Here is a 53,116-nt window from a genome sequence, read left to right on the forward strand (position 1 = left end):
CTTATTTCCGGGAAACTGCGCGGCTTGGGCGCCGGTTTTGGCGGCAACTACGGAAGTTCACAATTCCAGACCAATACCACTACTTTTTCATTCCAGATCCCCTCCTATACCGTATTGGATGCAACCGTCTTTTACGATCAACAACACTATCGTTTAGGGGTTAAGGTTGACAATCTGACGAATGAAAGATACTGGTCGTACCGGCTGGCCCCGCAAATGCCTATCCGGGTCACTGCCGATATTACGATTAAATTCTAAGGATATAACTTATTTGGATGAAAAGCCTCCTCATCGCCGGGGAGGCTTTTTTATTTTTACCAGTCCCTAATAAATAAAGAGCAGGAAACTGAATTTTACCAATTGCGGGGGCAGGAATACCGCAGCCTGGAATTTGTATATCCTGACCTGATCTATATCGTGAATGTGGCCGACACCCTGAAACCGAAGAGCAGATAATAGTAATAATAAAATAATCTCGCGGTTTTTCATTGGGGCCGGGTATTAACATACCTTAAGATTTTTTGTTAAATCGGAGAACCGGATGGAATTTGCTGCTGATGCCGTTATTTTGCGGACCAGCTTAATTTACCTTAACTTTTATGAACGATCGTCAACCAGGCTTTCTCGAATTCTTTCCTTTGTGATCGTTTATCTGCTGGCGCAGTCGTTATACCGGATCTTTACTGGTACATTCAATCAATAAGATTTTACAGGCAATTTGCGGCATGGCTTAAATTATGTATTTTGTCGCAACTATGAAAGCCCCGATAACGCTCCTTTTATTAATGGTAAGCGCAGTTTCTTTTGCGCAAAAATCTGACCCTGAACAAGAGTTGAATGATATCTATTTTAGCAAGAATGTATATGAGGTTTTAACTACCAACTATAACTTCTATCAGCCTTACAGGGATTCAGGGATGATAACTCTGGAAAATTACATTGCTAAATACCCGGCAAATCCCCAAAGGTTCGTTGCCATGCGGTACCTTGCACAGATCTTTGAGAAGTATAACCTGGTCGATAGTGCCGTTTTATTTTATAAGCAGGTGTTGACTATGCCCGAAAATATTGATCATTATAATAGCAATAGGTACACGGCTGCAAGTAGTCTGACTAAAATTTATTTGGACAGAAAGGATTATAGTACGGCTTTGACTTACCTTGAACAGGCTTCGGGTCAATTTTTTTTTAAGTCTAGTTGCGGAACCGTGACAATTGAATTACGTCAAAAAATAAGTGCTCAATATTGGGATTGTTATAATGGGCTGGGTGATTACAAACAGGCAATTGACAGGTTTGCCCGTTTTATGTTTAATAATGTTTGGGGCAGTCAACAAATGCTCTATGAAGCATATGTTAAAGTTTATTCGAAGGAAGAATTAAGGAAGGCGTTTTTGGAAGCAGCCAATAAGATCGAAATAAAAAAAGAGCAAGATGATTCCAGCTTTTATTTACAGCCTGTCTTTAAAATATTCGATAAAGAAATTAAATTGTATTCGGGGAATGGGTTCGAAAAGTTGACAGAGCAGGAACAAAAGCAAAAGTGCCTGGAAGAAATAATGCAGTCTAAGATGTATAAGTTAGCTACCTGGAATGCCGTCAAAAATTAAACCCAATTTGAACGATATACCGGTAGCCGATCGTATTGGTGCGCATTACGCCATCGGCATTGATCTCTTCATCGCTGAAGACATAATTCATACCCGGAAATTTTTGGGTAAGTAGTTGTTTTAATCCTTCCTGGATTTGCTCCCTTTTGGCAGGGTCTATATTGCTTTCGATAGTGGCTTTATAGTTATAAAAGCCTAATCCGGGGCCTACCAAAATCAGGTCAAGGGCCAATCGATTCCAGAAGATAAACTGATAGCCCAGTTCAAAGCCGACAGTATGGATGTTGAATTTCGTACTGGTGGATATATTGGTAGTTGAGCTGTTGTTTTTAGCAGACCAATCCACCTCATTGGTAAATCGATTGTAGGAGTAGTATGGCCCTATGTATAAACCATGCGGCGCTTTGAATTTGTTTTCCCGGGCCAGGTAAAAACGATAGTCGATGGAGATATTAACGCCACTCCTTTTTTTATCGTTTTGCACCTGAAAACTATCGGTATTTATATTTACCAGTTTAGGCAGTGAAGCTTTGCCGAAGTTTACAGAAATACTCCGTTTGGGTGAAAGTACCCGCTCATACCCCAAAACGATGTAATGATCTACCCCGAATAATAATGCGCCGGAAAGATTGTATCTTATAATATTCTTATGAGAACGGGCAGTATCTGCCTGCTGTGCCAGACTACAATTCGCAGTGAATAAGATAATTAGCAGTCCGTATAGATTCGTTACTCTCATATAAGAATGACACGGCTGTGGCCGTTATTCCGCCATCCAGTAAAAAAAGAAATAATAACAATTCCGTTAAATGCTTATATTGCATTGAAATTCAGCTGTATAACAATTTATGACCGAGCAACAACACATCTTTAAGAAGATAGAATTGGTGGGCGACCGCGTATTGCGGCTGGCTGCAGTAGAACTTTGTAATGAAATCATTGAGAACAGATACAAAGCTACTGAGATCATCGATTACCTGGGCAGCAATAAGGTTTTTGGATTGATTGCCCGAATGAAGAAACTGGACGCGCATAAGGATGATCCTGAAGTGAAAGGGAAATCAAGACAATTGGCCAATGCTTATGAATATTCAATAGGCAAGCTTTATTATGAGGATAAAGAAAAGGCGATAGCCGCTGCGAAGGAAGACCTGGCGCATTTTTACGAAAACCAGGACCAATACTATGTAAAAAAAGACTGATTAAATATAAGGCGCTGACAACCATCAGCGCCTTTTTTGAAATACGATCCCTTCCTCTTTGATATTTTCGCCAGCCGATGGAATTATCAGGAAACCACCCATCGAAGAATGACTGTGGTCAATGATCAACTCCCCTGCTGTATTTACCCGTAGTCTTGTATGCATGGCGCCGCAGACGTTTACGATAACAATAGATTTGAACATTATCCGATTAAAGCGCAGTGCCCCATGCCTGATTTTATAATGGATCTTTTTAGACTTAATTAAATCCCCGCTTTTGTAAACGCCCACCTGCAATCGCTGCTTATCGAGCGCCTTTAAAGTAAGTGTATAGCTACATCTGTTATCAGAGTCTTTCCACCAGTATTTGTTAAATAATAGCGACTCGTCTAAACTGGATTTAGTATCGGTCGTCGAAAATATTTCATATTCCCCGTTTAGCAGAGTTATATTTTCTTTGGTTAAAGGAACCTGATTATCTACGGGTTTTGCTTTTCGAAGGGTTGCGCAGGATACCAGGAACAGGCACCCTATTAAAACTATTTTCATGGCCTTGAACGGATTTGTATGACAAGATACATTTCGAATTCGTTAGCTTTACTATAGTTATTAAGAAAAAATTAAATGGAAGCAGGAATTAACACCTATTTAGACGCACTCAGGTTAATTTCACCGAACCTGACTGATTTCGAGCTTTCCCAGTTTGCTGCGCGGCTTACCGTTAGAGAACTAAAAAAGAAAGAACTTTTTCTGCAGGCAGGCAAAGTGCAGAAAACAATTGGGTTTATCGCAACAGGATTGGTGCGTTCCTTTTTTATCGATAATAACGGTAATGAAATAACCGTTGGTTTTTATGCCGAAGGCGATTATGCCACGCATTATCCGGCTTTTCTTTCCCGGCAGCCCAGCCGATATTCTATCCAGTGCCTGGAACCAACGACATTCGTTTGTTTTTCATTTGAAGACCAGCAATGGATCTATCAACAGTCTCCCAATTATGAAAAGTACGGGCGGCTAATTGCTGAGGAAATTTTAAAAAGGCAACAAGGCCGCATAGAGAGTTTTATCTTTCAAACAGCAGAGGAGCGCTATCTCGACTTTATTAAGAACCGCCCTGGTTTATTCAACAGGATCTCCCTCTCCCACCTATGCAGCTTCCTGGGCATAGAACGGCAAACCCTTACCCGCATCAGGCAGAAATTAGCCCACCAATAGTCTGTTTGACGCATTTGCGTCAGGTGCCCTTTTCATTTACTACGGAGCTTTGTGGTATCAAAAACGATTCACCATGACAAAGCATATCTTACTTATACTCGGCCACCCCTCAGAAAATTCTTTTTGTAAAGCCTTATTGGAAGCTTATCGGAAAGGCGCAGAAAATGCCGGGGCTATTTGTAAAACCCTCTTCCTGTCCCGCCTGAATTTCAACGTAAATCTTTCCGATGGATATAAAAACGGGGACGCTGTGCAATTGGAAGATGACCTGGCTGCTTCCCAACACCTGCTTACCTGGGCCGATCATGTAGTGCTGGTATATCCCAACTGGTGGGGCTTTATGCCTGCTATTACCAAAGGATTTATAGACAGGGTATTGCTGCCCGGTTTTGCATTTAAACATCATTCCGGGAAAATATTCCCTGAGAAATTATTAAAGGGAAAAAGCATCCGGCTGATGGTAACGATGGATACACCCAAATGGTGGTTCTACCTTATTTACCGGGCCTCGCAGTATCAGATCCTTAAACATATTGTGTTTGGCTACGTAGGCTTCGATCCTGTTCGGTTCTCCACTTTTGGGTTCATCAGAAAATCAACTGATGCCCTGCGGAAAAGCTGGTTGAAAAAAGCAGAACAATTAGGAAACCTGTTCAGATAATAAAAAGCCCCTTCCGGTTATACCGGAAAGGGCTTTTTCTATCGGGTGTTATTTGTTTATTGTTTAATGATCTTCGTCATATTTACTTCCTTTCCTCCATTCTTTATCCGCAGCATATAAATACCCGAAGGCAATGCAGAAATATCGAACTGCGAGTTTACTGAACTTACTATCCGGGTCATCACCATGCGGCCATTTACATCGAACAGGCTTACATCAGATTTTCCGGTATAACCTGTAAGGTTAAGGTTCACCACCTGTGTAGCCGGGTTCGGGAATACCGCTACTTTTTGTACCTCGTTGCTGGTAATAAGGTCAGTGCTCATACGGCTGGCTGTACCCAGTTGTACCCGCAATGTGTAACAGGTGCTTGCGCTGTTGGCGCCATTGTACCCATATACCTGTGCATAATAAGTGCCCGGAGTCATGGTTCTGGTAATGCTTTCACTGGTGGTGCTGCCGGCCTGTGAAATAGCCAGCTGGGTGCCTGAACTGTTCAGGAGTTTCAGGTCATAGTCACCAGGCAAAGTGCCCAATGTAATAGTGATAGTACCACGGGTAGTGATCACAAATTTATAGTTATCGATATCGCCGGTTGGACTGATGAGGCCGGTCACATCTGTGTTGAATGGTATAGTGGCTGCGCCGGAGGTGGTACCATTCGTTGAATTGTCCAGGGTACTGGCACAGGTGGTAGAGCCTGTAGTGGTAAACTGCGCGGTTGAATAAGGACTGCTGCCGCTGGCGCAATTGGTTCTTACCCGGTAATCATACAAAGTGCCCAGGGTAAGGCCCGTTAAACTGCGTGAGGTGGCTGTGGTGCCTGTAACTGCGTTGATCCAGGTAGAAGAAGCGCTGGCTTTATAATCCACGTCGTAAGAGCTGGCGCCGCTTACGGCTGTCCAGGCTACCGTTGCCGAAGTATTGGTAATGGCAGAAGCGGTCAACCCTGATGGTGAACTACAACTTGAACCGGAACCAATAGTGAAATTGGTATTGGAAATATCAAAGAAGATATTTCCTACAGCCTCAATTTTTATTCTTGCTGTGGTGCTTGGTGTGTTGGGAATAGTTACCGCCTCGCTGCCATCATTCGGTGTGCTGGCCACTAACGTATTGAAGGTAGTGCCGCCATCGGTGGAGATGGATATTTTTACATTGGCGCAACTAACAGGCGCTGCGGTGGTGCTTGCCACATTCCAGGTTATGGTTTGTGATGAATTACCTGCCCAAGATACGGCCGAATTGGGCGAGGTTACCGAGAAGGGACCTGATGAGTTGGAAACCGTTACCGTCATATCGGAAAAATTGGTTTGTCCTACAGATACCGGCGCGGAAGAACTAAAGGGTGCATTATCCCTTACAGTCAGGCGGAAGTGCAGGGTCCTTGAAACGGAACTCAGGGCTTCGGTATTGGCTCCGGCATCACCGCCTGACAAGGGACCTGATACCAACCCACCGGCGAGGATGGTTGCCATTTTGGGGAAATACCTGACTGGTGAGGCAGTGGGTGCAAAGGAGATCCAGTTGGGCCCTGATGCCTTGGTGGCGCTGGCCACACTGCTGGTGCCGGTTTGGGAAGAAGACGCATTGTCGTTTTGTTCCCAGCAATACGTGAGCACGTTACCGGCATTGGCATCAGTTGCGGAGCCGGTTAATGCAAACGGTGTGCTGATAGGGATTGTGTAATTACTGCCGGCGCTTACAACAGGTGTTGCGTTGGTGCTGCCGATGCTGGTAGTGATGGGGCATGTTTTGCCGGAAAGATTGGATTGAATTTGTGCAATGGAAGCGGCATGATAAATATCGATAGAGTGCGGTGCCAGGTCCTGGCTGGTAATGCCTGCATAACCCATAATAGTAATGCCTGAACCAGGTTCCACATTTACGCCTGTTCCTTCATTGCTCATACTAAAGGTATGGTTGGCGCCTAACTGGTGCCCTACTTCATGCACTACATAGTCGATGTCGAAATTATCACCCTGGGGAATGGCATCGGCAGGTGAGGTAAAGCCACTTCCTTTTGAATTGTCGACACAAATACAACCGATACAACCGGCGTTGCCGCCGCCACCGGAAGCACCGAACAGGTGGCCAATGTCATAATTCGCGGCGCCGATCACTGACGTTAAGGTGCTTTGTAACTGGCTGTTCCAGGCACCACCTGCGCCCGAACTGGCCGCTGAATAAGGGTCTGTGGAGGCATTGTAATAAAATACATTGGTAGTGGCTGCTATCAGGTTGAGGTGGAGTGCCAGGTCTTTTTCATACACCCCATTGCAGCGGGTAAGCGTGGCGTTTACTGCTGCCAGCACCAATGCTACCTGTGACGCACTGGTGGCTCCAAAATAATTAGAGTATTCGGCAGTAACCGATTGGGCCAGCCGCAGTGTTTTTAAATCACCGGTTGACCTTGCCGGCGAATTGATCACCTGGCTGCTTATTTCCGTTGATAAATTCGCTTCTGGCGTAGCGCACTTCCAGGGTAAGGTTCTCGGTTGTTTTTTGAACACCGTGTAAACCGTGTGGTCGGCGGAATAAGGTTCAATAAATTCATTCTCTTTTTCTGTACGGAATACCATGGCCTGTATTCCCTGCGGAGAAATACTCAGTTTCAGCGTGGCGTACCGGTCGGTTACTCCTTTCCCGGAAAAAGCGCGGATGTCGGGAAATTTAGCCTGCAGGGCAGGTTCGAAATTCGACGCTTCAATGATCTCGAACTGTTCAATATGTCCGTCGGCGTTAGGCAGCGAGATAATGGTTGAGCGTGCTGCGGCATTGCTTACAGCTCGAAATACTTCATTGCGTAAAGGAGTAAAATTCAGATCAAATAGTTGGAAATTTGTTGGGAATGCAAGCCGGGCAACGGCTTTGTCGGTGGTGATCCTTTCGGCGTCGGTGTGTGGCCTCCAGTAATCCTGAGCAAGCAATGTTGTACCGCACAACATTGCTGTTGCGAAGAGTAAGAACTTTCTCATGTGTAGATTTTGATTTAATGGTAAATAATGGGTACCATGATAAATTTAACTCAATTTTTTTCGATTATCAATTGGTACTTATACACAATACCCATCAAAATACCCATACACCATGAATGGTTTAAAGAAAGTTATCACCTGTTGGCGGCTTCTACAAAACGGTTCCACTCATTATAAAAATGCAGCAATGCGCGTTTTTTCTCTTCTTCGGTTAAGGATGCGTATAACAGTGAGTTCGTAATTAATTTTTTTAATGTTCTTAGATCTAAATCCCAGGCCATAAAAGCTATCCAGAAATCATAACTTAACCCATTATAACCGTATACGCCCGGGTCATCGCTGTTAATAGAAATGAGTACGCCATTTGCCAGCAGCACTCTGGCGGGGTGATTTCTTAAGTCGCTTACATAACCCAGCTCCTGGTTGCTGATAGGGCTCACTTCTACTAAATTGTGAGCTGTTTTTACCTGTTGCATAGTTTCAGGAAAATAAACCAGGTTCAACCCATGTCCTATTCGTTTATTCAACTGAAATGGCACTTCCTGCAGATTGGTGTTTGCAATGGTGCTGCTTTCCCCTGCATGTAAATACAAGGGCATGGCGATGCCATATCTTTTTTCCTGTGTATGGATCGAGTTCCAGACTGGCGTATAATAGCCCACCGTATGATTGGTTGCTTCGTCTGCCACCAGATCAAAACCGGTAATAAGTTCCGGGTATTTTTGTTTTAGCTGAAATGCTTCAGATAGTGCTTTAGCAACAGCTGTAGTATCTAAAAATTTAAAACTGGAATAAATCAGTTTCAACGTAAAGTCAGGGTGTGTTCTTTGTATACCGGCAACAATGGCCTTTAGATCACTGATGGCGGTATCTGCGGGATAATTGTCATTGTTTTCGTCGAACAGTTGGCCAAATCCGTATCTGATCTCCACGTGTTGAACATTATCCTTTAGTAGTTCATTAAAAGCCTCCTGGTAATATTCCTTAAAGAAAGGCCGGTAATTCGCCAGGTTGCCTATCCGTTTGAACCGTTTTTCAAATTCAACCCAGGTGTCCATGTAATCGGAAAGGTCATGTCTGTTCAGTGTAAGCAGTTTTAATAAACTGTCTGCAGATTTTTTATCGTGTTGAAGGTATTGTTGTAAGGGCACAAAGCCTGTTGGTGCGTGGCCCTTTGTAAAAACAGCCAGTTGCCCATAAATAAATTCCTTTTCATCATTACCTGTATACAGGTAACAATTTTTATAGCTGGCTGCTGCGCTTATTACCCAGGATGGATTGGCAATAGCTCCATTGTGGCAGTGTAACAATCCGCCTTTGGGCATCGATTGCAATAATTTGTACAGGGCGGAAGACTCGATAAATGGTTTAAGCTGGGTAAATGTACTGTTATAGATGGACAGTTTAATTTGATCCGCTTTAACGAGCAACTCATTTCTTAAAGCGCTCAACCTTTTGTCGAGTTGCGTTTCCTTCGGGGTGAGCTCCTGTGCATATAGGGAGCAACTAAATATAAAACCAACCAGGGTCGTGATTGTACTTTTAAACATATTGTCATTTAATTGAAGATATATCTTATGGCAGGCGCGGGTCGAAATTAGCAAAGTTCAGGCTGCCTTTTGCTAACATACGTGAATCAATTATTAAATCCTTAACCAGATGCTGACAAAATAATATTATTTTGTATCAATTCATTAAATGCCCTCTTATGATTGATTTGTATAATGACATTTTTGAAAGATGGGTTGCCGCAATAGATGAAATAGATACCATTGCCGGCCACAAGGAAAAGATAACAGCGATTAAGTATGCGGGTTCGTTCAGATACGACCGAAAGTGTAAAGAATGATGAGTATGCCAAAAGAAGTTATGTAGAAAAATACCTGCATGCGGGTGATCGAATAATAAAAGCGGAATGTTTGTCGATTTCCCCGGGCCTGGAGCCGCTTTCTTCTGAAAAAACATATACCTACAATGAACAGGGTGAGTTAATGGAAATAAAAATCTTATACTCTACAAGCATTACACAGATAGCGTATGTAAAAACAGAAAATATATAATTTCGTCGTACCTTACTCTCGATGATCTTCCATGAATTTCCGAATCTTGACTGGCTAAAAAGCCAGATAGCCCGGGGTTTTACGAACCGGTTGGGCTGGGGCAACCTTCCGCTCGATACCGAAGGATTTCCCAGTGTGATCATTCATACAAAAGTTCGGGAATGTTTTCGCCCTGAGATCAAAGGGCCGTTTTCATTTTTTCTGAATATAAAAGGAAAGAGTTTGTGCAGTGTAGAACGGCAGACTACCCACGTTGATGAAGAAAACTATTTTGTAAGTAACCGCGCCCAATTATATACCCTGCAGGTAGAAGAAGGGAATGGCGGGACAGAAACATTTAATATCCATTTCGGGGAATTCTTCAGCGAATCGGTATTGAATTCGTTGGTTACACCGGCCGATAAGATCCTCGATGCAGGCACTGAAAAACAATTGTCGCCTGTTTTATTCTTTAACCAGTTACACCGCCGGGATGCTACTTTCAACCGGCTCATTCAGTCAATCCTGATTACACACAATGAAACCGGCTTTAACAAACTGCGGTTTGAAGAACAACTGACTGCCCTGTTAACTTATCATTTGCAGCAACACCATCACATTGCCCAAATTGTAAACAAACTACCGCCTGTTCGTGCAACTACGCGGGTTGAATTGTACAAACGCCTTTCCCGTGCCATGGATGTGCTTCGTTCGGGGTTTTGTGGGGAGGTAAATCTTGACTTGTTGGCGGCAGAAGCCTGTTTATCCAAGTACCATTTTTTACGATTGTTCCGTACTGCGTATGGTTTGTCGCCCTATCAATATATACAGTACCTGCGTATTGAAAAAGCCCGGACTTTACTCACCGATTCCGGTATTTCCATCACAGAGCTGGCCGGTTTGCTGGGTTTTGATAACAGCCAGTCATTCAGCCGGTTGTTTTACCAGAAAATGGGACTCTACCCTACCCGGTACCGGCTTGGCACAAAATAGCAATTTTGGTTATGGGCTGAACCGGCATCTGGCAGAACTTTGTGGTCTCAATTGATCCATTATGTCAAGATATCGCACTATTGCCGTTTTGCTTATTGCCTGGCTCGTATTGCTCGGCATTTTGTCGGCCCGTGGTTTCTTTAGCGATTTTTCGCGGGTGCCGCCCCGGCTTACCATTGCGCTTTTGTCGCCTTTGCCTGTAGTGTTGTTCTTTACCCGTTCCCGTGCCGGTAAACAGTTATTACAGCAAATTCAACCCCAGTGGCTGATCTATCTGCAATCATTTCGCATTCTGGTTGAAATAGGATTATGGATACTCGTCCGTAATGGGGCATTGCCCATACAAATGAGTTTTGAAGGGCGTAATTTCGATGTCCTCACCGGATTGTTTGCTTTCCCCGTAGGCTATTATTGTTTTGTAAAGAAGACCTGGCCACCAGTTGTTGCGCTGTTGTACAATATTGCCGGTCTTGTTTTGCTGGTGAACATTGTTGCTATTTCTGCTTTATCGTTACCAACGCCGCTGCGTGCCTTTCACAACGAACCCGACAGCTCGCTGATAACAACCTTTCCCTATATTTATCTGCCCGGTCTGTTGGTGCCCCTGGCCTATACGCTCCATATTTTTTCCCTGCGGCAATGGAAAATGTGGGTCCGGTATCCCGTGGTTTCTTAGGGAAGGTAGCCGCCATGAAATTCAAACTGATCGCGGGAGATGTATCCAACAAATTCAGCGGAGTAGGATTCGCCTAACCGGTACCTGAGTTTTGTTTTGAATGTTCCTGTATATTTCGGAGCAAGTACACACAATATCTCCCGCGGTTTTAGTAAAATATATTTAAGTCCAACACCGCAGTCGAATTGGTATCTCGTCTCCAGTGGTTTCCACCACTTGTCTTTGTCAAGTGCTTCCAATATAATAGGAATATTTGCGCCTTCCCCAACAATGGTAATGGAATCAGTTTCGTTGATTATTAATATGGGATAAGCTTTATAATACTTATATCCTGTATCCTTTGTCCACCGTTCATATTCCTCCAGTGTTACCTGCTTTGATGGATCTATGATTATTCTCAATTTTCCATTTTTATAATGAGCATACTGATCTGCTACGTCGTCCTCAATGAACACCTGGTTGCTGTCTGCAATGGGGCGCAAGCCAGTTCGGCGGTTTATTAAAATGGTGTCTTTGCTGGGACCCAGGTATTGAACCGGATGTTCCAGCATTTCTATGCGATGAGCTGTTTTGGGATATCCCTGTTTTGAAAATGTGTTTTTGAAGGCGGGAAGTTTATACGTTTGTCCAAAACAAAGACCAGCAAAAAATACCTGTATTAATAGCAGACCCGTTTTTTTCAAAATGCGGGGTTTATTATTTATGAATGTCCTGATCGTAAATTCTTTTATTTTTGTATAAAGAACACTAATTACATAATTGCCTCCATAAAACCTAATTATGAAAGGAAAATCCTACCTGTTGTTACTGATCCTGTTTGTTTTTTTATCCGGCACTGCCAGTTACGCGCAAAATAGTGCTCCTGCAGCTGTTAGTCCCTGTGATTCTACCCTGTCGCCTAAATTATTAAACAGTGAACGGATTGAGAAAAAATTTGGTGGTTATGGGATCGATGTACTTTATACCAGTGGAAAGGTCAGGGTTTCCAATTTGTATGATGGAAATAAAGTTACGCGCACCCTGGCTGTTGTGGATTATCCAGATTTTATCGATAGTTCTTTTTCAAAAGAACATGAGCTCATTGTACAGGGCGGCTCTATTGGAAACGTGTTTAAAACGAATGGCTGGACTATCGATAAAAAGAATATCTTTTTGGGTGAATTGGAACCTTCTGCCAGCTACAATAAATTGTATGCCCTGATGGGGAATATTCCACCGTCAAAATTGTCTGTATGGATCTATGTTTTCAATGTCCGGAAAGATGGAAAAGCGTTTCCTTATGCTACTATTACAGAGGTCTATCACCCCGATTATCTTTCCCTGGCAAATTTGAAGTGTATCAACAAAAACGCCGATCTCTATTTGGAAGAGACAAAACCTGTTTCCCGGGAATTGAAGAAGGTGAAAAAGATTATGACGCTGGATTATAAGGTTCAACCTGAATTAAAAAAATAACCGGAAAGCTGTAACTAATACCAGGCAGGAACGTTCAACGGATATTAATATTTGCCGTATGTTTAAGACCTTCCAGGTTGTAGCACTGCTTTTGATATGTAATACGCTTTTTTCACAACAGGCGAAACCCATTGATCACATCGTAAAACGGTTAATGGATACCGCGGGAGTTACCGGTCTGTCGATTGGTATTATCGATAACGGAAAAATCGAATGTGTGAAAAGCTATGGTTACAGGAATAAAGCCACGGGGCAGTTGAATGATACTAACACTGTTTTCAATGCAGCTTCCCTTTCAAAAGCGGTTTTTGCTCAGCTTGTTTTGCACTTGGTAGATAAAGGAAAGCTGGAGCTTGATAAACCCCTGTTTACTTATTTACCAAAGCCTTTACCGGAGTATGAGAATTATAAAGATTTGGCCAGTGATGACCGGTATAAATTAATAACGGCCCGGGAGTGTCTTGATCATACAACCGGCTTTCCAAACTGGCGGCAGTTAAATCCCAACCGCAACAAAAAGCTGCAATTGTTTTTTACCCCTGGCACCCGGTATGCTTATTCAGGTGAAGGCTTGTATTTACTCCAATTTGTTATAGAAATCATTACGGGTCAAAAACTGGAAGCGCTGGCACAGGAACTGGTGTTCAAACCATTCGATATGTCGAGGAGCAGCTATGTATGGCAAACTGATTTTACTGCCAATTACGCTGTTGGACATAACCAGGATGGAGACACCTTGCGTCTGGTTAAAAGAACGGAGGCCAATGCCGCGGGTTCGCTGGGAACTACCATCGGAAATTATACACGGTTTGTTTATTATGTGTTGCAGGGAAACCAACTAAGCGATGCCTTACACCAGCAAATGTTCTCGCCGCAAATCGGCATTTCAAGCAGCCACCAATTTCCCACCCTTACTACAGATACTACTTCCAAATACAAAGAGATCCAGTTGTCATACGGACTTGGCTGGGGTCTATTCAAAAGTAAATATGGGCAGGCATTTTTTAAAGAAGGGCATGGTGATGATGGATGGCAACATTATACGATAGGGTTTCCTGATAAAAAGAAGGCGCTTGTTATAATGACCAACAGTTTAAATGGAGAAAGCATTTTCAGGGAGCTGGTGGAGCAGGTTACAGGCGTAACCATTCCATGGGAATGGGAAGGTTATCAGCCCTATCAGCCAACCGTTGCGTTACCCGCAGCAACCCTGGCCCAGTATACTGGCAGGTACAAGGGGAAATTTGAAATCATCATCTCATTGGAAAACGGGCAATTAAAAGTAGAAGTACCTTCGGAGGGATTGCGAAAAACAAACTTATATCCTGCCTCTGATAATAGCTTCTTTATAAAGACAATTCCGGTAAGTATTGAATTTGCCAAATCGGCTGATGGAAAAGTAAACCAGCTGAGTGTTTTGGATGAAGGGAAGGTGTACGAATTTAGCAGGAAAGAATAAATTGCTAATTTTGAGTAATGCAAGTCAGTTCCAATCAGCAGGTACCGGTATATTACATTGAGCCCGACGGTTTATCCGGCACCCGGCATTTTAGAGTGCACAATTTCGAAGGCACGTTGCCTGATCAGTCGGAACTGCTTATTCCCCACCGAAAAAGCCATTACCTTATTATTTTCATCAGGCATGCCGATAGCACCCGTCAATGGATCGACATGATGCCTTATTCGCTAAAAGATAACACGATCTACTTATCAAGCCCTCAAAATATTATTGTAAAGGAAGAATTCAAACAGTTATGGAGCACCGGCATTGCATTTACGGGTGAGTTTTTGTCGTTTCAGGAAAACGCTGCCCTGAATAATTTGCCGCTTATTCAGAATCCCCAACAAGGGCATGAATTGTTGCTTACGGAGGCGGATGTGAGTTTTGTGGAAGATATGCTGAGTAAGATCAATGCAGAATACCAGCACCCGGGTGAATGGCAGCAACGGATGCTGGGCGCTTATCTCACGGTGCTGCTTACTTATTTAAGCCGTTTGTATACCGGGCAGTTTAAGCATTCCGATCCTTCAGCGGAAAATTTATTGTTGAAGAAATTCCAGGCAAAGATCGATGCCCATTTCCGTGAACTGCATGAAGTAAGCGAATATGCTTTGCAACTGAATATTTCAGCTGGTCATCTAAGCGAGGTAGTGAAGGCCCAGAGCGGCAAGCCGGCTATCAAACATATTCATGACCGGTTGGTGATGGAAGCCCGTCGCCTGCTCTTTCATACCGATCACTCTTTAAAGGAGATTTCCTTCGATCTGGGTTTTACCGATGCTTCTTACTTTAACCGCTTTTTCAAAAGGGAAACAGGCATGACGCCCGCCGAATATCGGGCCAGCATCCGTAAAATGTACCATTAATACCGATGGATGTGTTACAGCCCGGCTAACCCACCCCTGTAGCTTTGTACTGTTAAACAAATAATTATGAAAACAGTACTGATTACAGGAGCAAACAGAAGCATTGGCTTTGAAACGGCAAGGCAATTGTTACAACAGGGATATTATGTATATCTGGGCTGCCGGGATGGTCAAAAAGGTCAGGAGGCGGTGAAGCAGTTACAGTCGGAAGGTTTAAAACAGGTGGAACCCGTTGAGATCGATGTAGATGATCCTGCCTCTATAAAAGCTGCGCGTTACACATTGGGACAAAAGACCGGGGTATTGGATGTGCTGATCAATAATGCGGGGATTAGTGGTGGTTCGCCACAACATGGATTTGATGCCGATCTTAGTGTATTTAGAGGCGTATTTACCACTAACTTTTTTGGCGTTATTGCCATGACACAGGCATTTATCGATCTGCTGCGGCAATCGCCTGAACCCAGGATCGTTAACGTTACTTCCGGTCTGGGTTCACTCACCCTGCAAAATGATCCGTCCTGGAAACATTATACTGTAAAACCGGCATCGTACGTGGCGTCAAAAGCGGCTCTAAACGCCTATACTATTGTGATGGCTTATAACCTGCGCGATACCCGGTTCAAGATAAATGTGGTTGATCCCTGTTATACCGCCACCGACTTTAATAATCATAGTGGTCCTGGAACGGTACCCGATGCCGCTGCCCGCATTGTAAAAGCAGCTACGTTCGATGCAGCTGGTCCCACCGGTCAATTTTTTAGTGATGACAATGCACCCGAAACCGGTATTAGCCCATGGTAACAACTAGCGTATAAAAAGCCTTGAATTAGTTCGGGGCTTTTTATATCTTTCTACCAAAATGTTCGCTTGGTTTAAATTATTCTTTCTTGTAATTATTGCAGCCCCTTGTATGGGGCTCGCACAACAACATTTCTCACCTAAAGAAGAGTCGCTTAAGCTTTTTAATAAATACAAACCTGTTATTGAAAGAAAAAATGAGGCAATAGTTGATACACCTGATGTCATAACAGGTGATATTAATAGTGATGGCAGAGAGGATTGCATTGTCTCCTTTGTGATGACCTCCAAAAGCGGAGGCAATGCGCAAATTGGACATGGGTCTGCGATTTATTTAAACACAGGTATAAACATGAAAGTAGTAGGTGTTTTTCCTGAATTTAACTTCTGTTATTACCTGGATCATATTCATGACCAAATAATTTGGGGAAAGGAGTATGAATGCGCACCTCCATATAATAAGATAATACGGAATAGAAAGTTTACCTATGTTAAGGGACAAATAAAGGAGGAGCATTAAAATGACATACAATATCAACCTGGTGCTGCAAATCAGCAGTGGGGAACATCCGGATCCTAAACCATATGGTCATTTGTATGATTACTTTACCATTTTAACCACTGCGGCCGACGTGGAAGAAGAGAGAAACACGATTGCAAAAATTGATGAGATCCTTCAACTCGAAACATTGGAGGAGAAATGGAATTTTGCCGAACATGAATTTTTAGGGAATATCATTGATGATAATTATAAATACTATTGCTGGCTTGATGCACAGCAATATACCCCAAGGCTGGTTTTGAATTATGCCACAGGGGAATTGTATCTGGTATATGTACTTGATAGTTTCAATCCCAGATTTAAAATAGAAAAAGGGAATCTCCTGGAGATGTTAAGTGATTGGGAGAAATATCTTAGCAGCCGTTAGTTACCAAACCTTGAATATTTCCCGGGAGCCAGTCAGGTACATATCGGTGTAATTGGCCATTTTTTCCTTCATCTTTTTCATTTTCTCCTCGTCTTTCATCATTTCTTCCCAGCTATTTTCGTATGCGGTAAGGTTGTTGAACTGGCTTACCATTATTACCCGGTTAAACTGCCCGGTCATATCGGTCATAATGTTGACAAACTCTTTACTATCTGCCATCACCTCTTTAAATAGTTTCGCCAGTTTGGATGCATTGCCTGGTTTGCAAACGAAAATGTCGTGTACAATAATCATGGTATTTAATTTTAATATAAGGTAGGCTCTTTTTATAAGAGCGCCATACCGAAAGTGCTTAAAATTTATAATTTAAAGGATGAACCCAAATAAAATGGGGACAGGAAAAATTCTCCATAGGGTATTTACCTCGTTGTTCGTCTTGTTAGAAAGCCCTTAATTTAGGACATTATAATCCGACAAATTGGAAAGCAGCGATCTTCTGGTAATTGAACAGATCAGGGCCGGTAATGAAGCCGCCTTTGACGATTTGTTTACCGCCTGGTACGGTAAACTGGGTTTTGCTGCTGTAGTACTGGGCGCTTATGTGGTACTGACACCCAGGCCGCCAGCGAAAAAAACGATGCCGGTTGTAAAACCCGACACGGTGCAACAAAAGCCTTTGGCTGTTGATACGATTCCAGTGGTCCCTGCAGATACAATACCTGTTATACAACCACATCATAAAACGAAACAACCGATACCGGCAACACCCGCGCAACCTGCCCGCCCTAAAATGAAGGCGGTTCAGCCTATTGAACCTGTAGACACGACACCTGTGAAAAAGAAACTTGTGGTGCCGGCACAACAAGTACAGCCAAGGAAACATAAACTAGCAATTGTCAATAGGCAATGGTGAATGTGAGTGAGTAGTGTATTAGCGAGCTAACTCACTACTCACTACTCACTACTCACGGATTCATTCTGGCAAAGAATTCAGCAATGGTGTCGTTGTTGGCCTGTGCTCTTCCTTCGCTGAAACCGAATGTTACTTCGTTTTTTCCTTCCTTCAGTTGTTGGAATACTGACTCTATGAAATCGCTCACCGGTGGATGCGCATCGTGTAAACCTTTTCCACCCAAATCGGTATTTAAAGCCGGTGGTATGATCTCTATCACTTCCACATTCGATGACTTTAACTGATGCCGGAGCGAAAGTGTAAAGGAGCGCATAAACGCTTTGGTGGCGCTGTAAACAGGCACTTTCGATATGGGTACAAACGCCAGACCTGACGACACATTCATAATTGTGTTCAGCGATTTCAACTTTAAAAATAGTTTGCTGAGATGAATAGGGGCTGTTATATTTATTTCGATTTCATTACTGGCCCTGTCAAAAAAATCGTCATTGGTTATGTTCATCCAGTTTTGAATGCCGGCATTATTCACGAGCACATTCAGATCGGGATGGTGGGTTGCCACCCAGTTGAACAGGTTGATACGGTCGGCCTCAATGGCCAGGTCACACACCTGGGTTATAACGGAAGGGAATCTTTCGGCCACTTCCTGTAACGCCGTTTCCCTTCTGCCACACACAATGACCTTGTTGCCTTCTTTTACAAATCTTTCCGTTAGTCCCAGGCCAATACCGCTTCCCCCGCCGGTGATCAAAATTTTGTTCTGTGTTAGTTTCATGTTTGTAAAGTTTGGGCAGTAAAATTACCTGAATTGGGCGGTTGGGCAATTAATTATAATGCCAGTGGCTAATAATTTCTACAATTCCCGTTAACAAACGATGGCACTTTAATTGTGCGCTTACATTATTTATCATTTGAATACCACTGGATATGAAAAATACAAGCGCCTGGGAAGAAAAGGCAAAACTACTTCGCAAATGGAGTCTTGTTTCAACAACAGCTGCTGGTTCAGGACACCCCACTTCTTGTTTATCGGCCGCAGACCTTACAGCCGTGCTGTTTGATAAATACTTTACCTACGACGTTTCAAATCCTTTAAACATATACAACGACCGGTTTGTATTGTCCAAAGGACATGCCGCTCCCCTGCTGTATGCGTTGTTCGGCATGTGCAATGCCTACGATTTAAATGAACTAAAAACTTTACGGAAACTTAACAGTCGTTTTGAAGGGCACCCGGTACCTAAATACAAATATGCCGAAGCAGCCACGGGGTCGTTGGGTCAGGGGCTTTCTGTAGGGGCCGGACTGGCACTGGCAGCGAAACGCGAAAACCTGCCTTTTACCACCTATGTGTTATGTGGCGATGGCGAACTGGCGGAAGGACAGGTATGGGAAGCAGCCAATTTTGCTTCTTACCACCGGTTGAATAATTTGATCACTATTTTAGATATCAACCGCCTGGCGCAAAGCGGGGAAACTATGTTTGGTCACCACATGAATGAATATGAACAACGGTTCCGCGCTTTTAATTTCAGGGTATTTACCATCGATGGCCATAACTATGAGCAAATAGACCAGGCCTTTGAACAGGCCCATAGTCATGCAGGCCAGCAACCGGTTGCTATTATTGCCCGGACGGAAAAAGGCAAAGGCGTTTCTTTTATAGAAAACAAAGATGGCTGGCACGGTAAGGCGTTGAAAGAAGACGAACTAAAAAAGGCGCTGGATGAATTGGGGCCTGTAAATGACAATGCCCGTTTCGACTTGCGAAAGCCCGCCACTACAACCCTGGCTGGTGATAATCCACCAGTAAACACCACTATAAAGCTTGATTTTGATAACGCCAAATCCTATGCAACCCGCGAAGTGTTTGGTGAAGCATTGGCGCAACTTATACCACATACGCCCAATATGTATGTGCTGGATGCCGATGTAAAGAACTCCACCTTTACCGAAGACGCTTTAAAGGTGACTCCTGAGCGTTTTATAGAATGTTTTATCGCTGAACAGAACATGGTATCTGTAGGGGCCGGTTTGTCAAGGATCGGTAAGATACCGATAGTAGCCACGTTTGGCGCCTTCTTTATGCGGGCAGCTGATCAGATCAGGATGGCGCGCATTTCTGAAGCCAATATAAAATTTGTAGGCTCACATGTTGGCGTTTCTATTGGGGAAGATGGCCCTTCGCAAATGGCGCTGGAAGATATTGCTTTCTTCGGTGCGCTGCCCGATACGGTTGTATTACAACCCTGTGAGGCCGTTTCTACTGCCAGTCTGATTCCGCAGATGGTGAAGCATAATGGCATTGTTTATATGCGCACCTTACGTCCGAAAACGAAATTGTTATATAAACCCGGTGAGGAGTTTAAAATTGGCGGCTCTAAAATAGTCCGGCAATCGAACGATGACCTGCTTACGGTAGCCGCTACCGGTATTACCGTATATGAAGCATTGCAGGCAGCCGATCTGTTGAAACAGGAAAATATAAACATCCGGGTGGTGGATTGTTATTCGGTAAGTCCGGTTGACAGGGATACCCTGCTTGACTGTCTGAACAGTACCCGCATGAAATGTATTGTTTCGGTAGAAGATCATTTTGCGCATGGTGGTTTGGGTGATTTTATTACGGCCGCCGTTAGTGGCGAAGGGGATTATGTTGAAAAAATGGCCGTGACAAAGATCTCTCAATCGGGTAAACAGGAAGAGTTGCTAAAAGATGCCGGTATTGATTCCTCCAGCATCGTAGCCAAAGTAAAGCAACTGGTGAAGTCGTATGAAAGCGTACATGCGCATGCTTAACAGCCGGATTGTGAGTAGTGAGTAGTGAGTAGTGAGTAGTGAGTGGGCTCCGCCAATGAAAAGGAGTGCCCGGTCTTTTTTGCACAGCCGTTGTATTACTGGCGCATGAAAAGGAAATTCGTTTAACCAAACCTTCCTGGTCCATGCAAAAAGTGGTATTTACGATAGTAGGTGGCATTGGCAGATTACTGGGTTGCAAACTTCATTACAAATAAATCTACGTATAATGGATAATGGCTATTTGAAATAATTTAACAGGTAGCCATTTTTTATTGTCTGTCTTTTTTTACATCTTGGTGGTCACTGCAACCCTAACCCTTATGATGAAAAAATTGATATGTGTTCTGCTGTTCGGTGTTGAACTGTTAGCCTGTAAACAGGCGCCGGATAAAAAGCCGGTAATAATCCCCACCGATTACATCATACAGCATACAACAGCCTCCGCCGATTCCGTAAAGCAATATGGCGATACCGCTGTCATTGCATCCCCATCGGGCTTAACCATCACGCCCCTTCCCTTCGGCCCTGCGGGCAGTACCGCCAAAAACTTTTATAAGAAAGACCCCTGGTTTTATTACAGGCTGATCGGGGAAGGTTATACGCTTTCACACGATTATTTTACGAAATATACACCTGCCTATCCATTGCCCCCCATCGAGAAATATTCCCATTCATTTGATAATGAAGGCCGGGATTATTGTCTGGATAGCGGCAGGCAGGTATCAGTTGACAGCCTTTTTACTATAAAGCATTACCGGGTAAGACTGCCGGATCATGAGCGTTTTGAAGTGTATTATACCACAGGAGATGCAGCCGTGGATACGCTGTTTCCACAGAAATATAGTGAATGTGAAATGAATTACAAGTTGTATGGCTACCTGATCTTCTATGAGCGAACCACCAAAACAGCCCACCTGTTACCGGCATTTTATCATTGGTACGGCGAATCGGATCATTCGCGTTCCTTTTATATCGATTCAAACTACCACATCTTCACCTATGAGGAATGGATGTATGAAGGAGATAATGGGGCGGCTGATATTGATGTAGGGCCGGTAAATGAAATCACCATCAACAGCAAAGGCGTGTTCACCATAAAAACGATAAAAAAGCAACGCCCTTTATAATACAGGCATATTTCTTAATTTTGAAAGGAATATGACCACCGGATTTGATACCTATTTACGCACCGGCACCAATTTGAATGATGCCGACATTGAACAGATCGTTCTGGCAGCAAAACCCTTGTCCCTGCAACGGGGTGAAGCATTGTTGCAACATGGGCAGATATGCCGGCATAAAACATTTATAGTAAACGGCCTGTTGCGCATTTATGGTTTTGGGGCAGATGGCAGTGAACATATTTTATACTTTGCACCTGAAAATAACTGGGCGGTAGAGCCTGAGAGCTATCACCAGCAATCGCCTTCTCAATTTACCATTGCCGCCGTAGAGCGAAGTGAAGTATTGGTCTGGACCAAACCCGATTTTGATCGCCTGTTACAGCATATCCCGGAACTGACAGTTCTATCGGAACAATTAATTAACCGCAGCCATATCAATAACCGCCAGCGGCTTTTTTCCACGTTGAGTGCCACAGCGGAAGAGAAATACGAAGATTTTGTTCGAAGTTTCCCCGACCTGTTGCCTCGCCTCCCCTTACACATGATAGCCGCCTATCTGGGTATTTCGCTGAAGACGCTTACCCGTATCCGCCATGCACAGGTACGCCGTTGAATGAATTATGGTCAAATGACCATAATTTCGAAAATGAGTTGACGCAATTTTGTATCCATAAAATTAAGTCAATCATTTATGCGAGTATTTGTTACAGGAGCTTCCGGTTTTGTAGGCTCCGCCATCGTTCAGCAACTTTTGCAGGCTGGCCACCAGGTGCTGGGCCTGGTACGGTCAGACAAGGGCGCCGAAGCAGTAACCAACTTAGGCGCAGAACCCTATCGCGGCGACCTCGATGACCTGGAGAGTTTACAAAAAGGCGCTGCGCAGTGTGATGCGGTTATTCATACTGCCTTCAATCACGATTTTTCCCGATACAAAGACAATTGCGACAACGACTACCAGGTGATCCTGGCTATGGGCAAAGCGCTGGCCGGCACCAACAAACCATTGGTGGTTACTTCCGGTGTAGGCTTGCTGCATGCAGACAGGCTATTAACTGAAAACGACAAACCCGCCAGTTCCAGCGCAATCCCACGTGCAGCTTCGGAAGAAGCGGCTATCGCTGTGGCTGAACAAGGGGTAAATTCCTACATCGTGCGACTGCCCATTGTTCATGGCCCCAATGACCATGGTTTCATTCCTATTGTTATTGGTATCACCAAAGACAAAGGTATTTCGGCTTATATCGGTGAGGGCAATAATACCTGGTCGGGCGTTCATCGGTTAGATGCCGCTGTTGTATACCGGCTGATCGTTGAACAACAACCTGCGCAAAAAGCATTTCATGCTGTAGCTGAGGCTGGTATTCCATTTAAGCAGATCGCCACTGTTATTGCAAAAGAATTACAGGTGCCTGTGACGAGTAAGGAAGGTGCAGATGCCGAAGCTCATTTTGGCTGGTTCAAACACTTTGCTGCCATGGGTGTTCCGGTATCGAGTGAACTAACCCGTACTACATTAGGCTGGAAACCTGTGCAACCGGGCATGCTCGAAGAATTAGTGCCTGGAGTGTATTTTTAGGCAATGGGCAAAGGGCTCATCTCTGCCTTTTGCCCTCTGCCTTCTGCCCTTTTAAAATATCAGCAATTTAGCCTGTTCAGGAAAGATCAATTTCAGGTGAAGCGGGTTATATGCTTTTAGTTGTGCATGGATCATTTGCTCGCGGTTACCGCCGGGTTTAATATGTGTGATCACAACCTGGAAATTATTTAATGCTTCAGTTCCGGAAAGTGATGCCAGGTCTTGCATTTCCGATAGTAACCAGTGCGGAGTAAGATGTCCGAATAATTGTTTATCCGGTTGCTCATTGGAGAAGGAGACTTCAATAAACAATGCTTTCAGTTTTTTGGCTTTCAGCAGCGGTGCTACCTGTTGCCATAGCTGGTGCATTTTATCGGAATGTTCTACAGAATCGGCGCCGGTATCGCCCAGGTATAATACGTATGCTTCCTTATGGCGAACGAGGAACGCGGTACTTTGATAAGGATTGGAATGACTGAGCGAAAAAGCCGTTACCTGCATCTCTGTATTTTGCAAGGGTGCTTCGGTACCGGGTGTCAGTACATCGTAATGATACTTACCCAGTGCAGGTTTATCGCCCTCATTGGCAAAGTTGGCCCAGCTTTTCCAGGTAAAATATTTATCCTTTAATACCTCGATGGTGTAGTCGAGCCCATAAATAGTTTTGGTGCTATCGTCTGGCGAATTGATGACCATGCCCGACAGGTGATCGAGGTGTGCATGTGAGATGAGATACCCTTTTATGTTTTTCTTCAACACCTCCGCAGAAGTGCCTGTTAAAAGTTTTGCCCGGATGGCTTTTTCAATGCCATAATGCAACGTGCCGGCATCGAGACATACATACGCATCGCTGCCTGTTGGCGCGATCAGGTAAGCCGACAAATTACTTTCGTCAATTCCGCCTTTTACACCAAGCGGAATGACCCGGAACGAAGTTTGGGAATAAGAATGATTGCCGATCAGTACACAGGCAACTATAAGTGTAATTAGAAATGGCTTCATGTGATAAAACTACTGATAAAACCACCATTATTCCATTACCGGCAATTGAATATGTGAAGGGGCATTGGCCGAGCGGTATACTTTATGCGTGGCTGCCCTGAAATCGCTTTCCTTTGCCTCGAAAATATTGGGCACATATGTTTGCGGATTGCGATCGATGATGGGGAACCAGGTACTTTGTACCTGTACCATTATCTTATGGCCCTTCAGGAATACATGGTTTAGCGTGTGCAAATCGATCGCATAGGATTCTATTTTACCGGGCGTAACAGGCTCGGGTTTTTCAAAACTTTTTCTAAAACGCCCTCTGAAAACATCGTTGGCTACCATAAACTGGTAACCCGCCATTTTGGGTTCCTTCGGATACTGTTGTGGGTAAACGTCAATCAGTTTTACTATCCAGTCGGCATCGCTGCCACTGGTGGCGGCAAATAACTGTGCGATCAGTTTTCCTGTTACTGTAATGTCTTGCTGCAGCGTGTCGGTTTCCCAGCTTAATACGTCTGCTCGATTGTGTACAAACCGCTGGTCTTCCGTTAGCCAGGTATACCAGCGTGAATCGGGCCCGTATGTTTGTTCTATCGGTCTGTTACGATAAGGTACCGGATGGGCAGGGTCTGATACGTAACTGTCGTATTGGTCGTTATTGGCAGCTGGTTTGTCAAAGGTAAGTTTACCGCCTGCCTGAAAGTAAAGGTTCTTTGGTATGGCTTGCCGGGGCGGCCAGCTGTCATAATTTTTCCAGGTATTACTGCCTGTTTGAAAGGTGATGGCTTCTGCAAAATGTCCGTCGCCTTTTCCTTTCAGGTAAAAGGCAAACCAGGGCGCCTGGATGTTCTTTCTGAAGTATTCGCCGGTGGCAGAGTCGAAGCTGATGTTACCTAGTTTATCGCCCTTTTGAAATGCCCACTGGCCATGATTCCATGGACCTATAACCATATGGTTGAAGTGATGCCGGTCGTTCTTTTCCCAGGTTTCATAGGCAGTAACCGGACCATAAAAATCTTCCTGGTCCCACCAACCGGCTACGTTCAGGTTGGGTACCCGGGGCGAATCCAACTGTAATTGCACGGCCCGCTCTTTCCAGTACGAATCATAATTCGGGTGCTGAGCAAAATTGTTCCAGGAAGGCAGTTTGTTATGGAAGTAGTTTTTGTTTACGTTCGATAAGGGGCCCAGTTGCAGGTACCATTCATACGTATCGTACAGGGTGAATGGAAAAAGGGAATCTGTTTTACTGATCTCTTCCATAAATGCATATTCGAAGGAATAGCTCAACCGGAAGGCGCCATTGTGGTGGAAGTCGTCGCCCAGGAACATATCGGCATGGGCAGCCTGTTCTGAAACTGCCTTTAAACAGGGATGAGGGTCTATGGCGCCCATTTCGGTTGTCCAGCCATCGTACGAAACGCCGAGCATGCCAGCCTTCCCGTTGTTGCCAGGAACATGTTGTAGCAGCCAGTCGAATGTATCATAAGTGTCGGTACTTTCATCGATGGCTTTGGGGTCTTTTTTGTTGCGGGGTAATCTTTGCATTACATAAGCCCCTTCTGAACCATAGCGCCCACGTATATCCTGGCAAACAAAAATATAGCCGTCTTCGGCCATGTCTTTATAATAGGGTATTTTTTCAGGACTGGGGAAATTTTCGGCACCATAAGGCGTGCGTTCCATTAAAAAAGGCAGCGGTTCATTTGCCTCTTTTGGCGTATAGATTACCGTATGTAAATGGATGCCGTCCCGCATGGGGATCATGACGTCTTTTTTATCATATTTGTCATCCGGCGACGCTTTTGCCTGTGCCCGGGCTGTACCAACCAGTGTTATACTGGTAATTAGATATACAAAAAAGGATTGTTTAATAAGCGTAGTCATTGGAAGTAATTTTTATTAAGGGCGGGAACGGGTATGCCAAAATAAAAATTATTACCCAGCCAGTCAAACGAAATTTGCCAGCTTATTACCTATCAAATTAAAGATTCAATCTTTTTAAAATATTTCGCCCAGGTTTACAAAGAACCCGCGGGAGCCATTCTGGCCAAACCCGTAGTCGATACACAAATTGGCGCCGGAATGTTTGTTGAGTTTTATGCGCAGACCAAGTCCGTAACCGGGGAAGATCTTATTGTAGGCTTCAGAAATATCGTCGGAAAAATGCTGGAGGTTTATGAAAGCCACCCCGCCTATTAAGCCATTATTGGTAATGCCGAAGCGATATTCCGTTTCAAAATAACTCATGCTTTTACCTCTGTACCGTCCCTGGATGTATCCGCGGCCGGTGTTGTAATTATCATCCCAGCCGGTGCTGGGCAATAATAAATAAGGCGAGGTGCCGCCTGTTACAATCCATTCCATCAACCAAAATGCCAAAACATTCTTCGAGCCTTTTGGGAAGTTAACATACTTTCTGGCATCGATCAGGATCGAATGCCAGGTGCTGTCGCTGCCGAAGGCTTTGGGGCTGTACCGATACGCCACATTGAAATAAACGCCCTGTTGTGGGTTTATCTGGTTAAGGCGGTTGTCGTACAAGAGGCGCAATACAACACCTGATGCGGTTTCTGTGGTACCCAGTTTATTTGTCAATTGATCTTTGAGGTCATCCGATAAAGAATCCGTTGGCCTGATGTTCCAGAGTTTGTCAAAGTAGTAACCAAGGCCAACATAAAAATTATGCGACAATGATTTCATCACCGTCTGGTGTACTTTAATGCCTGAGAAGTTTATGGTGAATCCCTGGTTAGGATCTGTTTCGCCGCCGAGGCCGTAAATGACAGAAGGATATTTGATAAATCTGAAATCGGTAATGAAATTGTAGCGGTTGCCTTTAGTCCAGGTATTTATTTGGAAGGGGATCAATACCTGTTTCTTTTGCGAATAGGTAACATTTGTAGTGATGCTGGAGATCTTGGTATCTTTTGCTGTATCGGTATACCAGGCCATGTTAGCGCTTATGATGCCTGCGAAACCTGTTTGCAGGGTATAACCAATAGCAGGCACAATTGAAAAATGCTTGCGGGTGTCTTTTTTCAATGCTGTATCGGGCTGTAATGGTGCGTGCGGGTTAAAGAGATGGTGCAATACATCGCCCATATCTTTTTCAGGGACTTTTTCGGCTGAAGTACTATCAGAGGGAGGGGTTTGTTTTTCCTGTTCGGAAGATTGAGCAAAACTTTTATGAACCAACACTATCACCAGTATCAATAATATCAGCTTACGTATCAAAAGTCGGTATTTTAGGTAATGACGGTTAAAACCGGTAATATTATAACAAATCTATATAATACTCATGCCCGGTTTGTATTTTAACGGGAACTTAACCACATCAGACGCTATTTGAGCGATAAACATGCGTTTGTAGAGTAATTGCTACAATGCAGAGCTGGTCCGGGTTTACGTTTTTCATAATAATGATATGCCAATGTAGGTCTCTCCCCTTCCCGGCATTGGTGTATATTCGGAGCATGCTACAAAACCGGGTAAACCCATTAGGTGAAATTATCAGTACAAAAGCCAGAGGTGCCTGGATGGGTAATCGCGGCTTGCTGCACAACGATAAACAGGAAATCGTACGGCCATTCCGGTTACCCGCCTGGATCACCTGTGTGCTTGCATTTAAAAATAGAAAACGAATTGTAATGTCGCCCGGATTGTATACCGAACTTTTTTTCCTTGATGAGGCCACGGCTTTTTCTGCGGGTCACCGGCCGTGTAAAGAATGCAGAAGGAATGATCATTTACGGTTTAAAAAATACTGGCTCCTGGGAAATCCAGGTTATGATTTCAATGAGAAAACCAGTATTACGGAAATTGATAAGATTATTCACCGCGAACGGCTGGGCGTCAACAATACCAAAGTGACCTTCCTGGCGGAGATCAGCGAATTGCCCGATGGGACTTTTATCCTGCTTGATGAAAAACCATTTTTAATAAAAGGCGATTGGTTATACGCATGGACACCTGCCGGATATGATACTGGTATAATTAAACCTGGTAAATTGGAAGTGACAGTTCTCACCCCTGCTTCTATTGTAAGTGCGTTTAAGGCTGGTTATCTTCCTCAAATGGCAGTATAATGAAGAACGTGTTATTTATAAAACACGAAGAATGATATGATCCAGATGGTAGCAATGATCGTGAGGGCCTGGTAATAACTCCAGAATTCGCCGAGGTCAACTTCTTTGTCATATTTGGCCAAACTGATAAATGCTCCAAGAACTGGTATCCAATAAATTGATTTATTAGCCATAAAGAACTAGTTAATGCTCCATCAATTTAAGTATTTTATTGGAGATTATCAACTTGTCTGCCGCTGATTTGGTTAATGCCAATGCATTATGAAAATGTGTAATAGCTTTTGTGTTATCGATACTCATATACAGCTCGCCCAGCAGGGAATGGTATAAATGGTTCCCGGAGAGGTTTATCTTTTCTGCTTCTTTGATCGCTTCCTGTTTGCCGCGAGCCTTGGCGAGGGCATAGGTCCTGTTTAAGGCGGCAATGGGCGAATATTCAATCAACAACAGGTGGTTATACAGGTGTAGAATACACTCCCATTTTTTATCTGTATCGGCCTTGGTGGTATGCCAGTAGGCGATTCCCGCTTCCAGGTGGTATTTGGAAAGCGTATTTCCTTCTGAAGCCTGGTTTAAAAAGTACTCGCCTTTTTCAATCAGTTCCTGGTTCCAGAGGTCTGTGTCCTGGTCCTGGTACAGCACTATTTCCCCCTGCGGGTTCAGCCGGGAGTCGAATCTGGATGATTGAAAACACATCAGCGAAAGCAGGGCGTTGGCTGCGGGTGTATTCAAATGCTCATTTTCAACAAGCATATAGGTTAATCGCATCGCTTCCAGACAAAGGTCTTTGCGCAGGGTGATGTCCTGGTTGGGAGAATAATACCCTTCATTATAAAGCAGGTATAAGGTGGTTAAAACGGCAGGTAAGCGCTCGTTTATTTCTGAGGCTGTTGGCTGGGTTATGGCTATTTTTTCTGTGCGGAGCTTTTCTTTGGCGCGTTGCAGCCGTTTGTAAATAGCTGTTTTATTGGTAAGAAAGGCATTGGCGATCTCACCGATCCCAAAACCACAAAGCAGGTTTAACGCGAGGCCAATTTGCGCTTCGGCGGCGTTACAGGGATGGCAAACCACAAACATCATAGCCAGCTGGCTGTCGTTGATATTCCTGACTGAGAGGTCAATTTCAATTTCTTCTGAAGTGGTGGTGGTATACTTTATTTCTTTTGAAATGTTTTGGGCAAACAGGGAGTTGCGCCGCAGATAGTCTTTCGTTTTGTTTTTGGCAACGGTATACAACCAGGCGGTTGGGTTTTCGGGAAGCCCTTTAAGGCCCCATAATTCCGAAGCCAAAAGAAAGGTATCGCTTACCAGGTCTTCTGCTATTTCAATATGGTCTATGCCGAATAACTTACAGAGTACAGAAACTATCTTTCTGTATTCAGTCCTGAATAAATGCGGTATTAATTCGGCTTGTTTCATAAGTAAGGCTGACCTGTAAGGTACGCATTCGGGTCTTAAAATATCAGACTGTTTATGCGTTCCTGACAGGTCAGCACCATCGAGTTCAAATTACATAACACTGATCTCTCTTATTTCCACATTTCCGCCTGCGCCCAGTATGGGGCATTCTTTGGCCAGTTCTGTTGCTTCTTCTTCCGTGTTGGCTTTTACAATGCTATACCCTACTATCGATTCTTTTATTTCAGTGTATGGCCCGTCGGTAATTACATTGTTTGGGTTTAACACCTTGCCTGTAAGGTTTAACCGGTTTCCGCGATCGGTCAGTTTGTTTTGTGCGGCAATACCGCCGATCCAATCCATCCAGCGTTTTGTATTGGCTTGCATTTCTTCGGGTGAACGCTTAGGCATGGCAGCGATGTCAGTTCTGAAAATTAACAGGAAATCTTTCATTGTAGTCAATATTTAGTATTAAAAACTAATGACGAACGGCTTTGACGGATTGGACAGGTTTTTAAAAATATTTTTTTCAGGCAGTTTTAAGGGTATTCCGGTCTACCCAGTAAGCCAGCAGCACAAACAGCCATTGAAACTGGGCGCTCCAGGCCAGGGCCGTTTCGTTCGCAGGCGCCGGTCCCCACGAGCTGGACAATTGCACCAGTACAAACAGCGCTATCAATACACCAAATACTATTTTACCCAGGGTGTTTTTAAATTGAACACTGCGGAGGTACAACACAATGCCGGCTACAAACAGGATCACTTCTATGACTATTTCAACCGCGGGTGAACCCCATAACGCTAATCCAACATGGGTTGAATTGTCGGTTGGCAATAAAGGCAGGTCGCCAAAGTGCACAAAGAAGTCGAGCACCCAATGACTAAATACCGCCAGGCCCAGTATAAGGGCATTCCTGCCATTTTTCTTAACCAGGAAGTAGATTCCCCCAAACAACAACGACCAGCACAACGCGCCTATAAGGCTGTGTGTATACGGATAGCTTTTAAACTCAAGGATGCGGTTGCCACTGAGTTCAGGATGTATAATAACGTGCTCTATATGCAACAGCAAAAACGTAGGCCAGATCAGGTCCAACAGTTGTACTGCAATAAAAAAAGTTCCCAGTGAAATAGCGGGTGCGGTCTTTTTTAAGCCCATTCCCAGGCCAAAATGTCCTATAAACATGTGTCATTTGATTTAGGATTCAAATGTCATCGAAAAGAACATGTGACCGCTTGACTTAAATCAAGAACTTATTCGCTTCCGGATGCGGCTCAGGGTTTCGGGCGACATCCCCATCATGGAGGCCAGGTATTGCAGCGGCACCTCATTAAAAAGGGCCGGGTTATAATTGAACAGCCATTTGTAGCGGTCTTCGGCACTCATCGACAACAACGAGAACACGCGTTGTTCCATAAAGACAAAACAGCGGGCGATAAACAGTTTTTCCAGCTGGTGCCATTTGGGAACGGTCTTTTCCATGGCGTTGTACCCGGTACGATTAAGGGTATAACATTCGCAATCGGTCAGCGCCTGTATATAACATTTTGCGGCATCATTGAATAGCATCCCGGCCAGATCGGTTATAAAACCGCCTTTGCCTGCTATCCATTGTGTTATTTCCTGGCCATTGTCATCGATGAGGTATACCCGCATTAAACCCGATTGCAAAAAGCTGAGGGAATGGCAGATCTTACCCGGTTTTAAATAGTAAGCGCCTTTCTGAATGGTTTCAGGTTGAAAAAAAGAGGCAACCTGTTGTAGGTCTGTGCCCGTAATATTCCAAAAAGAAGAGATATAGGATTCCAATTCGTTCATACAGTCAAATATCATTATTATTTTAATATTCAGGTAATCTTCGCTGAATAGCTTTGCCAGTTCATTTTTGAACTTAATATCAGGGGATTATGTCAATAAAAAAAATAGGTTTTGTAGCCACCTTGCTGGTGGCGGGCAGTTGTTTAAACGCCCAAAGTCTCTCTACTATTGAAGCAAAACGGGTAAAACTGCCTAACGGCTGGTCATTAACGCCGGTTGGAAAAAGTTTGCCCCTCGGCGACCTGCCTTTAAATATAGCCATCAGCCGCACCCATCGCTATGCTGCCGTTACCAATAACGGGCAAAGCACGCAAACAATCCAGTTGCTGGACGCCAAAAACGACACGCAGCTCGACAGTGTAGTGATCGGTAAAGCCTGGGGCGGTCTGGCATTCAGTGCCGATGAAAAAGACCTGTATGCCTCCGGTGGCGATAACAACTGGATAGTGCGATACGCCATCACCAATAATAAACTCATTGCTGCCGATACCATCAAATTAGGCGAGGCCTGGATTGGCCGGGCTGCAAAACCCGTTGCCATCTCCCCTGCCGGACTGGCCATCGATGATAAAAAAGGCATCTTGTATGTAGTGACCAAACAAGACAACAGCCTTTACCTCATCGACCTGAAAACAAAAAAGGTTCAACCCAAAATAGAACTGGGGTCAGATGCTTATACCTGTCTGCTGTCGCCCGACCGGTCAAAACTGTATATCAGCCTGTGGGGCGCCAATAAAGTGGTGGTGTTTGATACGGAGAAAAACAAGCTGGTTGATTCTGTTGCCGTGGGTGATAATCCCAATGATCTTTGTATCTCCCGGAACGGACGCAATTTGTACGTTTCGAATGCAAACGACAATACCGTTTCGGTCATCGATCTTACGCAGTCAAAAGTGCTGGAAACGCTTAATACGGCGGTTTATCCCACAGCGCTCAGCGGTACTACGAGTAACTCGGTTGCACTCAGCAACGACGATAAAACACTATACATCGCCAATGCCGATAATAATTGTCTGGCCGTATTTGACGTGAGTAAACCAGGTAGCAGTACTTCGCTTGGTTTTATCCCTACCGGCTGGTTTCCCAGTGTGGTTAGAATGATAGATAAGAAATTATACGTTGCCAATGCCAAGGGCTTTTCTTCCCTGCCCAACCCTTACGGCCCTAACCCGATGGGAATAAAACAAAACGTGTTGTTGCATGGTGGTGATACCGCCGCGCCCAAAACGGTACAATATATTGGCGGCGGTCTATTGATGGGCACCTTAAGTGTGATCCCGGTGCCTGATGTAAAAACACTGGCAGTTTATTCGCAGGCAGTGTATCACAATACGCCTTATCAAAAAGACCAGGAGAAAAACGCGGTGGGTGAAGCCGGTAACCCGGTTCCACAAAAAATCGGCGATGCCTCTCCTATCAAATATGTGTTTTACATTATCAAAGAAAACCGCACCTACGACCAGGTATTGAGTGACCTGCCGCAGGGTAATGGCGATACCAGCCTGTTGTTGTTTGGCAGACGGGTAACACCCAACCACCATGCACTGGCCGAGAACTTTGTGTTGCTGGATAATTTTTATGTAGATGGCGAAGTTAGCGCCGATGGGCACAACTGGAGCATGGGTGCTTATGCCACCGATTATATGGAGAAGAACTGGCCCACCAGTTATGGCCGCAGGGGTGCAGGTGCCGTGAGCGCTACAGCCCTGAACAAATTATACATCTGGGACCAGGCCAATCGCTTTAATGTTTCTTTCCGCACGTATGGTGAGTTTGTAACAGCCGCCAATACCGCCCGGATCCCGGTATTAAAAGAACATTTTCCCCCGGCTTATCCCATTCTTGATCTGAAAGACACTGATACCATGCGGTATCGGATCTGGGAACAGGATTTCGATTCGTTACTGGCGCATAATGCGCTTCCCCGGTTGAGCACCGTTCGCATGTTGAGCGATCATACCGAGGGAACAACACCGGGCCGCCCAACACCCTTTGCACATGTGGCCGATAATGACCTTGCTGTTGGCAAACTGGTTGAGCATGTAAGCAAGAGCCCCATCTGGGCCAATACGGTGATCTTTATTCTGGAAGACGATGCGCAAAACGGCCCCGACCATGTGGATGCCCACCGCTCAACGGCGTATATGGCCGGTGGTTACGTGAAGCGGAAGTTTGTTGATCATACCATGTACTCCACTTCTTCCATGTTGCGTACTATGGAACTTATTCTCGGAATGCCACCCATGACGCAATACGACGCAGCAGCTACGCCGATGTGGCGTTGTTTCAGCAAAACACCTGATGCCACGCCATTCACCAGTTTACCTTCGAACATCAATTTAAACGAAGTGAATCCCAGCGGCACCCGCCTGGCTGCAATGGCCAAAGGGCTTGATTTTTCTGAAATAGACCGTGTACCCGATGCCATCATGAATACCATGGTATGGAAAGCCGTAAAAGGCGAACACGCACCCGTTCCTGCCCCGGTGCGTGCTGCCTTTGTAAAGACCAATAAAAAAGATAAAGACGAGGATGATTAAGGTTGATCAGTTGACCAGTTGACGAGTTGACCAGTTGATCAGTTGACACGTGAGTGGTCAGTTGTCAGTGGTGAGTGGGTTACCGATTTTTCAGACCTCTGCAATTTCGCGAGCTTACTCACTACTCACTACTCACTACTCACTACTCACTACTCACTACTCACTACTCACTACTCACTACTCACTACTCACTACTCACTACTCACTACTCACATATTTCGATTCACGATTTCTCTTTAATCCACAATACCGCTCTGTTCGCATCAGGTTTGGGAATAGTAATTTTCTTTCCACCCTTGATGCGAACATTGTCTTTTAAGGTATTGCCGGTAGCCGGATCGATCCAGGCTGCGGTAAAACTTTTATTGGTGCCGGTGAGATCAACCTGTGCAGAATTGGCGCTGCTGTCGCAATAAATAATAAACGATTTGTTTTCGTTGGCCAGTGCATATTGTCCTGCAGGCTGTGCTTCCAATGGTTTCATGGCAGCTGCGGCATTCAGGAAGCCGGGCGCTTTTATTACCGGGATATCGGCCAGTGAACCACCCGCCATGAATACGGCCCAGCCAATTGCAGAATCCTGTTCATCCTGATCTTCTATTGTACACATAATGGCTTTGCCCGGATATTTGCTATGATACTCCTGCACCCCACGATATGCCTGGGCAAAGGTGGTTGGTTTGGGACGCAATTGTCGTGCATGTTGCCGGGGCGATAAATTTACGCCGCCTTTGGGGGCGTATAAACTGCCATCGAACTGGTAATACCAGAAGCGGATATTGATGATATTTACCAGGTCGGCCCTTGATTTATCGGCCAGCAGGGAATCCTGCACATCTTTGGTAGTGCTGAGGGCAACAAACGGTTTGGCATGATGCTCCTGCTCCCACTCTTTTATCATATCTACCCAGAAGTTTACAAAATGCAAGGGGCCGGTGTATTCAGCGCCGATCAGTTGTATTACGTTGTGGTTGGTGCTGAAATTATCCAGGCATTTGCGGATATAGGCACGATGCAGTTCGCGGTACGCCGGATTGGCAAGGGTATAATATTGTTGCGCAATAAAAATGCGTTTGTCTTCTGCATAATTGACCGGTTCGGGAAAGGGCGTGTGGTTAACGTTGTTGGCCGTGCGCCAGGGATAATCGGCATAGTGACCACCGGCTTCAAGGATGTTGTGCTGAAAGTAATTTTCATGCAACAGTACCAGTCCATTTTCATCGGCCAGTTGTGCAAACCGGTTCAACCGTTTCCAGTACCAGGTATTGTATTTGGTAAGATCGTATTTGCTCAGGCCATCCCAGGCTGTGTCTTGTCCGCTGCGGGCAAAGGGCAATTCATAAAACGGCGCCTTTACATCGCCATCCATGCGCCGGATGCGTTCATGGTCATCGCGGCGGCGTTCGTACCACAAACCGTAGTTGTGATCGAGGGCAACAAGGTGATTGCTGTCCATCCAGTTGGCTACTTCCTGCAGGTCATCGGTAAGCCCTGTTCCGGTTCTGCCCGGTACCCAGCGGGTAAGGTGTGGTATGGCTACGCCAATGCCCATGGGGGTTAGATTGCCCGTCCAGTATTTGATGTGGTGTTTGCCACCTGTTACTACTTTTCCATTACAAACGATCCAGCCATTGTTGTTGATCGACATGGCCATGATTGGTTTTGCCGGAACAACGGGTTCTTTAAAACCTGTTTGTTCAATAGTTTTAATACCAGCCGTATTGATGTCTATCGGGTTGGTTTTATCTACTTTGTCGATCCAGTCAGACATGGTAACATTGGGCTCATAAGCTTCTGCAATGAGTCTGGCTGCCATTTCGTAGGTTGGACTGGTAGTAGGCACGCCTGAAAAGCTGATCACATGCGCCCTGTCTGTTCCCGGTTGCCCGATGCGTTCGGCCAGTTGTGCATAGTATAAACTTCTTGGTTTGATGTGTTCATTACAATCGTACCAGCTGCCGTTGCCTTCAAAGGTGGCCCATACGCCAAATGCCCAGTTGATGCCGCCTTCCGGTTGAAAGCACAGGGCTTTGGCTGCGCTGCATTGCCATAAAACGCTGTTGCGTACCCCGGGACCGGCTTCTTTTTCAATCAGGCTGTTATAGGGAAAGCCTAATGCGTTGCCATCTATGGTGACAACATCGTACAACACGTTCGAGGCTGTTTTTTCAATGGTACCGCTGTAGCTGTAGGGTAAATGTGATTCGCATTGTACAAATACATTCGAACCCCAGGGTGAATACCCAACTGCAAAATCATGGTAACCGCGTTCGGCATACAAACGCTGGAACAGAACCTGTTTACCAATGGTATAAAAGGTATTTCTGCGTTGGCCGCCTATTTCCGATACAGGGGCTAATGATTTACAATCTTCCACGGTTATACGCGCAGCTGTTGCCAGCACGCACACGGCTGAACCGGCAAAATGTTCAAAAGTTACCCGGCGAACCCAGGCATCCTTTACATTTTCCATAGTAATGGCCATCCAGCGATGGGCTTCATCTTTGGGATTGCTTACGTCGTAAGCCGAAATGCATCGCAGGTTCTCCACTCCTATTTGCGATACCTGGCTGGTGGCGCTGGCTGCATTACCTATATGGATAAATGTTTCGCGATCAGTGCCTGCAGCAAACAGAACAGTGCCGGCTGCATCCATGCCGCTGCCGCGGAGAATAACACCGGGCGCTTTTATTACCAGTTGTCCGTTTACTTCAAATGTTCCTTTGCCCAACAACACCGCGCCGCGGATGCCTTTTTCATTCAATGGCAGGGTGGCTACATAATCCAGGGCCGATTGTATGCGGCTGGTGGCATCGCCATTAGTGGCCTGTACCACTACACGAACCGGCACTTCAGGAATAATTTCATCTGCACCCATATAACCACAGGTGCTGAAATCGGGTACTTTGTTACCCTGTGCATCTGCGTTGTATACCAGCTTGCCATCCTTTCCTAATTGAACAGGCGGCAGTTTTGTTTTTGGATTGGGGGGAACCACTTGCGCCGTTGCCATGTGTACCGCTAAAAGACCAAGCGCAATAGAGTAAAATGATTTTTTCATATCTGGCAGGAGAATAAATTATAACATTCAGGTAAAAAGAAGGCCACCCTGCTTCTTAGGATGGCCTTGACGATTGCTTATGAGAGACTTAGAACACTAAACTACATTTTGTCTTTTACCACACTGTTGAGGAACTCTTCAATGTTGGTATAACCATCACCATCACGGTCTTTTACTGCATCCGCTGCATCTTTGGGATTCAGTTTGTGTGCAGTTTCCCAGGCATCAGGCATACCATCGTTATCACTGTCTTTATAAGGCGTTCCTTTGTATTCAGGATAACCACCTACCTGGCTGGGGTCGGTAATGATACCTTTTTTGTACGAATCTACCGGTAAACGCTGGTGTACATATTTTTCACCGGGGTGAGTTAAAATACCACCTTCTGTATAATAGATCTTATTTTCTTTCACCTGTTTTACGATACGCGCGTCAACGGCATCTCGGTTGGGCAAAGTAGCACCCACGTGTTCCAACACATACGTGTAGGCGTCCTTAGCGGGCATAATGGTGATCTTTGGCATGGGGAATGGCTTGTCGACCCGGATCTGTGAAGTGAATTCACCACAATCGCCCAGTTCACGTACCTGTACGCCGCCTGCCCAGTTGTCTTTGGTTACGGCATCGTTGCCTTCCACTATATTACCGTTTACATACGCCTTACCAAAAACATTGGCATGTTCTTTATCACGGCCGGCTTCTGGTTTCAGAATACGATGTCCGATCGGTTGGTCCAATGGGGTAATAGGACCTGGTTTGTAATAGTTGTTGATGAAGTTGAACAACGATTTGTGATCGCCGCCATCTGCGCTGCGGTTCCACCAGTTGTATACTACGTTGTTGGCGAAGTTGAAATCACCATCCATACCAACTGACGGGCTGCGGCTGATGTTGCTCGACCACAGGTTACGCACGAATGCGCTGTTGTGACCGCCAATGGTACTGCCGAACGCATGGTTATACGTATCGAGTGCTTCAGAGAAAATACAGTTCGACATAGTAATGTTCACTGTTGGTAATTTCTCTGGTTTTGAACCATCGCCTTTGTCGTACACGTGACGGTACATACTCATGTTCTCATCAAGACCCCAGCTGGCAGATACGTGGTCGAACACGATATTGCCTACACCGTTGCCACCCAATGCATCGTCGCGGCGGGTAACCTCAGTGGCACCGCGGCGGAAACGCATAAAGCGTACTACAACGTCGTGCGTATCGATCCATACTGACTCACCGGCAATACAAACACCATCGCCGGGAGCTGTTTGTCCGGCAATGGTAATATAAGGAGCACGAATGCTTACCGGAGTTGTCAAATGTATAATACCTGATACGTTAAATACTATTATACGGGCACCACCCTGTTCGCAGGCATCGCGGAATGAACCGGGACCACTGTCGTTCAGATTGGTTACTACAATCACTTTACCACCTCTGCCGCCAAAGGAGAAGGCACCACCGCCTTCAGCACCGGGGAAACAGGGGATCTTTGCCTGGGGCAGGTCTTCTGGTTTGGAAGCCCAGGGAACATAGGGCTTTCCTTTTTTGGCATCTGCCTCTATAATAGGTAAGGCTTTTGCAAATGCTTCATCAGATTTTTTCTTTACTGCTGCCATTACCTGGTCGGCAGAATCTTCCACTGATTTTGGAATTGTAGGATATTGTGCATGTGTAGCGGTGCTAAAACCTATACAAGCCAGTGCCAGAACAGAAACCCGAAGGTTTTTTTTCATATTAGTGAGATTTTTATGAGATTTTGTGTTGTTTTGACGCTTTTAATTATACAATCTTTCACTTCCGCTGTTTTTTAATACCCCTCATTCTGTAAAAACTCTCCTTTATTCGTTACTGCATTGATCTGTGCCAATGGAATTGGTCTTAATACGCTGTAACCTTGTATATAAGACGATGCATCGGGGTTATGTAGTTGCACTCTTGAAATTAAAGTATTGGTTCTTTTTAAATCGAACCATCTTAATTGTTCACCGGCAAATTCGCGGGCTCTTTCATCGAGAATAAAATCCAGTGTTATGTCTGATGCCTGTACGGTCATTGCAGCTTCATGACCGGTTTTGGCTGCTCTTTTTCTTACTGCGTTTATGAAGGTAGCGGCCGAATCCAGCTTGCCCATTCTGAATTGTGCCTCCCCGGCTATCATATACATTTCGGCCAGGCGGATCATGAATACATCCCGGGCGCTGTTGGTTTCTTTTTCAGATGCGCGGGTAGGATCGTTGAACTTGGTGAGCGAAATATAATGGAACCTGTCCTTAGGTACACCGGTACTTACGTTGTACATATCGTTTATGTCATATGTTTTATACCGGTAGGCAGTGGAATACTTCTGTTGAAAATCGTCGATTGGGTATTTGGAGCAAAATACGGCGGTGTCGCCTACATTGAATTTTGGTTTACCTACCAATGGCAGTAAGGCCGGGTTTTGAACCGCATCCAGAGAGTCCCATTTAGGCAGGGTGGCTGAATTATTCGCAATCCATGTTTGTTTAAAGGAACCGGCAAAACGGGCATCGTCGTTTTCATTAAACAGGTTCAATAAGAACAATGTTGGCATCCAGCGGGTACCGGGCAAATCATTTGCTACGTCTGTTTTCATGCCGGGTAAGGAGATGTAATCCATCAGGAACATCATATGGCCTTCGTTGGCGCCACCTCCATTGAGTGTGTAGGTGGATGCATAGTTCAGTGGCCACACCACTTCACTGTTCTTTTCTTTTGTTATATCCCACAGATCGGCATATTTACCTACCAGCGAATATTTATACCCGGTGATTACTTTATTGGCATAATTGCTGGCTTCCTGCCAGTTACCGCGGGTAAGCGACAGGCGGGCGTAGAATGCTTCAACAACTGGCAGTGTTACCCGGCCATAATCGGTGGCTTTCTCTGTCAACTCGCTCATGGCTGTTTTCAGGTCTGCAAAGATCAGATCATACACTTCGTTTACGGGTGTGCGCGATGCAGTGGTTTGAAAAGTTGTCATGGGCTCGGTAGGCGTAGGAATGGGACCAAATGTTTCAACCAGGTGCCAGTAGTACCAGGCCCGTAAAAAGTGTATTTCACCATCCAGCGTTTTCTGGCGGTCGGGTGTCAATTTAGCTGTTTCCTCTTTTGACAATGCCGTATTACATTCATTGATGCCCTGGTAGCAGGGAATCCACAGGTTATTGTTGAGATTGTTGTTATCTGATACAATTCCCTGATAGGTGGTAAGCGGTGTGGTGGAGTTGATGCCGTTCACTGTTTTGCCGCCGTTGTTGGCTGCATTCGTCCAGATGTCGGTACCGGCTTCCATAAATGAATAACCTTCTTCTTTTCCGTATAGTAACCGATTGTGCGAGTAGATCCCATTTACCCCCGCTTCAAATCCTTCGGGGGTATTGAATAACGATTCAATAGTAGCGCCGCTCGGATTGTATTCCTCCAGTTTTTTATTACAAGCTGTTATAACCGAAATGCCCAGTGCTACCGGTATCAATATTTTTATGTGTTGTTTCATTGTTCTTGACATTTAATCGTTTTTTAGAAAGTAAGATTTAATCCGCCGACAAACAGTTTATTCAACGGCTGGTCAACTATACCCTCACTTTCGGGATCAAAATCTTTGTTGTTTTTTGAGAAAAATGTTAACGGAAGCGCCCGCCAGCGGGTTACCATTTGTCTGGTCGGTTACCTTTCCGGTGACGGTTATTTGCTGGGCATGTACCTTTAAACAGCATAGCAAACTGATAATGGCGCATAGATAGTTAACTAAACGTCGTCTTTTCATACTGCATTCGTTTTTTGAAGTAAAGCTGAGTTTCGAACTATTCAGGTGTATAAGAGCTTTCTACTGTAAGGGAGTGGATATGGCTGGATAAGAATATATTAAGGTGTAAACGTTTACATTTTTATTGAAAAATAAAGGGGTACTACAAAGTACCCGGTTTAAAGCCACACGATCGCCGTACCATCAGATCGGTATTGATAATTATGTTGGCGGCCGGCCGTGCGGGGTCTTCAATTCGCTGGTACAACAGCTCTATGGCCCTTTTACCGATCTCAAAACCGTGTTGTCGAACGGCAGTAAGCGCCGGATTAAGGGAGGCTGCCCAGTACATATCGTCGAAACCCACGATGGCTATTTCGTCGGGAATGCGCACGCCCCGTTCATGGATCTTTTCCAACGAACCCAGCGTAAGCAGGTTATTGGCGGTAAAGATGGCTTCGGGTGGTTCAGGCAGATCGAGCAGTTCTGCCGTAATATCTATTCCACTTTGGAAATCGGAAGCGCGTCCGCGGATAAGTGTATCATCTACAGGTAAATCGTATTTACGCAAGGCGGCTACGTACCCCGCAATGCGTTCATGGGTAGTAGGGATCGACAAATTACCGGTGATGTGGGCAATGCGTTTATGCCCCAGTTTAATAAGGTGTTCCACCGCATTAAATGCGCCCCGTTCATTGTCGGATTTTACTACATCGGTACTGCAATTTGCAAGCCCGCGATCTATGCAAACCACTGCATGGGTTTGCTCAATCAGGTCTTCGACGTATTTGTCGTGCCCATGATGCGGCGCAATTATAAAACCATCGACCGACTCGGATTTTAAAATGTTGATGTACATTTTTTCCTTCTCGGGGTCCTGTGAAAAGTTGCCGATCAGAACAGCCGAGCCATTGGCATAGGCAGATTCTTCAATGCCACGGATCACATCTATATAATAGGGGTTGCGAATGTCTGGTATTACCAGGCCTATAAGCCTTCCCGATTTGTAGGAGGAACGTAAACGCTGGGCAACACGGTTGGGATGATAGCCGGAGGTCTTAATGGCCTTTTCCACTGCCAGTTTGGTCTCTGGTTTTACAACCGGGTCTCCGTTCAAAACTCTCGAAACAGTAGCAATGGATACACCCGCCATTTTGGCGACCGATTTTAAGCTGGCAGGTTGTTTTTGTGAAGTACTCAAAAGCAATCGTTTTGTTTGTAAACGTTTTCAGAATTCTAATTTAAATAACAATTTTAGAATATCTGACAGCCGCACCTAAAAAAAATAAATTTTAATCTGAGGTTAATTGAACCGGCCTGTTCTTTAATTGTCGAAAATACACCTCTGCAGGTTGCATGAGTGGAATAAATAACGCAGAAGGAGGTGTTTTCAGCGGTCAGTTTAAATTGCAGGCAATGTTATACTGTGCTCTGGGTCTTACTGCTTTACAATTTATGTGTAACAGGATCTTATCGGTGTTTTTATCTTTTGCAAGATCTACCTGAATTGAATTACTGGTTTGTTTATCTATTATTATCACCCCGTTTTCGTCTTCTCCTGAGGAGGTCTTCAACCAGGTATACCCCCTTAAATTGCCCAACAGGCTGGTCGCCGGCATAATCATTTCATCAAAATAGGGCACCGTGTCGTTCCTGAACATTACTGTTTCATTTTGACAATCAATTTTCAGGGACTCGATAAATTTCAGGTTGTTATCGGTTGTGGTAAACGTGATCACATTCGACTGGCGGTTAACTTTTACCGATCCGGTTGACTGTACTGACCGGACTTTCCTGTCGAAGCTTAAGACTTCAACCTGGTAACTGTCTTTTGCAAGAAGGGAGTCGATAAATAGAAACTGGCTGCTACGGCCTTGTTGGCTAAACGTAGATTGGCTGGCAGCAAAGGTGGCAATCGCTAACAAAAACAGAGTTCTTAATCTCATCGGCACTATTATTCTTGAGACGAATATAAAGATTTTATCAAATCATCAAAAATCTAGCTTATGGCTGATTTGTAACGGATTATTTGATTGTATATTGCCCGCCTATGGAATTCAACCCAGAAAACAAGGTAGTGCAATTGTGCGCCCAGGGAATGGAACAGGAAGGAAAAGGCCAGCCCGAAGAAGCTGCCCGGCTGTTTAATGAAGCCTGGGCCATTGCGGCAACGGATTTTGAACGGTTTACGGCCGCGCATTATGTGGCCCGTCATCAGAAAAGTGTGTGGAATAAATTATTGTGGGATCTAAAAGCGCTGTCCCATGCCTTAAAAATCGAAGAGGAAGGCATCAAGGCCAGCCTGGCTTCTCTGTATTTGAATGTTGCAAAATGTTATGAGGATCTGGACGATTTTGGGAATGCTAAAATAAATTATCAACTTGCTTTATCTTTTGTTGATTTTCTTCCCAACGACGGCTTTGGGAATATGATCAGGTCTGGAATAGCCCGGGGACTTGAACGGGTTGAAGGGAGATAGTAAATTTGTAGCTACAGAAAACAATTATGATCCTCGCAATCGATGTTCATTATAAGGAAACCACCGCTAAGGCAGTAGGTGCGTTGCTTCAAAATTGGGATGATGCCGTTGCACAGCAGCATATAATCAAATATATTGATGCTGTGGAGGAATATGTTCCCGGTTCGTTTTATAAGCGGGAACTTCCCTGTATTCTGGAGATCTTTAAATCGGTAGATCTGCACAGCCTGAACTATATAATCATCGATGGTTTTGTGGTGTTGGACGATTCCGGCAAACCCGGCTTGGGGGCATATGTATATGAAAGCATTCAATCGCAGGTACCGGTAATAGGTGTTGCGAAAACCAACTTTCATCAAAATGAACAGCATGTAATTCAGGTTCTGCGTGGCGACAGTGCCAAACCATTATATGTAACCGCAATTGGTACTGACCTGCCTGTGGCGGCTGAACATATAAAGAGTATGCACGGTGAGTTCAGGCTGCCCACCGTGTTAAAAGAAATGGACCGGATAACGAAAGAATCCTGATCAAAATTCATTGACCGGTAACAATTCTGCTTCTATTCTTTTTCTAAATGGCTCGTACTCCTTTTCGGTATACCATTTGGCTTTTTGCGCCAATAAGATGTTTACGCGTGTGCCCTGCTGTAGGGTCACTGCAAACAATTTCTCCTGTAATTCCCATTTAAGTGTATTGGAATAATCATTATTGGTAAGAATGAGCATGTCCCAGTCGCTTTGTGGGTTGTAGGCGCCTTTTGCGCGATTGCCGTAGAGCATTATCCCGGCATCTGGGGTGATACTGGTTATTATTGTTTGTAAAGTAGCCAGTGTTTTTCTGTCGGCTATTTCCTGGTTGGTTTGCTCAAAGATGCCGCCAAATCCATTGTTAAGCATAAAGTGTTTTACAATAGCGCGAAAGACTTTATTAGGCGTAACCTGCAGCAACTCGCAGGCCCGTTGCTTTTGCCGCGGATCCTCCGTAATGCCCTTGGCACATATAATAGCCATTCTCATTTTCTCATTCGCTTCCAGTTGTTTTTCTGTGAGCTTCCTTTTGCTCATATCAGGAACAGCCGTTAATAAAGTCTGACCCTGGTATTGCTTTACCACCAGGTTTTTCATTTTCCCGGAAACACCTTCCAGGAGCGGATTGCCTTTTACGATCATGGTTGATTAGTATTAAATGAATATAACTAATATTCGTCATATAACCATAGATTCTGCGTTCTATTTTCATTCATCTTCCATGCTGTAATGGAAGATGAATGGAGGAACAATGGAGGATGAATGGAAGATGAATGAAGGATAGATGTTAGATTTAAGATTATTGAGGCCATTTGAGGGGTAAAAAGTGAAAACTCCCATTCTGGATAACCGGTAATCGGTAACCCTGAATGGGAGTTTTTATAAATTGATGAAAGTTGATGTGGAACTGATATCCCTAATGCGCCCCGCTGATCACAAAATGATACTTTCCTGAACCTGCTTTTACCATTACATATTGATCATCTGAAGTGGCTACCTGTAGGTCTTTCTGGGCCGACAAGGCTATACCGCTTTCGGTAATGGTACTTTCTGGGGAGGCGGGCAAATAAATAGCTGCGGTGGTATTGGCCGGCACTTCTACATCAACCGTTAATTCGTTGCCATTGGTTGACCAGCCGCTGCTTACCGTTCCATAATAAGTTTGTAACGTAGCCGCAGCATTGGTTAATCCACCACCGGGGTGTGGCTGTATTTTTATGTGTTTGTAACCGGGACCGTCTTCATATGTATCCAAACCGGCGATAACACGGTACATCCAGTCGCCAATAGCGCCATATGCGTAATGGTTAAAGGAGTTCATGCCCGGGGTTTGAAAGGTGCTGTCGGGTTTTTGTCCGTCCCAACGTTCCCAAATGGTGGTAGCGCCCATTTTAACGGGGTACAGCCACGATGGGTAAGTTTCCTGTAACAGTAAGGTATAGGCCATGTCAGTATATCCAAAACGGCTTAATACATGGCACAGGTAAGGTGTTCCCAGGAAACCGGTCGTTAAATGGTTTCTATAATCCTTAATATTTTGTACCAGCCTGGCTGCTGCCTGTGCACGCAGGGCTTCCGGTAACATATCGAACTGCAGGGCCAGTACGTATGCCGTTTGGGTGGGTGAAACCAGGCGTCCATTGGGCGTGAGGTATTCATTTACAAATGCTGCTTTTACTTTTTGTAACAGCTCCCCGTAGGTGGTTACGTCTTCGGTTTTGCCTAATTGTTTGGCGGCATTGATCAGCAGTTGGGTTGAGTGAGCATAGAAACACTGGGCAATTAAATATTTGTCGGTAACGGCGGCTTTGCCATCATTGTCGTCAAAAGGCCGGTAAAAAAGCCAGTCACCAAAATGGAAACCGGTTTGCCACAGGTCATTCTTGCTTTGGGCCTGCATATAACCTACCCAGGCTTTCATGCTGCTGTACTGTTCTTCCAGTATTCGTTTATCGCCATAGGCCAGGTACATGTTCCAGGGCGCAATGGTGCATACATCGGCCCAGCCGGTTGATGCGCTGGAATTGGGGCCTAATACATTGGGTATTACATGTGGCACGGCGCCATCGGCTCTTTGATCGGCTGTTACATCGTGCAGCCATTTGGCAAAGAAATTATTGACGCCAAAGTTAAACGAAGCGGTACGGGAGAAAGCCTGTGCGTCGCCCGTCCAGCCGAGGCGTTCATCACGTTGCGGGCAATCGGTTGGCACATCGAGGAAATTGCCGCGTTGTCCCCATTGAATATTATGTTGTAACTGATTGAGCAAGGGCTGAGAACAGGTGAAGGTACCGGTGGGTTGCATATCTGAGTACAGGGCCACTGCGGTGAAATTATCCGGGTTTATTTCTCCGGGATATCCTTCCACCTGAATATACCGGAAGCCAAACCAGGAAAAATGCGGTTCCAGCGTTCTTTCTTCTTTCCCATCCAGGATATACGTGGCCGTTGCTTTGGCTACGCGCAGGTTTTCGGTATAGAAATTACCATATTTATCCAGCACTTCTGCATGCTTTATTACAATGGAGTCGCCGCTATTGCCTTTTGCTTTTACCATTACCCAGCCAACCAGGTTCTGGCCAAAATCAAGTACGGTTTTTCCATTGGGAGTGGTGAGCACTTTTATGGGTTTGAAAGTTTCGTGCTTTTTTACCGGTTCATTATATGTGGTTACCAGCACGTCTTTTGAAAAATCACTGGTTTGTGTTTGGCTCCAGTCTGTATCGTTGAAGCCGGCATTCGTCCAGCCGCTTTTTTCTGCACGGGTATCTACTGTTTCGCCATGGTAAATTTCATCATAACGAATGGGGCCGGTGGAAGATTTCCAGGTACCGTCTGTTATTAAATTTTGGGTAGAACCGTCGGTAAAGGTGATGGCGATTTGTACCAGTAAGCCGGCATCGCTGCCATAGGAGTTTTTGTTACCGCCCCAGGCCAGGTAACCGCGGTACCAGCCATTGCCCACAGTAACGCCCATGGCATTGGCGCCAGTTACCAATAAGGAGGTAACATCATATACCTGGTATTGCAGGCGTTTGTTGTAGCTTGTCCAGCCGGGGGTAAGGTAGGCATCCCCTACCCGCTGCCCGTTTATCTGGGCTTCGTACAGCCCATGTGCGGTGATGTAAGCCGTGGCTGTACGTATCTTTTTAGGGAGTGTGAATGTTTTGCGGTACAGGACAGCCGGGCGATCACTTTCTTCGGTGAACCCGGGGATGATCCACTGGGCTTTCCAGTCGGCCGGTGATGATAATGCCGTTTGAAAGGTAGCTGGTGCGCTCCAGGGAGTTACTTTACCAGCGGTGTCCCAAACACGCACCTGCCAGCTGTATTTGGTGGCTGGTTGCAGTGGATTACCGGCATACGGTACCTGTACTGATTGTGCGGAATTGACCTTGCCACTGTTCCATACAGCGGTTTTACCTGCTGTTAGTTTTATTTCCCAGGCAGCTTGTTGCACGTTGCGCTGAGCGGCTGTAAGCTGCCAGCTAAAACGCGGTGCTGCTACATTTATTCCAAGGGGATTTACGAGGTTTTCAGTGAGCAGGTGTTGCAGGGTAACCTGACCAGTTGCACCCCATGTACTTAACAGGATGCACCAGCCGGCAATAAGCAGATCCTTTTTCATTGGCAGGCCATTTTTAGTTTTAGGATAAACAAGGTAAGAAAAACCATCGATGTGGCATCCTGTTTAATCCTGAATGGCGCATATGGTATCACAAATACATATATCCCCGTTAAATTTCCAGGCCGTTGGTGTCGGTAGTGAGCACCTCGCTCATGTAATCAAAGAAAGGGCGCATGTTTTTGAAGGTGGTACTGGCTGTTGTAAGAAACTGATCGCTCAATACTTCCTTATCGGTAAACTGTCTGGTCAACAGGAATTGTTTATAGCGTAACAGGTCAATGGCTTCGTGACTGGCGTCGAAACCTTTGGGCGATGTTTTTACCTGCTCGCCTTTCAGCATGCCGAAGGTGGTGGTGAATGATTTACTTTTCAGGATCTTTCTTAACGCAGCGGCATCAAAGGCAATTTCATCACGAATGCGTTTCAGGTCTGGCGCATTGGGTGCCCAGAAACCGCCGGTGAGATAACTATTGCCCGGTTCCAGGTGAAAATAATAACCACCCCGGCGAAATTTGGTAGCGCGTTTAAAATTTCCGCTCCAGTTTGTTTTATACGGTGTTTTATCGTTTGAAAAGCGAATGTCGCGATAGATACGATGCAGGCTTTTTTTGCCGGATGGCGTTTCTATTTCATCATGTTTATTCAATTCCCGCAGCAATGCTTCTGCAAAAAGCTCTACCTGCTCCAGTTCCTGTTGATACCGGTCTTTGTGGGTATTGAACCAATCGCGGTGATTGTTCTTTTTTAATGTCTGTAAGAATTCGAACCCTGATTTACGAACTACTGGTTGCACTGTTGTTTGTTTTGCCATATTAATCCTTTGCCATCACTTTTTTACGGTGTTTGGTACCCCATTTGTATAACTCCGATATCAGATTATCCAGCGATTCGCCATATTCCGTGAGCGAATATTCCACTACAACGGGAACAGAATCATATACGGTCCGGGTTATAAGTTTATTCATTTCCAGATCGCGTAGTTCTTTTGACAGCATGCGGTCTGTTATTTTAGGAATGTCTTTGGCTATTTCACTAAACCTTTTATTGCCAAACTGTAATGAGATAATGATAGGTAATTTCCATTTGCCACTCAGTACGCTGATGGCATCTGATACCGGCAATATCAAACCCAGGCATTTGTGGTATTCGTGTGCTTCTTTTTTTGCCATGTTATTGCTTTTTATTGTGTTGCTATATCCAGGTATAGTGCTATACCTGCGTATAGAGCTATATCCTCAGTAAGTGCTATACATGCGTATAGTACTTACGAATGTATAGCAAAGGTACATAGCTTTGTTGTGAAAACAAAAACACAGTAACAAACTCAGGCAATAACTAAAATTGATAAAGATGAAAAAGATATTGAACATCGTGTCGAGTGCAAAAGGAAACAACTCGTACAGCATTAAATTGTCAAACGCTATTATTGACAAATTGTTAGCAGCTTATCCCGACAGCCAGGTAAAAACGCATGACCTGACGGCGAATCCCCTGCCGCATTTATTTGAAGATCAGGTGGCTGCCTTTTATACTCCGGCAGAACAACGTACAGACGACCATAAAAAGCTGGTTAGTTATTCTGACCAGGCTATACAGGATTTGAAGGAAGCCGATTTTGTGGTGATTGGGGTGCCTTTGTATAATTTTAACATTCCTTCTTCTTTAAAATCCTGGATTGATAATATTGTGCGTCACAACATCACTTTCAAATATGAAAATGGAGCCCCCCAGGGAATGGTGGTTAATAAGAAGGTATACCTGGCCATGGCAACCGGTGGTATTTATTCAGAAGGGCCGATGAAACCTTATGATTTTGCAGAACCATTTTTGCGGTTTATTCTGTCATTTATCGGGTTGAACGATATCACCACCTTCCGGGTGGAGGGAACGGCCATTCCTGATCTGGCCAATGCTGCCTTTCCCAAAGCAGTGGAAACGGTGAATGAGCATGTATTCTAATTAATTTTAATTTATTTAGTGTGTGGGGGCCTGTTTGGATATTGCCAAACAGGCCTCTGGCTTGTTAAATGTCTTTCAGACAACAAAATATTGTTGATCCTGATCATCTTCGTTATAAGATATAATATAATGCAAATATGATTGTCACTCAAATTCAAGGGTATTTGGGTAAACTTTAGGCTAAGGGTAATTATTTAGTGTAATTTAATACTTAAGTATTACGTTAAAAGATATCTTTGCACCTTTGTGATCCCAACCAAACCCCAGTAGATCGTGAAAAAACAAATCATTCGTGCCCTGGCATCAATGCTATGCCTGTGCATGTCCCTATCGCACTTAGAGTCATTCAGTCAATGTGGTACCGCACCAACCTCCGGTTTAACCACTATTTCATCAGCAGACATTGTTGTTAACTCTTATTATGCAGGAAGGGCTGATGCCAATTCAGGCTCCAAAACAGTACCTGTAAATGCAAAGGATAACAGAAGTGCTGCTGCCGGCCTTGCCAGCGGCGACATGGTATTGATCATTCAAATGCAGGGCGCTCAGTTTACTACTACCAACAGCAGCAGGTATGGTGATAATAACAATGGTGACCCGGGCAGTGGTTATACAAACAACGCCAGCCTGGTAGCCGGGTACTATGAGTATAACCTGGTAGCAAGCTACAATGGCACCAACTCGATTACCCTTACTTATCCGCTGTTACGTACTTATAATACCTCAGCGTATACAACTACTCAAGGCATCGAGACTTTTCAGGTGATCAGAGTTCCACGTGATTATGATTTAAATATCGCCAGTGGCGGTTCAATTACTGCGCCGGCATGGAATGGTAGTACGGGCGGCGTGGTTGTATTAAATGTGAACAATACCCTTACCATTAATGGAGCTATAGCTGTAGATGGTAAAGGTTTCAGAGGTGGTGGTGGTAAATATTTTAAAGGTACAACCAATGGCAGTAGTACTAACAATGCTACCGGTGGTGGCCAGGTTGATCTCGAAAACACTGATTACCGATTTAATTCAACCGTAACTAATAACCGCAATACAACGGGTGGTGCAAAAGGCGAAGGTATTGCCGGAACCCCTGCCTTTGTGTTGCCTATGGGGGCTACCAATGCTACCACAAATACTGTTGAAGGTTATATTGGCGGCTCTATGGGCCGTGGTGCACCTGGTAATGCCGGCGGCGGTGGTACCGATGGAGATCCTACCAGCAATCAGTACAATCCTGGCGGTGGTGGTGGTGCCAATGGCGGTGATGGTGGAATGGGCGGCAGCGGCTGGGATGGCGGCGACCATGATAAAACTAATTACCCCTATGGCGGCTTTGGCGGAAAGGCCTTTGCCCAGCGCTCGAAAGACAGGTTTGTGATGGGCGGCGGCGGCGGCGCCGGCACTGGTAACAACAGCACAGCCGGTTCTACCGACTATATCTCCAGTGGTGGTTGTGGCGGTGGTATCGTGCTGATCCGTGCCAAATTTTTCAGTGGCAGCGGTACTATATCGGCCAATGGTGCAGCAGCGCTCGATCAGAATGTGACTGGTATAACAGACGCGGCCGGTGGCGGCGGTGCTGGTGGTTCTATAATAGTATTGGCCAATGACCCCAAAATAGTCGGCACGCATACTATCAAAGCTTCTGCGAATGGTGGAAAGGGCGGCGATATGTCTGCTTACTTTGCCCATGGCCCTGGCGGCGGCGGCGGTGGTGGTTACGTGTTAACCAATATCATCCCCACTGGTTCTATCACTGTTACTGGTGCTGCGAGCGGTCGTACCCGGGCAACTGCAACCGGCGATCCGGTGAATGACCCGTATGGTTCAACAGCCGGCTCGGATGGTGTTAAATCAGTAGTGACCGGTGGCTCTGCTTTAACGAATACCGGTTCACCAGCTACCCCATGTGGTACCCTGCCTGTTACCCTTACCCAATGGAGCGGCATATATAAAAACAACAAAACTTATTTAAGCTGGACAGTTGAAAACGTTGCCGACTTCTCTCATTTTTCAGTGGAACGCAGCGCCGATGGTGCTCATTTTTCACCACTGGGTGATGTGGCCGGTATTACTTCCGGTGCGTTCGCCCAGTCCTATTCGTTCGAAGATGTGTTCCCTGCCGATGGCGTGAATTATTACCGGTTGAAAATGATTGACCTGAACGGTCAATACACTTACAGCGGTGTTCTTATCATTCGTACAAATGGCTCAGGTATACAAATAAATGCTACCCCCAATCCATTCACGGATCATGTAGTGATCTCTATTCAAAGCACTACTGATGAACCGGCTAATCTGCGGGTATTCAACAGTGATGGTAAACTGGTGTGGCGCAAAACCACTTATGTGAAGGCCGGTACCAATGTGCAATATTTTAATGACCTGCAATCATTGCCCAAAGGTGTGTACATTATAAAGGTTGATAAAGGCGATACCACAGGCGAGTTTAGAATGCTGAAACAATAATAGATTTATCTTAAATAATCAGGGAGACCGTCCGCCGCAGTGGACGGTCTCTTTTTGTTTCGAACTGGCACAGTTTCTTTCGCTTTGCCGCTTTTTGCAGGTTATACAATGTAAAAAATAACCATGCAATCGTTTGCACAACATTTTGAAACTTGTGCAGCTTAAAAAAACTTAAACATTTGGTAAAACAACTTCCTTTATGAGCTTATATTTGGTTGGTAAGTTTGCGCCATATGAATTTTCAACCAATTGTTCCCGACGACGCCGAGTTGTTACTGCAATTGAGAAAAGGGGACCGTATTGCTTTTGATGAACTATTTAACCGCTTTGCTGAACCCATTCACACGTATGTAAAAATGCGCCTGAACGGATCAGAAGAGGCTGATGACGTGCTACAGGAAGTTTTTATACGCCTGTGGAATAAACGTCAGAGTATCGTTATTCATACTTCTTTCCGCAATTATCTATATACCATCGTTCAACACTGTATCTGCGATCACCAGCGGGCTTCTAAAAGGAAAAGATACACGTTAACCGCAGAAATGCCCGAACACACCGAAGAACGACCGCAACCTGACGAACAGTACCAATACAAGCAGGTCTATCACCTCTGGAAAAACGCTACCAACAAACTTCCCGGACAAATGCGCCGCATTTACTCCATGAAAAATGAAGAACAGCTTTCTGTTAAAGAGATCGCTTCAGAACTGCAGCTGAGTGAACAAACCGTAAAGAACCAATTGCACACCGCCGGACAACGGATAGTTAAAATGTTGCGGCAGGTGCAGATCTTCTTTTAGGCAGAAGGCAGAAGGCAGAAGGCAGAAGGCAGAAGGCAGAAGGCAGAAGGCAGAAGGCAGAAGGCAGAAGGCAGAGAATTTCGGGCGGCGCAAGATAGGACAGAATTCCCGAATGTCGGGAGCCCACTCACTACTCACTACTCACTACTCACTACTCACAATATGACCAAATTGTTAACTCCCGTTTTTTTCTAATTTCCCTCTAGTACCAGTTTATTTCTTTAACCGTCTATTAACAAAAGCTATTTTTT

General features: G+C 44.9%; 51 protein-coding genes (1 of these 51 only partly in view). 26 read left to right on the forward strand and 25 right to left on the reverse strand.

The window, feature by feature from the left end:
• A protein-coding gene (locus BMX95_RS29530) for a TonB-dependent receptor (protein ID WP_081202855.1) crosses the window boundary here: on the forward strand, nt 1–258 show its end. It extends 2,172 nt beyond the left edge of the window; 258 of the gene's 2,430 nt are visible here — the last part of the coding sequence; its start codon lies off the left edge, out of view; its stop codon occupies nt 256–258.
• Nucleotides 259–737: 479 nt separating this feature from the next.
• Nucleotides 738–1,610, forward strand: a complete 873-nt coding sequence (locus tag BMX95_RS29535; RefSeq protein ID WP_081202854.1) for a tetratricopeptide repeat protein — start codon at nt 738–740, stop codon at nt 1,608–1,610.
• Here BMX95_RS29535 and BMX95_RS29540 read toward each other — a convergent pair.
• Nucleotides 1,600–2,349 (reverse strand): DUF3575 domain-containing protein, encoded by a 750-nt coding sequence (locus tag BMX95_RS29540; RefSeq protein ID WP_107686041.1) that lies wholly within the window; start codon nt 2,347–2,349, stop codon nt 1,600–1,602. The two genes, BMX95_RS29535 and BMX95_RS29540, sit on opposite strands and share 11 nt — an antisense overlap.
• 109 nt (nt 2,350–2,458) lie before the next feature.
• Here BMX95_RS29540 and BMX95_RS29545 point away from each other — a divergent pair, with 109 nt between their 5' ends.
• Nucleotides 2,459–2,812, forward strand: coding sequence for a hypothetical protein (locus BMX95_RS29545; RefSeq protein WP_081202852.1), 354 nt, complete (start codon nt 2,459–2,461; stop codon nt 2,810–2,812).
• Between the two features lie 24 nt (nt 2,813–2,836).
• Here the strand turns inward: BMX95_RS29545 and BMX95_RS29550 are convergent, their stop codons facing one another.
• Nucleotides 2,837–3,361, reverse strand: coding sequence for a hypothetical protein (locus tag BMX95_RS29550; protein WP_081202851.1), 525 nt, complete (start codon nt 3,359–3,361; stop codon nt 2,837–2,839).
• Between the two features lie 75 nt (nt 3,362–3,436).
• On the opposite strand from BMX95_RS29550, the gene BMX95_RS29555 reads away from it, so the two are divergent.
• Nucleotides 3,437–4,027, forward strand: coding sequence for a Crp/Fnr family transcriptional regulator (locus BMX95_RS29555; protein WP_081202850.1), 591 nt, complete (start codon nt 3,437–3,439; stop codon nt 4,025–4,027).
• A gap of 73 nt (nt 4,028–4,100) precedes the next feature.
• On the forward strand, nt 4,101–4,688 hold the full coding sequence (locus BMX95_RS29560) for an NAD(P)H-dependent oxidoreductase (protein WP_081202849.1): 588 nt from the start codon (nt 4,101–4,103) through the stop codon (nt 4,686–4,688).
• 56 nt (nt 4,689–4,744) lie between these two features.
• On the opposite strand, the gene BMX95_RS29565 is transcribed toward BMX95_RS29560, so the two are convergent.
• Together BMX95_RS29565 and BMX95_RS29570 are read right to left on the reverse strand one after the other, a co-directional pair.
• Nucleotides 4,745–7,666: a reprolysin-like metallopeptidase gene (locus tag BMX95_RS29565; RefSeq protein WP_081202848.1), complete on the reverse strand. Its 2,922-nt coding sequence runs from the start codon at nt 7,664–7,666 to the stop codon at nt 4,745–4,747.
• A 134-nt stretch (nt 7,667–7,800) separates the two neighbouring features.
• Entirely contained in the window at nt 7,801–9,216 is a 1,416-nt protein-coding gene (locus BMX95_RS29570) for an amidohydrolase family protein (RefSeq protein WP_081202847.1), read from the reverse strand.
• Nucleotides 9,217–9,474: 258 nt separating this feature from the next.
• Here BMX95_RS29570 and BMX95_RS29575 point away from each other — a divergent pair, with 258 nt between their 5' ends.
• The 3 genes from BMX95_RS29575 to BMX95_RS29585 all read left to right on the forward strand — a co-directional run bounded on the left by BMX95_RS29575 (nt 9,475) and on the right by BMX95_RS29585 (nt 11,374).
• Nucleotides 9,475–9,726, forward strand: coding sequence for a hypothetical protein (locus BMX95_RS29575; RefSeq protein ID WP_081202846.1), 252 nt, complete (start codon nt 9,475–9,477; stop codon nt 9,724–9,726).
• Between the two features lie 21 nt (nt 9,727–9,747).
• Nucleotides 9,748–10,698, forward strand: a complete 951-nt coding sequence (locus BMX95_RS29580; protein WP_081202845.1) for a helix-turn-helix domain-containing protein — start codon at nt 9,748–9,750, stop codon at nt 10,696–10,698.
• A 61-nt stretch (nt 10,699–10,759) separates the two neighbouring features.
• Entirely contained in the window at nt 10,760–11,374 is a 615-nt protein-coding gene (locus BMX95_RS29585) for a hypothetical protein (protein ID WP_081202844.1), read from the forward strand.
• On the opposite strand, the gene BMX95_RS29590 is transcribed toward BMX95_RS29585, so the two are convergent.
• Complete coding sequence (locus BMX95_RS29590; protein WP_081202843.1) at nt 11,371–12,057, reverse strand: hypothetical protein; 687 nt, start codon at nt 12,055–12,057, stop codon at nt 11,371–11,373. The two genes, BMX95_RS29585 and BMX95_RS29590, sit on opposite strands and share 4 nt — an antisense overlap.
• 97 nt (nt 12,058–12,154) lie before the next feature.
• Here BMX95_RS29590 and BMX95_RS29595 point away from each other — a divergent pair, with 97 nt between their 5' ends.
• The 6 genes from BMX95_RS29595 to BMX95_RS29620 all read left to right on the forward strand — a co-directional run bounded on the left by BMX95_RS29595 (nt 12,155) and on the right by BMX95_RS29620 (nt 16,926).
• Nucleotides 12,155–12,829, forward strand: coding sequence for a hypothetical protein (locus BMX95_RS29595; protein WP_081202842.1), 675 nt, complete (start codon nt 12,155–12,157; stop codon nt 12,827–12,829).
• A 58-nt stretch (nt 12,830–12,887) separates the two neighbouring features.
• Nucleotides 12,888–14,288: a serine hydrolase gene (locus tag BMX95_RS29600; protein WP_081202841.1), complete on the forward strand. Its 1,401-nt coding sequence runs from the start codon at nt 12,888–12,890 to the stop codon at nt 14,286–14,288.
• Nucleotides 14,289–14,305: 17 nt separating this feature from the next.
• Entirely contained in the window at nt 14,306–15,196 is an 891-nt protein-coding gene (locus BMX95_RS29605) for a helix-turn-helix transcriptional regulator (RefSeq protein WP_081202840.1), read from the forward strand.
• A 66-nt stretch (nt 15,197–15,262) separates the two neighbouring features.
• Nucleotides 15,263–16,000, forward strand: a complete 738-nt coding sequence (locus BMX95_RS29610) for an SDR family oxidoreductase (RefSeq protein ID WP_081202839.1) — start codon at nt 15,263–15,265, stop codon at nt 15,998–16,000.
• 58 nt (nt 16,001–16,058) lie between these two features.
• Nucleotides 16,059–16,517 (forward strand): hypothetical protein, encoded by a 459-nt coding sequence (locus BMX95_RS29615; RefSeq protein WP_081202838.1) that lies wholly within the window; start codon nt 16,059–16,061, stop codon nt 16,515–16,517.
• Nucleotide 16,518: 1 nt separating this feature from the next.
• On the forward strand, nt 16,519–16,926 hold the full coding sequence (locus BMX95_RS29620) for a hypothetical protein (RefSeq protein ID WP_081202837.1): 408 nt from the start codon (nt 16,519–16,521) through the stop codon (nt 16,924–16,926).
• On the opposite strand, the gene BMX95_RS29625 is transcribed toward BMX95_RS29620, so the two are convergent.
• Nucleotides 16,927–17,220 (reverse strand): NIPSNAP family protein, encoded by a 294-nt coding sequence (locus tag BMX95_RS29625; protein ID WP_081202836.1) that lies wholly within the window; start codon nt 17,218–17,220, stop codon nt 16,927–16,929.
• Nucleotides 17,221–17,404: 184 nt separating this feature from the next.
• Here BMX95_RS29625 and BMX95_RS29630 point away from each other — a divergent pair, with 184 nt between their 5' ends.
• Entirely contained in the window at nt 17,405–17,839 is a 435-nt protein-coding gene (locus tag BMX95_RS29630) for a hypothetical protein (protein ID WP_081202835.1), read from the forward strand.
• 52 nt (nt 17,840–17,891) lie between these two features.
• Here BMX95_RS29630 and BMX95_RS29635 read toward each other — a convergent pair whose 3' ends face one another.
• Nucleotides 17,892–18,614, reverse strand: a complete 723-nt coding sequence (locus BMX95_RS29635; protein WP_081202834.1) for an SDR family oxidoreductase — start codon at nt 18,612–18,614, stop codon at nt 17,892–17,894.
• A 152-nt stretch (nt 18,615–18,766) separates the two neighbouring features.
• Between BMX95_RS29635 and BMX95_RS29640 the strand changes: the two genes are divergently transcribed.
• The 4 genes from BMX95_RS29640 to BMX95_RS29655 all read left to right on the forward strand — a co-directional run bounded on the left by BMX95_RS29640 (nt 18,767) and on the right by BMX95_RS29655 (nt 23,338).
• Nucleotides 18,767–20,638, forward strand: coding sequence for a transketolase (locus tag BMX95_RS29640; protein ID WP_081202833.1), 1,872 nt, complete (start codon nt 18,767–18,769; stop codon nt 20,636–20,638).
• A gap of 320 nt (nt 20,639–20,958) precedes the next feature.
• Nucleotides 20,959–21,765, forward strand: coding sequence for a hypothetical protein (locus BMX95_RS29645; RefSeq protein WP_081202832.1), 807 nt, complete (start codon nt 20,959–20,961; stop codon nt 21,763–21,765).
• A 31-nt stretch (nt 21,766–21,796) separates the two neighbouring features.
• Nucleotides 21,797–22,375, forward strand: coding sequence for a Crp/Fnr family transcriptional regulator (locus tag BMX95_RS29650; RefSeq protein WP_081202831.1), 579 nt, complete (start codon nt 21,797–21,799; stop codon nt 22,373–22,375).
• A gap of 78 nt (nt 22,376–22,453) precedes the next feature.
• Nucleotides 22,454–23,338, forward strand: coding sequence for an SDR family oxidoreductase (locus BMX95_RS29655; RefSeq protein ID WP_081202830.1), 885 nt, complete (start codon nt 22,454–22,456; stop codon nt 23,336–23,338).
• Between the two features lie 51 nt (nt 23,339–23,389).
• On the opposite strand, the gene BMX95_RS29660 is transcribed toward BMX95_RS29655, so the two are convergent.
• The 3 genes from BMX95_RS29660 to BMX95_RS29670 form a co-directional block, all read right to left on the reverse strand.
• Nucleotides 23,390–24,340: an MBL fold metallo-hydrolase gene (locus tag BMX95_RS29660; protein WP_081202829.1), complete on the reverse strand. Its 951-nt coding sequence runs from the start codon at nt 24,338–24,340 to the stop codon at nt 23,390–23,392.
• A 27-nt stretch (nt 24,341–24,367) separates the two neighbouring features.
• Complete coding sequence (locus tag BMX95_RS29665; RefSeq protein WP_081202828.1) at nt 24,368–26,215, reverse strand: CocE/NonD family hydrolase; 1,848 nt, start codon at nt 26,213–26,215, stop codon at nt 24,368–24,370.
• 114 nt (nt 26,216–26,329) lie between these two features.
• A complete protein-coding gene (locus BMX95_RS29670) occupies nt 26,330–27,565 on the reverse strand; it encodes a BamA/TamA family outer membrane protein (RefSeq protein ID WP_081202827.1) in 1,236 nt (411 codons plus the stop codon).
• Between the two features lie 239 nt (nt 27,566–27,804).
• Here BMX95_RS29670 and BMX95_RS29675 point away from each other — a divergent pair, with 239 nt between their 5' ends.
• A complete protein-coding gene (locus BMX95_RS29675; RefSeq protein ID WP_081202950.1) occupies nt 27,805–28,416 on the forward strand; it encodes a hypothetical protein in 612 nt (203 codons plus the stop codon).
• 11 nt (nt 28,417–28,427) lie between these two features.
• On the opposite strand, the gene BMX95_RS35115 is transcribed toward BMX95_RS29675, so the two are convergent.
• The 5 genes from BMX95_RS35115 to BMX95_RS29695 all read right to left on the reverse strand — a co-directional run bounded on the left by BMX95_RS35115 (nt 28,428) and on the right by BMX95_RS29695 (nt 31,633).
• On the reverse strand, nt 28,428–28,589 hold the full coding sequence (locus tag BMX95_RS35115; protein ID WP_165759033.1) for a hypothetical protein: 162 nt from the start codon (nt 28,587–28,589) through the stop codon (nt 28,428–28,430).
• A gap of 10 nt (nt 28,590–28,599) precedes the next feature.
• Nucleotides 28,600–29,835: an RNA polymerase sigma factor gene (locus BMX95_RS29680; RefSeq protein ID WP_081202826.1), complete on the reverse strand. Its 1,236-nt coding sequence runs from the start codon at nt 29,833–29,835 to the stop codon at nt 28,600–28,602.
• 90 nt (nt 29,836–29,925) lie between these two features.
• Entirely contained in the window at nt 29,926–30,267 is a 342-nt protein-coding gene (locus BMX95_RS29685; RefSeq protein ID WP_081202825.1) for a YciI family protein, read from the reverse strand.
• Between the two features lie 76 nt (nt 30,268–30,343).
• Nucleotides 30,344–31,000 carry a metal-dependent hydrolase gene (locus tag BMX95_RS29690; protein WP_081202824.1) on the reverse strand — a complete coding sequence of 219 codons (657 nt, stop codon included), beginning with the start codon at nt 30,998–31,000 and terminating at the stop codon, nt 30,344–30,346.
• A gap of 60 nt (nt 31,001–31,060) precedes the next feature.
• Nucleotides 31,061–31,633 (reverse strand): Crp/Fnr family transcriptional regulator, encoded by a 573-nt coding sequence (locus tag BMX95_RS29695; protein WP_081202949.1) that lies wholly within the window; start codon nt 31,631–31,633, stop codon nt 31,061–31,063.
• Nucleotides 31,634–31,722: 89 nt separating this feature from the next.
• On the opposite strand from BMX95_RS29695, the gene BMX95_RS29700 reads away from it, so the two are divergent.
• Nucleotides 31,723–34,173, forward strand: a complete 2,451-nt coding sequence (locus BMX95_RS29700) for a bifunctional YncE family protein/alkaline phosphatase family protein (protein ID WP_081202823.1) — start codon at nt 31,723–31,725, stop codon at nt 34,171–34,173.
• Between the two features lie 223 nt (nt 34,174–34,396).
• Here BMX95_RS29700 and BMX95_RS35120 read toward each other — a convergent pair whose 3' ends face one another.
• The 6 genes from BMX95_RS35120 to BMX95_RS29725 form a co-directional block, all read right to left on the reverse strand.
• Nucleotides 34,397–37,234, reverse strand: a complete 2,838-nt coding sequence (locus BMX95_RS35120) for a DUF6298 domain-containing protein (protein ID WP_081202822.1) — start codon at nt 37,232–37,234, stop codon at nt 34,397–34,399.
• Nucleotides 37,235–37,335: 101 nt separating this feature from the next.
• Nucleotides 37,336–38,967, reverse strand: coding sequence for a pectate lyase family protein (locus BMX95_RS29710; RefSeq protein WP_081202821.1), 1,632 nt, complete (start codon nt 38,965–38,967; stop codon nt 37,336–37,338).
• A gap of 74 nt (nt 38,968–39,041) precedes the next feature.
• Nucleotides 39,042–40,751, reverse strand: coding sequence for a RagB/SusD family nutrient uptake outer membrane protein (locus BMX95_RS29715; protein WP_081202820.1), 1,710 nt, complete (start codon nt 40,749–40,751; stop codon nt 39,042–39,044).
• A 96-nt stretch (nt 40,752–40,847) separates the two neighbouring features.
• Entirely contained in the window at nt 40,848–41,021 is a 174-nt protein-coding gene (locus BMX95_RS35125; protein WP_165759032.1) for a hypothetical protein, read from the reverse strand.
• A 142-nt stretch (nt 41,022–41,163) separates the two neighbouring features.
• Nucleotides 41,164–42,201 carry a LacI family DNA-binding transcriptional regulator gene (locus tag BMX95_RS29720; RefSeq protein ID WP_081202819.1) on the reverse strand — a complete coding sequence of 346 codons (1,038 nt, stop codon included), beginning with the start codon at nt 42,199–42,201 and terminating at the stop codon, nt 41,164–41,166.
• A 196-nt stretch (nt 42,202–42,397) separates the two neighbouring features.
• Nucleotides 42,398–42,946 carry a hypothetical protein gene (locus BMX95_RS29725; protein WP_081202818.1) on the reverse strand — a complete coding sequence of 183 codons (549 nt, stop codon included), beginning with the start codon at nt 42,944–42,946 and terminating at the stop codon, nt 42,398–42,400.
• Nucleotides 42,947–43,050: 104 nt separating this feature from the next.
• On the opposite strand from BMX95_RS29725, the gene BMX95_RS29730 reads away from it, so the two are divergent.
• Together BMX95_RS29730 and BMX95_RS29735 are read left to right on the forward strand one after the other, a co-directional pair.
• Nucleotides 43,051–43,479 carry an rRNA adenine methyltransferase gene (locus BMX95_RS29730; protein WP_081202817.1) on the forward strand — a complete coding sequence of 143 codons (429 nt, stop codon included), beginning with the start codon at nt 43,051–43,053 and terminating at the stop codon, nt 43,477–43,479.
• A 26-nt stretch (nt 43,480–43,505) separates the two neighbouring features.
• Nucleotides 43,506–44,009 (forward strand): endonuclease V, encoded by a 504-nt coding sequence (locus BMX95_RS29735; RefSeq protein ID WP_081202816.1) that lies wholly within the window; start codon nt 43,506–43,508, stop codon nt 44,007–44,009.
• Here the strand turns inward: BMX95_RS29735 and BMX95_RS29740 are convergent, their stop codons facing one another.
• The 4 genes from BMX95_RS29740 to BMX95_RS29755 form a co-directional block, all read right to left on the reverse strand.
• Entirely contained in the window at nt 44,010–44,651 is a 642-nt protein-coding gene (locus tag BMX95_RS29740; RefSeq protein WP_081202815.1) for a nucleotidyltransferase domain-containing protein, read from the reverse strand.
• Nucleotides 44,652–44,925: 274 nt separating this feature from the next.
• Nucleotides 44,926–47,637, reverse strand: coding sequence for an alpha-L-rhamnosidase (locus BMX95_RS29745; RefSeq protein ID WP_081202814.1), 2,712 nt, complete (start codon nt 47,635–47,637; stop codon nt 44,926–44,928).
• Nucleotides 47,638–47,746: 109 nt separating this feature from the next.
• Nucleotides 47,747–48,448, reverse strand: coding sequence for a DUF2461 domain-containing protein (locus BMX95_RS29750; RefSeq protein ID WP_081202813.1), 702 nt, complete (start codon nt 48,446–48,448; stop codon nt 47,747–47,749).
• A 1-nt stretch (nt 48,449) separates the two neighbouring features.
• Nucleotides 48,450–48,806, reverse strand: coding sequence for a winged helix-turn-helix transcriptional regulator (locus tag BMX95_RS29755; protein WP_081202812.1), 357 nt, complete (start codon nt 48,804–48,806; stop codon nt 48,450–48,452).
• Between the two features lie 181 nt (nt 48,807–48,987).
• Between BMX95_RS29755 and BMX95_RS29760 the strand changes: the two genes are divergently transcribed.
• The 3 genes from BMX95_RS29760 to BMX95_RS29770 all read left to right on the forward strand — a co-directional run bounded on the left by BMX95_RS29760 (nt 48,988) and on the right by BMX95_RS29770 (nt 52,865).
• Nucleotides 48,988–49,596 carry an FMN-dependent NADH-azoreductase gene (locus BMX95_RS29760; RefSeq protein ID WP_081202811.1) on the forward strand — a complete coding sequence of 203 codons (609 nt, stop codon included), beginning with the start codon at nt 48,988–48,990 and terminating at the stop codon, nt 49,594–49,596.
• A gap of 273 nt (nt 49,597–49,869) precedes the next feature.
• Complete coding sequence (locus BMX95_RS29765) at nt 49,870–52,065, forward strand: T9SS type A sorting domain-containing protein (protein WP_081202810.1); 2,196 nt, start codon at nt 49,870–49,872, stop codon at nt 52,063–52,065.
• A 233-nt stretch (nt 52,066–52,298) separates the two neighbouring features.
• Entirely contained in the window at nt 52,299–52,865 is a 567-nt protein-coding gene (locus BMX95_RS29770; RefSeq protein WP_133053993.1) for an RNA polymerase sigma factor, read from the forward strand.
• The last annotated feature ends 251 nt before the right edge of the window (nt 52,866–53,116 follow it).

Source organism: Niastella yeongjuensis (assembly GCF_900110245.1).
GTDB classification, from domain to species: Bacteria; Bacteroidota; Bacteroidia; order Chitinophagales; family Chitinophagaceae; genus Niastella; species Niastella yeongjuensis.

Bases quoted from the DNA above. Each gene is read 5' to 3' on its own strand.
- BMX95_RS29665 (WP_081202828.1), bottom strand. From the start codon at position 26,215: ATGACTACGCTTATTAAACAATCCTTTTTTGTATATCTAATTACCAGT.
- BMX95_RS29565 (WP_081202848.1), bottom strand. From the start codon at position 7,666: ATGAGAAAGTTCTTACTCTTCGCAACAGCAATGTTGTGCGGTACAACA.
- BMX95_RS29595 (WP_081202842.1), top strand. From the start codon at position 12,155: ATGAAAGGAAAATCCTACCTGTTGTTACTGATCCTGTTTGTTTTTTTA.
- BMX95_RS29605 (WP_081202840.1), top strand. From the start codon at position 14,306: ATGCAAGTCAGTTCCAATCAGCAGGTACCGGTATATTACATTGAGCCC.
- BMX95_RS29760 (WP_081202811.1), top strand. From the start codon at position 48,988: ATGAAAAAGATATTGAACATCGTGTCGAGTGCAAAAGGAAACAACTCG.
- BMX95_RS29700 (WP_081202823.1), top strand. From the start codon at position 31,723: ATGTCAATAAAAAAAATAGGTTTTGTAGCCACCTTGCTGGTGGCGGGC.
- BMX95_RS29585 (WP_081202844.1), top strand. From the start codon at position 10,760: ATGTCAAGATATCGCACTATTGCCGTTTTGCTTATTGCCTGGCTCGTA.
- BMX95_RS29645 (WP_081202832.1), top strand. From the start codon at position 20,959: ATGATGAAAAAATTGATATGTGTTCTGCTGTTCGGTGTTGAACTGTTA.
- BMX95_RS29725 (WP_081202818.1), bottom strand. From the start codon at position 42,946: ATGAGATTAAGAACTCTGTTTTTGTTAGCGATTGCCACCTTTGCTGCC.
- BMX95_RS29675 (WP_081202950.1), top strand. From the start codon at position 27,805: ATGCTACAAAACCGGGTAAACCCATTAGGTGAAATTATCAGTACAAAA.
- BMX95_RS29690 (WP_081202824.1), bottom strand. From the start codon at position 31,000: ATGTTTATAGGACATTTTGGCCTGGGAATGGGCTTAAAAAAGACCGCA.
- BMX95_RS35125 (WP_165759032.1), bottom strand. From the start codon at position 41,021: ATGAAAAGACGACGTTTAGTTAACTATCTATGCGCCATTATCAGTTTG.
- BMX95_RS29770 (WP_133053993.1), top strand. From the start codon at position 52,299: ATGAATTTTCAACCAATTGTTCCCGACGACGCCGAGTTGTTACTGCAA.
- BMX95_RS29570 (WP_081202847.1), bottom strand. From the start codon at position 9,216: ATGTTTAAAAGTACAATCACGACCCTGGTTGGTTTTATATTTAGTTGC.
- BMX95_RS29640 (WP_081202833.1), top strand. From the start codon at position 18,767: ATGAAAAATACAAGCGCCTGGGAAGAAAAGGCAAAACTACTTCGCAAA.
- BMX95_RS29550 (WP_081202851.1), bottom strand. From the start codon at position 3,361: ATGAAAATAGTTTTAATAGGGTGCCTGTTCCTGGTATCCTGCGCAACC.
- BMX95_RS29735 (WP_081202816.1), top strand. From the start codon at position 43,506: ATGATCCTCGCAATCGATGTTCATTATAAGGAAACCACCGCTAAGGCA.
- BMX95_RS29615 (WP_081202838.1), top strand. From the start codon at position 16,059: ATGTTCGCTTGGTTTAAATTATTCTTTCTTGTAATTATTGCAGCCCCT.
- BMX95_RS29635 (WP_081202834.1), bottom strand. From the start codon at position 18,614: ATGAAACTAACACAGAACAAAATTTTGATCACCGGCGGGGGAAGCGGT.
- BMX95_RS29620 (WP_081202837.1), top strand. From the start codon at position 16,519: ATGACATACAATATCAACCTGGTGCTGCAAATCAGCAGTGGGGAACAT.
- BMX95_RS29555 (WP_081202850.1), top strand. From the start codon at position 3,437: ATGGAAGCAGGAATTAACACCTATTTAGACGCACTCAGGTTAATTTCA.
- BMX95_RS29540 (WP_107686041.1), bottom strand. From the start codon at position 2,349: ATGAGAGTAACGAATCTATACGGACTGCTAATTATCTTATTCACTGCG.
- BMX95_RS29600 (WP_081202841.1), top strand. From the start codon at position 12,888: ATGTTTAAGACCTTCCAGGTTGTAGCACTGCTTTTGATATGTAATACG.
- BMX95_RS29610 (WP_081202839.1), top strand. From the start codon at position 15,263: ATGAAAACAGTACTGATTACAGGAGCAAACAGAAGCATTGGCTTTGAA.
- BMX95_RS29695 (WP_081202949.1), bottom strand. From the start codon at position 31,633: ATGAACGAATTGGAATCCTATATCTCTTCTTTTTGGAATATTACGGGC.
- BMX95_RS29755 (WP_081202812.1), bottom strand. From the start codon at position 48,806: ATGGCAAAAAAAGAAGCACACGAATACCACAAATGCCTGGGTTTGATA.
- BMX95_RS35120 (WP_081202822.1), bottom strand. From the start codon at position 37,234: ATGAAAAAATCATTTTACTCTATTGCGCTTGGTCTTTTAGCGGTACAC.
- BMX95_RS29730 (WP_081202817.1), top strand. From the start codon at position 43,051: ATGGAATTCAACCCAGAAAACAAGGTAGTGCAATTGTGCGCCCAGGGA.
- BMX95_RS29680 (WP_081202826.1), bottom strand. From the start codon at position 29,835: ATGAAACAAGCCGAATTAATACCGCATTTATTCAGGACTGAATACAGA.
- BMX95_RS29715 (WP_081202820.1), bottom strand. From the start codon at position 40,751: ATGAAACAACACATAAAAATATTGATACCGGTAGCACTGGGCATTTCG.
- BMX95_RS29625 (WP_081202836.1), bottom strand. From the start codon at position 17,220: ATGATTATTGTACACGACATTTTCGTTTGCAAACCAGGCAATGCATCC.
- BMX95_RS35115 (WP_165759033.1), bottom strand. From the start codon at position 28,589: ATGGCTAATAAATCAATTTATTGGATACCAGTTCTTGGAGCATTTATC.
- BMX95_RS29650 (WP_081202831.1), top strand. From the start codon at position 21,797: ATGACCACCGGATTTGATACCTATTTACGCACCGGCACCAATTTGAAT.
- BMX95_RS29575 (WP_081202846.1), top strand. From the start codon at position 9,475: ATGCGGGTTCGTTCAGATACGACCGAAAGTGTAAAGAATGATGAGTAT.
- BMX95_RS29535 (WP_081202854.1), top strand. From the start codon at position 738: ATGTATTTTGTCGCAACTATGAAAGCCCCGATAACGCTCCTTTTATTA.
- BMX95_RS29745 (WP_081202814.1), bottom strand. From the start codon at position 47,637: ATGAAAAAGGATCTGCTTATTGCCGGCTGGTGCATCCTGTTAAGTACA.
- BMX95_RS29560 (WP_081202849.1), top strand. From the start codon at position 4,101: ATGACAAAGCATATCTTACTTATACTCGGCCACCCCTCAGAAAATTCT.
- BMX95_RS29740 (WP_081202815.1), bottom strand. From the start codon at position 44,651: ATGATCGTAAAAGGCAATCCGCTCCTGGAAGGTGTTTCCGGGAAAATG.
- BMX95_RS29655 (WP_081202830.1), top strand. From the start codon at position 22,454: ATGCGAGTATTTGTTACAGGAGCTTCCGGTTTTGTAGGCTCCGCCATC.
- BMX95_RS29750 (WP_081202813.1), bottom strand. From the start codon at position 48,448: ATGGCAAAACAAACAACAGTGCAACCAGTAGTTCGTAAATCAGGGTTC.
- BMX95_RS29545 (WP_081202852.1), top strand. From the start codon at position 2,459: ATGACCGAGCAACAACACATCTTTAAGAAGATAGAATTGGTGGGCGAC.
- BMX95_RS29580 (WP_081202845.1), top strand. From the start codon at position 9,748: ATGATCTTCCATGAATTTCCGAATCTTGACTGGCTAAAAAGCCAGATA.
- BMX95_RS29660 (WP_081202829.1), bottom strand. From the start codon at position 24,340: ATGAAGCCATTTCTAATTACACTTATAGTTGCCTGTGTACTGATCGGC.
- BMX95_RS29685 (WP_081202825.1), bottom strand. From the start codon at position 30,267: ATGAAAGATTTCCTGTTAATTTTCAGAACTGACATCGCTGCCATGCCT.
- BMX95_RS29710 (WP_081202821.1), bottom strand. From the start codon at position 38,967: ATGAAAAAAAACCTTCGGGTTTCTGTTCTGGCACTGGCTTGTATAGGT.